The organism is Marinilactibacillus sp. 15R (assembly GCF_001895285.1).
Classification (GTDB): domain Bacteria; phylum Bacillota; class Bacilli; order Lactobacillales; family Carnobacteriaceae_A; genus Marinilactibacillus; species Marinilactibacillus piezotolerans.
The window spans coordinates 922,744-980,414 of sequence record NZ_CP017761.1 but is presented as its reverse complement, the minus strand read 5'-3'; the positions used below and the strand labels follow the sequence as shown (position 1 = coordinate 980,414).

General features: G+C 35.9%; 63 protein-coding genes, 1 pseudogene and 1 riboswitch (2 of these 65 only partly in view). Of the genes and pseudogenes, 18 read left to right on the top strand and 46 right to left on the bottom strand.

The window, feature by feature from the left end; genetic code table 11:
- Nucleotides 1-410 carry the 3' portion of a cyclic di-AMP binding protein CbpA gene (gene cbpA, locus BKP56_RS04800; protein ID WP_072694012.1) on the top strand. The gene continues 229 nt to the left of window position 1, outside the view, so the window shows 410 of its 639 coding nt (coding positions 230-639); its start codon lies beyond the left edge, outside the window; it ends in the stop codon at nt 408-410.
- A gap of 81 nt (nt 411-491) precedes the next feature.
- On the opposite strand, the gene BKP56_RS04795 is transcribed toward cbpA, so the two are convergent.
- From BKP56_RS04795 to BKP56_RS04725, 15 genes are all read right to left on the bottom strand, one after another.
- Nucleotides 492-989 carry a QueT transporter family protein gene (locus tag BKP56_RS04795; protein ID WP_072694010.1) on the bottom strand — a complete coding sequence of 166 codons (498 nt, stop codon included), beginning with the start codon at nt 987-989 and terminating at the stop codon, nt 492-494.
- A 210-nt stretch (nt 990-1,199) separates the two neighbouring features.
- Entirely contained in the window at nt 1,200-1,556 is a 357-nt protein-coding gene (locus BKP56_RS04790; RefSeq protein WP_072694008.1) for a type II toxin-antitoxin system PemK/MazF family toxin, read from the bottom strand.
- Nucleotides 1,557-1,645: 89 nt separating this feature from the next.
- On the bottom strand, nt 1,646-1,897 hold the full coding sequence (locus tag BKP56_RS04785) for a hypothetical protein (protein ID WP_072694006.1): 252 nt from the start codon (nt 1,895-1,897) through the stop codon (nt 1,646-1,648).
- A gap of 244 nt (nt 1,898-2,141) precedes the next feature.
- Nucleotides 2,142-2,492, bottom strand: coding sequence for a holo-ACP synthase (gene acpS, locus BKP56_RS04780; RefSeq protein ID WP_072694004.1), 351 nt, complete (start codon nt 2,490-2,492; stop codon nt 2,142-2,144).
- 253 nt (nt 2,493-2,745) lie between these two features.
- Entirely contained in the window at nt 2,746-4,215 is a 1,470-nt protein-coding gene (locus BKP56_RS04775; protein ID WP_072694002.1) for a DEAD/DEAH box helicase, read from the bottom strand.
- A gap of 371 nt (nt 4,216-4,586) precedes the next feature.
- Complete coding sequence (locus BKP56_RS04770) at nt 4,587-5,975, bottom strand: UDP-N-acetylmuramoyl-tripeptide--D-alanyl-D-alanine ligase (protein WP_072694000.1); 1,389 nt, start codon at nt 5,973-5,975, stop codon at nt 4,587-4,589.
- A 26-nt stretch (nt 5,976-6,001) separates the two neighbouring features.
- Nucleotides 6,002-7,054 (bottom strand): D-alanine--D-alanine ligase, encoded by a 1,053-nt coding sequence (locus BKP56_RS04765; protein ID WP_072693998.1) that lies wholly within the window; start codon nt 7,052-7,054, stop codon nt 6,002-6,004.
- Nucleotides 7,055-7,242: 188 nt separating this feature from the next.
- A complete protein-coding gene (locus BKP56_RS04760) occupies nt 7,243-7,497 on the bottom strand; it encodes a type B 50S ribosomal protein L31 (protein WP_072693996.1) in 255 nt (84 codons plus the stop codon).
- Nucleotides 7,498-7,731: 234 nt separating this feature from the next.
- On the bottom strand, nt 7,732-8,991 hold the full coding sequence (gene rho / locus BKP56_RS04755) for a transcription termination factor Rho (RefSeq protein ID WP_072693994.1): 1,260 nt from the start codon (nt 8,989-8,991) through the stop codon (nt 7,732-7,734).
- A gap of 34 nt (nt 8,992-9,025) precedes the next feature.
- Nucleotides 9,026-10,300, bottom strand: a complete 1,275-nt coding sequence (locus BKP56_RS04750; RefSeq protein ID WP_072693992.1) for a UDP-N-acetylglucosamine 1-carboxyvinyltransferase — start codon at nt 10,298-10,300, stop codon at nt 9,026-9,028.
- Between the two features lie 69 nt (nt 10,301-10,369).
- Nucleotides 10,370-10,918: a biotin transporter BioY gene (locus BKP56_RS04745; RefSeq protein ID WP_072693990.1), complete on the bottom strand. Its 549-nt coding sequence runs from the start codon at nt 10,916-10,918 to the stop codon at nt 10,370-10,372.
- Between the two features lie 174 nt (nt 10,919-11,092).
- Entirely contained in the window at nt 11,093-11,950 is an 858-nt protein-coding gene (gene fba, locus BKP56_RS04740) for a class II fructose-1,6-bisphosphate aldolase (protein ID WP_072693988.1), read from the bottom strand.
- A gap of 195 nt (nt 11,951-12,145) precedes the next feature.
- On the bottom strand, nt 12,146-13,756 hold the full coding sequence (locus BKP56_RS04735) for a CTP synthase (RefSeq protein ID WP_072693986.1): 1,611 nt from the start codon (nt 13,754-13,756) through the stop codon (nt 12,146-12,148).
- Nucleotides 13,757-14,311: 555 nt separating this feature from the next.
- Nucleotides 14,312-14,893, bottom strand: a complete 582-nt coding sequence (gene rpoE, locus BKP56_RS04730; RefSeq protein WP_072695990.1) for a DNA-directed RNA polymerase subunit delta — start codon at nt 14,891-14,893, stop codon at nt 14,312-14,314.
- 125 nt (nt 14,894-15,018) lie between these two features.
- Entirely contained in the window at nt 15,019-15,462 is a 444-nt protein-coding gene (locus tag BKP56_RS04725; RefSeq protein ID WP_198033990.1) for a DUF1934 domain-containing protein, read from the bottom strand.
- Nucleotides 15,463-15,649: 187 nt separating this feature from the next.
- Here BKP56_RS04725 and BKP56_RS04720 point away from each other — a divergent pair, with 187 nt between their 5' ends.
- The 5 genes from BKP56_RS04720 to BKP56_RS04700 all read left to right on the top strand — a co-directional run bounded on the left by BKP56_RS04720 (nt 15,650) and on the right by BKP56_RS04700 (nt 20,774).
- Nucleotides 15,650-16,489 (top strand): lipoate--protein ligase family protein, encoded by an 840-nt coding sequence (locus BKP56_RS04720; RefSeq protein ID WP_072693985.1) that lies wholly within the window; start codon nt 15,650-15,652, stop codon nt 16,487-16,489.
- Between the two features lie 120 nt (nt 16,490-16,609).
- Nucleotides 16,610-17,956 carry an HD domain-containing protein gene (locus BKP56_RS04715; protein ID WP_072693983.1) on the top strand — a complete coding sequence of 449 codons (1,347 nt, stop codon included), beginning with the start codon at nt 16,610-16,612 and terminating at the stop codon, nt 17,954-17,956.
- Between the two features lie 20 nt (nt 17,957-17,976).
- On the top strand, nt 17,977-18,786 hold the full coding sequence (gene yidA, locus BKP56_RS04710) for a sugar-phosphatase (protein WP_072693981.1): 810 nt from the start codon (nt 17,977-17,979) through the stop codon (nt 18,784-18,786).
- Between the two features lie 124 nt (nt 18,787-18,910).
- Nucleotides 18,911-19,348, top strand: a complete 438-nt coding sequence (locus BKP56_RS04705) for an organic hydroperoxide resistance protein (protein WP_072693980.1) — start codon at nt 18,911-18,913, stop codon at nt 19,346-19,348.
- Nucleotides 19,349-19,478: 130 nt separating this feature from the next.
- A complete protein-coding gene (locus BKP56_RS04700) occupies nt 19,479-20,774 on the top strand; it encodes a Y-family DNA polymerase (protein ID WP_083540473.1) in 1,296 nt (431 codons plus the stop codon).
- A gap of 80 nt (nt 20,775-20,854) precedes the next feature.
- Here the strand turns inward: BKP56_RS04700 and BKP56_RS04695 are convergent, their stop codons facing one another.
- The 5 genes from BKP56_RS04695 to BKP56_RS04675 all read right to left on the bottom strand — a co-directional run bounded on the left by BKP56_RS04695 (nt 20,855) and on the right by BKP56_RS04675 (nt 25,507).
- Nucleotides 20,855-21,430: a folate family ECF transporter S component gene (locus BKP56_RS04695; protein ID WP_083540472.1), complete on the bottom strand. Its 576-nt coding sequence runs from the start codon at nt 21,428-21,430 to the stop codon at nt 20,855-20,857.
- Nucleotides 21,431-21,552: 122 nt separating this feature from the next.
- Nucleotides 21,553-21,651, bottom strand: a riboswitch (THF riboswitch).
- A 42-nt stretch (nt 21,652-21,693) separates the two neighbouring features.
- Entirely contained in the window at nt 21,694-22,278 is a 585-nt protein-coding gene (locus tag BKP56_RS04690) for a 5-formyltetrahydrofolate cyclo-ligase (protein ID WP_083540471.1), read from the bottom strand.
- Nucleotides 22,279-22,291: 13 nt separating this feature from the next.
- A complete protein-coding gene (locus tag BKP56_RS04685; protein ID WP_072693978.1) occupies nt 22,292-23,155 on the bottom strand; it encodes a bifunctional 5,10-methylenetetrahydrofolate dehydrogenase/5,10-methenyltetrahydrofolate cyclohydrolase in 864 nt (287 codons plus the stop codon).
- A gap of 14 nt (nt 23,156-23,169) precedes the next feature.
- The gene (locus BKP56_RS04680; protein ID WP_072693976.1) at nt 23,170-23,820 is read right to left on the bottom strand and encodes a cyclodeaminase/cyclohydrolase family protein; all 651 of its coding nucleotides are present in this window, start codon (nt 23,818-23,820) and stop codon (nt 23,170-23,172) included.
- A 19-nt stretch (nt 23,821-23,839) separates the two neighbouring features.
- On the bottom strand, nt 23,840-25,507 hold the full coding sequence (locus BKP56_RS04675; protein ID WP_072693975.1) for a formate--tetrahydrofolate ligase: 1,668 nt from the start codon (nt 25,505-25,507) through the stop codon (nt 23,840-23,842).
- A 271-nt stretch (nt 25,508-25,778) separates the two neighbouring features.
- On the opposite strand from BKP56_RS04675, the gene BKP56_RS04670 reads away from it, so the two are divergent.
- Complete coding sequence (locus BKP56_RS04670) at nt 25,779-26,000, top strand: DUF378 domain-containing protein (RefSeq protein WP_072693973.1); 222 nt, start codon at nt 25,779-25,781, stop codon at nt 25,998-26,000.
- Nucleotides 26,001-26,168: 168 nt separating this feature from the next.
- On the opposite strand, the gene BKP56_RS04665 is transcribed toward BKP56_RS04670, so the two are convergent.
- Together BKP56_RS04665 and mgsA are read right to left on the bottom strand one after the other, a co-directional pair.
- On the bottom strand, nt 26,169-26,381 hold the full coding sequence (locus BKP56_RS04665) for a hypothetical protein (protein ID WP_072693972.1): 213 nt from the start codon (nt 26,379-26,381) through the stop codon (nt 26,169-26,171).
- Nucleotides 26,382-26,424: 43 nt separating this feature from the next.
- On the bottom strand, nt 26,425-26,847 hold the full coding sequence (gene mgsA, locus BKP56_RS04660) for a methylglyoxal synthase (protein WP_072693970.1): 423 nt from the start codon (nt 26,845-26,847) through the stop codon (nt 26,425-26,427).
- A gap of 174 nt (nt 26,848-27,021) precedes the next feature.
- Here mgsA and BKP56_RS04655 point away from each other — a divergent pair, with 174 nt between their 5' ends.
- The 3 genes and pseudogenes from BKP56_RS04655 to BKP56_RS04645 form a co-directional block, all read left to right on the top strand.
- On the top strand, nt 27,022-27,537 hold the full coding sequence (locus BKP56_RS04655; protein WP_072693968.1) for a type 1 glutamine amidotransferase domain-containing protein: 516 nt from the start codon (nt 27,022-27,024) through the stop codon (nt 27,535-27,537).
- 705 nt (nt 27,538-28,242) lie between these two features.
- A complete protein-coding gene (locus BKP56_RS04650; RefSeq protein WP_072693966.1) occupies nt 28,243-28,515 on the top strand; it encodes an ATP-binding cassette domain-containing protein in 273 nt (90 codons plus the stop codon).
- Between the two features lie 258 nt (nt 28,516-28,773).
- Nucleotides 28,774-29,142, top strand: a pseudogene (locus tag BKP56_RS04645) (IS30 family transposase); the annotation flags it as partial.
- A gap of 140 nt (nt 29,143-29,282) precedes the next feature.
- Here the strand turns inward: BKP56_RS04645 and BKP56_RS04640 are convergent.
- The 5 genes from BKP56_RS04640 to BKP56_RS04620 all read right to left on the bottom strand — a co-directional run bounded on the left by BKP56_RS04640 (nt 29,283) and on the right by BKP56_RS04620 (nt 33,284).
- Nucleotides 29,283-29,567, bottom strand: a complete 285-nt coding sequence (locus tag BKP56_RS04640; protein ID WP_072693964.1) for a hypothetical protein — start codon at nt 29,565-29,567, stop codon at nt 29,283-29,285.
- A gap of 17 nt (nt 29,568-29,584) precedes the next feature.
- On the bottom strand, nt 29,585-30,307 hold the full coding sequence (locus BKP56_RS04635; protein WP_072693962.1) for an ATP-binding cassette domain-containing protein: 723 nt from the start codon (nt 30,305-30,307) through the stop codon (nt 29,585-29,587).
- Between the two features lie 13 nt (nt 30,308-30,320).
- Entirely contained in the window at nt 30,321-31,079 is a 759-nt protein-coding gene (locus BKP56_RS04630; RefSeq protein WP_072693960.1) for a hypothetical protein, read from the bottom strand.
- A gap of 14 nt (nt 31,080-31,093) precedes the next feature.
- A complete protein-coding gene (locus BKP56_RS04625; protein WP_232226956.1) occupies nt 31,094-31,918 on the bottom strand; it encodes a YcaO-like family protein in 825 nt (274 codons plus the stop codon).
- Between the two features lie 175 nt (nt 31,919-32,093).
- The gene (locus BKP56_RS04620; protein WP_072693956.1) at nt 32,094-33,284 is read right to left on the bottom strand and encodes an IS256 family transposase; all 1,191 of its coding nucleotides are present in this window, start codon (nt 33,282-33,284) and stop codon (nt 32,094-32,096) included.
- 199 nt (nt 33,285-33,483) lie between these two features.
- On the opposite strand from BKP56_RS04620, the gene BKP56_RS04610 reads away from it, so the two are divergent.
- Nucleotides 33,484-34,338: a helix-turn-helix domain-containing protein gene (locus tag BKP56_RS04610; RefSeq protein ID WP_072693954.1), complete on the top strand. Its 855-nt coding sequence runs from the start codon at nt 33,484-33,486 to the stop codon at nt 34,336-34,338.
- Nucleotides 34,339-34,729: 391 nt separating this feature from the next.
- Here BKP56_RS04610 and BKP56_RS04605 read toward each other — a convergent pair whose 3' ends face one another.
- From BKP56_RS04605 to trpX, 5 genes are all read right to left on the bottom strand, one after another.
- On the bottom strand, nt 34,730-35,971 hold the full coding sequence (locus BKP56_RS04605) for a metal-dependent hydrolase family protein (protein WP_072693952.1): 1,242 nt from the start codon (nt 35,969-35,971) through the stop codon (nt 34,730-34,732).
- Nucleotides 35,972-36,128: 157 nt separating this feature from the next.
- Nucleotides 36,129-37,304: a tryptophan synthase subunit beta gene (gene trpB / locus BKP56_RS04600; RefSeq protein WP_072693950.1), complete on the bottom strand. Its 1,176-nt coding sequence runs from the start codon at nt 37,302-37,304 to the stop codon at nt 36,129-36,131.
- A 74-nt stretch (nt 37,305-37,378) separates the two neighbouring features.
- On the bottom strand, nt 37,379-38,161 hold the full coding sequence (locus tag BKP56_RS04595) for an ABC transporter ATP-binding protein (RefSeq protein WP_072693949.1): 783 nt from the start codon (nt 38,159-38,161) through the stop codon (nt 37,379-37,381).
- Nucleotides 38,158-39,039 (bottom strand): ABC transporter permease, encoded by an 882-nt coding sequence (locus tag BKP56_RS04590; protein ID WP_072693947.1) that lies wholly within the window; start codon nt 39,037-39,039, stop codon nt 38,158-38,160. Before BKP56_RS04590 ends, BKP56_RS04595 begins: the two co-directional genes overlap by 4 nt.
- Before the next feature lie 2 nt (nt 39,040-39,041).
- Nucleotides 39,042-40,085, bottom strand: a complete 1,044-nt coding sequence (trpX, locus tag BKP56_RS04585; protein WP_072693945.1) for a tryptophan ABC transporter substrate-binding protein — start codon at nt 40,083-40,085, stop codon at nt 39,042-39,044.
- A 571-nt stretch (nt 40,086-40,656) separates the two neighbouring features.
- Here trpX and BKP56_RS04580 point away from each other — a divergent pair.
- Nucleotides 40,657-41,793 (top strand): NAD(P)/FAD-dependent oxidoreductase, encoded by a 1,137-nt coding sequence (locus BKP56_RS04580; protein ID WP_072693943.1) that lies wholly within the window; start codon nt 40,657-40,659, stop codon nt 41,791-41,793.
- A gap of 161 nt (nt 41,794-41,954) precedes the next feature.
- Here BKP56_RS04580 and BKP56_RS04575 read toward each other — a convergent pair whose 3' ends face one another.
- Nucleotides 41,955-42,650 (bottom strand): phosphatase PAP2 family protein, encoded by a 696-nt coding sequence (locus BKP56_RS04575; protein ID WP_083540467.1) that lies wholly within the window; start codon nt 42,648-42,650, stop codon nt 41,955-41,957.
- A 272-nt stretch (nt 42,651-42,922) separates the two neighbouring features.
- On the opposite strand from BKP56_RS04575, the gene BKP56_RS04570 reads away from it, so the two are divergent.
- Complete coding sequence (locus tag BKP56_RS04570) at nt 42,923-43,957, top strand: GMP reductase (protein ID WP_072693941.1); 1,035 nt, start codon at nt 42,923-42,925, stop codon at nt 43,955-43,957.
- Between the two features lie 233 nt (nt 43,958-44,190).
- On the opposite strand, the gene BKP56_RS04560 is transcribed toward BKP56_RS04570, so the two are convergent.
- Nucleotides 44,191-44,733 (bottom strand): guanylate kinase, encoded by a 543-nt coding sequence (locus tag BKP56_RS04560; RefSeq protein WP_072693938.1) that lies wholly within the window; start codon nt 44,731-44,733, stop codon nt 44,191-44,193.
- A gap of 27 nt (nt 44,734-44,760) precedes the next feature.
- Nucleotides 44,761-45,423 carry an undecaprenyl diphosphate synthase family protein gene (locus BKP56_RS04555; RefSeq protein ID WP_072693937.1) on the bottom strand — a complete coding sequence of 221 codons (663 nt, stop codon included), beginning with the start codon at nt 45,421-45,423 and terminating at the stop codon, nt 44,761-44,763.
- A 231-nt stretch (nt 45,424-45,654) separates the two neighbouring features.
- Between BKP56_RS04555 and BKP56_RS04550 the strand changes: the two genes are divergently transcribed.
- Together BKP56_RS04550 and BKP56_RS04545 are read left to right on the top strand one after the other, a co-directional pair.
- Complete coding sequence (locus tag BKP56_RS04550; RefSeq protein WP_072693935.1) at nt 45,655-45,906, top strand: hypothetical protein; 252 nt, start codon at nt 45,655-45,657, stop codon at nt 45,904-45,906.
- Nucleotides 45,907-45,985: 79 nt separating this feature from the next.
- On the top strand, nt 45,986-46,234 hold the full coding sequence (locus BKP56_RS04545; RefSeq protein WP_072693934.1) for a hypothetical protein: 249 nt from the start codon (nt 45,986-45,988) through the stop codon (nt 46,232-46,234).
- Nucleotides 46,235-46,297: 63 nt separating this feature from the next.
- On the opposite strand, the gene BKP56_RS04540 is transcribed toward BKP56_RS04545, so the two are convergent.
- From BKP56_RS04540 to BKP56_RS04510, 7 genes are all read right to left on the bottom strand, one after another.
- Entirely contained in the window at nt 46,298-46,732 is a 435-nt protein-coding gene (locus tag BKP56_RS04540; RefSeq protein WP_072693932.1) for a GNAT family N-acetyltransferase, read from the bottom strand.
- Between the two features lie 84 nt (nt 46,733-46,816).
- A complete protein-coding gene (locus BKP56_RS04535; protein WP_072693930.1) occupies nt 46,817-47,272 on the bottom strand; it encodes an ASCH domain-containing protein in 456 nt (151 codons plus the stop codon).
- Nucleotides 47,273-47,390: 118 nt separating this feature from the next.
- Nucleotides 47,391-47,651 carry a metal-sensitive transcriptional regulator gene (locus BKP56_RS04530; RefSeq protein ID WP_072693929.1) on the bottom strand — a complete coding sequence of 87 codons (261 nt, stop codon included), beginning with the start codon at nt 47,649-47,651 and terminating at the stop codon, nt 47,391-47,393.
- Nucleotides 47,651-47,947 carry a rhodanese-like domain-containing protein gene (locus tag BKP56_RS04525; protein WP_072693927.1) on the bottom strand — a complete coding sequence of 99 codons (297 nt, stop codon included), beginning with the start codon at nt 47,945-47,947 and terminating at the stop codon, nt 47,651-47,653. Before BKP56_RS04525 ends, BKP56_RS04530 begins: the two co-directional genes overlap by 1 nt.
- A complete protein-coding gene (locus tag BKP56_RS04520; protein WP_072693925.1) occupies nt 47,947-49,599 on the bottom strand; it encodes an FAD-dependent oxidoreductase in 1,653 nt (550 codons plus the stop codon). Before BKP56_RS04520 ends, BKP56_RS04525 begins: the two co-directional genes overlap by 1 nt.
- Nucleotides 49,599-49,904, bottom strand: coding sequence for a rhodanese-like domain-containing protein (locus BKP56_RS04515; protein ID WP_072693924.1), 306 nt, complete (start codon nt 49,902-49,904; stop codon nt 49,599-49,601). Before BKP56_RS04515 ends, BKP56_RS04520 begins: the two co-directional genes overlap by 1 nt.
- A 61-nt stretch (nt 49,905-49,965) precedes the next feature.
- On the bottom strand, nt 49,966-50,304 hold the full coding sequence (locus BKP56_RS04510; RefSeq protein ID WP_072693922.1) for a thioredoxin family protein: 339 nt from the start codon (nt 50,302-50,304) through the stop codon (nt 49,966-49,968).
- A 291-nt stretch (nt 50,305-50,595) separates the two neighbouring features.
- Between BKP56_RS04510 and BKP56_RS04505 the strand changes: the two genes are divergently transcribed.
- Nucleotides 50,596-51,324 carry a DUF6577 family protein gene (locus BKP56_RS04505; RefSeq protein WP_072693920.1) on the top strand — a complete coding sequence of 243 codons (729 nt, stop codon included), beginning with the start codon at nt 50,596-50,598 and terminating at the stop codon, nt 51,322-51,324.
- A 53-nt stretch (nt 51,325-51,377) separates the two neighbouring features.
- On the opposite strand, the gene BKP56_RS04500 is transcribed toward BKP56_RS04505, so the two are convergent.
- Nucleotides 51,378-52,742 carry a D-serine ammonia-lyase gene (locus tag BKP56_RS04500; RefSeq protein ID WP_072693919.1) on the bottom strand — a complete coding sequence of 455 codons (1,365 nt, stop codon included), beginning with the start codon at nt 52,740-52,742 and terminating at the stop codon, nt 51,378-51,380.
- Between the two features lie 323 nt (nt 52,743-53,065).
- Between BKP56_RS04500 and BKP56_RS04495 the strand changes: the two genes are divergently transcribed.
- Together BKP56_RS04495 and BKP56_RS04490 are read left to right on the top strand one after the other, a co-directional pair.
- Nucleotides 53,066-53,824, top strand: a complete 759-nt coding sequence (locus BKP56_RS04495) for a threonine/serine exporter family protein (protein WP_072693917.1) — start codon at nt 53,066-53,068, stop codon at nt 53,822-53,824.
- A gap of 47 nt (nt 53,825-53,871) precedes the next feature.
- Nucleotides 53,872-54,339: a threonine/serine exporter family protein gene (locus BKP56_RS04490; protein ID WP_072693916.1), complete on the top strand. Its 468-nt coding sequence runs from the start codon at nt 53,872-53,874 to the stop codon at nt 54,337-54,339.
- A 296-nt stretch (nt 54,340-54,635) separates the two neighbouring features.
- On the opposite strand, the gene purD is transcribed toward BKP56_RS04490, so the two are convergent.
- The 3 genes from purD to purN all read right to left on the bottom strand — a co-directional run.
- A complete protein-coding gene (purD, locus tag BKP56_RS04485; RefSeq protein ID WP_072693915.1) occupies nt 54,636-55,889 on the bottom strand; it encodes a phosphoribosylamine--glycine ligase in 1,254 nt (417 codons plus the stop codon).
- A 65-nt stretch (nt 55,890-55,954) separates the two neighbouring features.
- Nucleotides 55,955-57,490 (bottom strand): bifunctional phosphoribosylaminoimidazolecarboxamide formyltransferase/IMP cyclohydrolase, encoded by a 1,536-nt coding sequence (gene purH, locus BKP56_RS04480; RefSeq protein ID WP_072693913.1) that lies wholly within the window; start codon nt 57,488-57,490, stop codon nt 55,955-55,957.
- Nucleotides 57,487-57,671 carry the 3' portion of a phosphoribosylglycinamide formyltransferase gene (gene purN / locus BKP56_RS04475; RefSeq protein ID WP_072695967.1) on the bottom strand. The gene runs 403 nt beyond the window's last position, so 185 of the gene's 588 nt are visible here — the last part of the coding sequence; its start codon lies beyond the right edge, outside the window; it ends in the stop codon at nt 57,487-57,489. The genes purH and purN overlap by 4 nt, the downstream gene beginning before the upstream one ends.

Below are 57,671 nucleotides of genomic sequence, written 5' to 3'. Positions count from 1 at the left end.
CTACTAAATATATTCATATGAATTCTTCATTTTTTAAAATCTTTTTTATGATTAAGGATTTACCTTATATTACAGTCCTTGATGAAAATAATCATTTTTATGGAATTTTGACTCACAGCTCGATTATCGATTTGCTCCAGCAATCTTGGAGTATCGATCAAGGAAGTTACGTATTAACAATTGCTTCTCCTGGACAAAAAGGAGATCTTACCGCAATTACCAAGATCATTAACCGTTACTGCTCCATAATGAGTTGTATCACTTTAGATGTTAAGCGTGAAAACATGGTTCGACGCACGATCATGACTTTAGAACCCAATATTTCTGAAAAGACATTAGAAGAGATCTCGAATCATCTAGAACGCAAAGGATTCAAAGTTGTCGGTACAGAAAATCTCCATAATGATTAATCTATGAGCCATACCAAAAAGGCAGCCTTCCTTACAATAATGTAAAGGAAGACTGCCTTTTTTCACGCCAATTTTCGAATATTATTTTTCCATTTGTGCATTAAAATCTATTTTACTGTTCAAGAATAACATAACTGGAATTCCAATAGCCATTGTAATAAACTGACTAATAAACAGCGTTAAGTAAGTTATCCAAAAGGCTTCTTCTGTTGCTCCTGAGATAATCAGTAGAAAAGCAATTATGAAACTAAACACAGAGAAGATTACTGTATTGACAATCATTTTCTTTTTGATTGAAGTCATCTTTCTAGTTAGAAGCATATATACAATCAGAGAAACAACTGTATGTCCGCCACCTAATATCCAGTCAATTATCCCGAAAGGAGATAACAAAACGTTTGCTAAAATAACACCGACACCCAAACCATACGCATATTTTTTATTAAACACGACTAAATGGTTCAGCATTTCAGATAATCGAAGCTGGATTGCTCCAAATCCTAACGGAGCAATAGCAAATGTAATCACGATATATAATGATCCGATAATTGCATTTAGTACCCATTGTTTTACTTTCAATTCATTTCCTCCTAGTTTTTGATAACGTGGGTTGGCGCTTTCGAACCACGGTTGATGCACAACGAAAATAGTGTATCACGTTTTGAATAGAAGTTGCAATATCATTTTATAGAAATTTATACGAGCACCTTGTAGTCCTTTATAAATAAAAAAGGACAGAATCCTAAAAAACGGACTCCATCCTTTTCACTAAGTAAATTGGATAAACTATTAGATATGTTTGTATTTATTAGATAACCCCACACTGATCGAGAGCGCTTCATCTATTGCATCCATAGTTTCTACGTGTAAATGTGTAACTTTATCGCGTAGTCGCTGCTTATCTATTGTTCGTATTTGTTCCAAAAGCACAACAGAATTTTTCTCAAGACCCTGATCCGCTCCTACCTCTACATGTGTAGGCATTTTACCCTTTTGAATCTTCGTTGTAATCGCTGCAACGATAACAGTCGGACTATACTTATTACCGACGTTGTTCTGAATAATCAAGACAGGCCTCATTCCGCCTTGCTCAGACCCAACAACCGGTGATAGATCCGCATAAAATATATCTCCCCGCTTAACCATAGGCTTTTTCTCCTCGAAGGCGCCTTGTGGAATATGGTTCGTTTCGTCCGAATTCTCAATAATACTTCTAATTTCGCACGTTACTTCCCTTAGATATAAGAATGGGCTTCACTATCACAAGAATCAAATTCAGAGCATATCTCCAAATTGATGTTCGCCATTTCTACATACCCTTTCCGCATGACATCCATTTTATTCATACTTTCTTTTAAGCAATACTTTACCATTTCAGACATTAGCTGAGTTTCTTCCATGTTTGTTTCAACACAAAATTCCACTAAATCTTCATAAACTGATTGATCTAATTCAATAATCATTTTCTTGTTGCGCTGTTCATCCATGACCGTGCCCTCCAAAAGATTATCGCTTATCTACAAACTTCCAAGATTAACCTAGTCACTACATAGTGATCAAGCAAATACTTGGGTTACGTTAAGTATGTTGGATTCATCTAGAATCGAATCGTGCAAAGTTTTATCTTATAGGTAAGTTTATCATGAAAGAACTTTTATTAAAACCGGTCTTGCAAGTAGATTTGTGACGAAATTATGACCAAATATATAAGAAACAAAGGCAAATCTGTTATTAATTTTCTAATATAACTTGAGCTGCAGCTATTGAATCAGTATGTGTAATAGAAATCCAGGCATTTCCTTCAAATGGTGATTTTTTTATTTCAGGTTTCCCTGATTGACTGTTTAAAACCTCAATATCATGAAAGCCTACTTTACCTATTCCAGTTCCCAGCGCTTTTGAAAAAGCTTCTTTTGCTGAAAAACGGCCAGCCAAGAATTCAACTCTACGTTTCCCCGTTAGTCTTTGATAAATAAATAATTCATTTTCAGTCAGAACACGTTCTGGAAATCCTTTTCTTCTTTCACAAGCTACTTTGATTCTTCCAATATCTATAATATCTAATCCTATTCCTACAATCATAGAATTCCCTCTTTTTGCTTCAATGGTTGTACAATGCTTTTACATTGTTTCATTACTTAAAATCAATGTTACCAGAATCCTTCTAAAAAGTCATATATAAGATTGCGCTGTTACTCACTTGTAATTTATGTACACTATCTGAACTGATAGTTCTTACATTTTCATTCTCAAATTAAGCTTTCCTTCTAAAATGCTTATTATACATTATTAAAAAAAGGCGCCCACTATTAATGGACCCCTCTTAAATTAACAACTATTTGTTATCTTTTTTACGGTAATTGTCACGACGTCCTTTGCTGTCGCCACGTCTGTTACTTGTGCGTTTATTGTTACTGCTGCCGCTGCGGTTATTGTTTCTGCGGTTTCCACCTCTACCACTGCCGCCTTTACGTTTACGGTCTTTAGATGGTAATGGTCTTTGAGGAGTGATCGTTACAGGTACTTCTGTCGGATCTTTAACCATAGATTTCACCAATGCTGCTGCGATATCTTCTGAAGAATATGCACTTAATAGCTTTTCAGCTGCAGTATGATATTTGTCTAGTCCGTTCTCAGTAATTGTTTTTCTGATATCGTCCATTGCAGACTCTAACTGACTTTCTAGTGCTTCGTCATTTGTAGGTGGACGAAGTGAGCTTATTTCTTGTTTAGTAAGGTTTTCGATCGTACGCAAATACCCCATCTCTTGAGGTGTTACAAACGTTACGGATACACCTTTTTCACCAGCACGACCTGTACGCCCGATACGGTGAACATAACTTTCTGGATCTTGGGGAATATCATAGTTGTACACATGTGTTAAACCTGTAACGTCTAACCCACGAGCAGCTACATCTGTCGCTACAAGAATATCCATTTTTCCTTTTTTAAAGTCATTCAAGACGCTCATACGTTTACTTTGTGAAAGATCTCCATGGATACCTTCAGCTTGGTAGCCGCGCATTTCAAGTCCTTTAGCTAATTCATCCACACGACGTTTGGTTCTACCAAAAATAATCGCAGAAGTAGGATTTTGTACATCTATTAAACGAGTTAATACATCAAATTTTTCATTATCACGCGCTTTAGTATAAAACTGTTCTATTGTAGCTGCTGATAAAGTTTTTGTTTTGATCTTAACTGTTTCAGGAGATTTCATAAAGCGTTCAGCAATACGCTTGATTGGTGTCGGCATTGTTGCAGAGAATAGTAAAGTTTGGCGTTCACTCGGTACTTCACTGATGATGGATTCAATGTCTTCAATGAATCCCATGTTCAACATTTCATCCGCTTCATCTAAAACTAATGTTTCAACCTGATCTAATTTCAAAGTTTTACGTCTAATGTGGTCTAACAAACGTCCTGGAGTACCCACAACAATTTGTGCGCCACCTTTAATTTGTTTGATTTGTCTTCTAATATCCGCTCCACCATATACACAAGTTACGCGTACACGTTTATCTTTAGATAAACGGAAAAGCTCTTCTTGTGTTTGAATAGCTAACTCACGTGTTGGTGCGATAACTAATCCTTGGACGTTGCGGTTGTTTTGGTCGATTTTTTGTAACATCGGCAAACCAAATGCAGCAGTTTTACCTGTACCTGTTTGTGCTTGGCCAATGACATCTTTACCTTCTAATGCTAAAGGTATAGTTTGTTCCTGAATTGGCGTTGTTTCTTCAAAGCCCATTCGCTCTACTGATTTTAGTATTTCTGGTGCAATATTCAATTCATTAAATTTCAAAAAAAAATTCCTCCTATTATTTTCCTTGGCTTCTATTTGTCTTGGAGCCAAGGAGTAATGCGCTTTGAGTGAGTTTATTTTCAACTCAATAAGTAGGCACTACTTAAAAGAAACTTATCACCTCAGCATCTATTGAGGGTAGTTCGTCGTCTCTTTTTCATATAAAGACCCTACTGTTCGTATCCGAAACACGCGATGCGACACACCAGGGTTTTAAATTCTTCTTGACTCATATTTTATTCTCTGTGTTCTATCTTTGATTATTTAATCAAAAACAAATTAAACAATATCGAACCATTGTTCAACAGACATCATAGCATGCATACTTTTTATTTTCAACTTATTCTAAACATATTGAGAATGAATACGTTTTACATTAGGGTTTTCTTCTTTAATTTTTCAACAACCTCTAAAATGTTTGTTCCCAGACTAGATTTCAGCAAAACAATATCTTCACTCTGGATAGTTTTCCTAAGATAATCAACCATGGGTTTTTTATCCCCTGAAAAATGCCTGATTTTTTCAAGATTGAAGGAACCTTTCACTTCATTATAAACAGTTCTCATTTTTTCTCCATAAAGTATTAAATAATCAATAGAAGCAGCATCGATAGAAGCAGCTACATCACGATGTAGTTCCTCACTTAGTTCTCCCAATTCTAAGATATCTCCTAAAACTACTATTTTTTTACCGTTTGTTTCGATCGTAGCAAAGTAATTTAGAACAGCTTTCATCGAAGAAGGACTTGCATTGTAAGCATCATTTAAAAGTTGAGATCCATTAAAGCCTTCGATCCATTCAAGACGATTTTTTGTTAATTGAAATTGTTCTAACTTTTCAGCACTTGCTTTAATAGAAATTCCAAATTCTATTCCAACTAATATTGCTGCTAAAGCATTTTGAACATTATACTCTCCTGGTGTCGGAAGCGTAATTTTTAATTCTGGAGCAAGGTTAACTGAAAACTCGGTTGAACGACTCTTCACTTCAATCTTTGTAGCATACAAATTTTCCTTATCCGTTCTACCAAAAGTTCGAACTCTTTCTTCTGGTAATATAGCTGTCCGTTCTGCAAGTAAAGGTTCTTCTCCAGGATAAATCAACACTCCATCAGATTTCAGCCCATCTACTATTTCCATTTTGGCATCTGCAATTCCATCTCGTGAACCAAAGAATTCGATGTGTGATTCCCCAATCATGGTTATTACTGCTACATCTGGCTCAGCTAAAGTAGATAGAACATGAATTTCATCCGCCTGGCTCATGCCCATTTCTAAAATAATCGCTTCAGTCTCTCTCGGCATTCCTAGTATCGTGTAGGGTAATCCAATGTGGTTATTAAAATTGCCTACTGTTTTGTGGGTCTTATACTTAGCTGAAAGTACTGCTTCAGTCATGTCTTTTGTAGTAGTTTTACCGTTGCTACCAGTTATTCCAACTACTTTTGGGTTCACCTTTTTTAGATACCATTTTGCGAATTGCTGCAAAGCTTGTAAGGTATCTTTTACTTGAATAATCGGAAAATCTTTTGGTGCTTTTTCAACAGGTTCACTCCAAAATGCTGCGCTAGCACCATTTCCAATTGCACTATCAATATATTCGTGACCATTACGTTCAGCTATCAACGGTACAAACAAGCTTCCTTCTGATAAATTTCTAGAATCAAAAGAAATATCTGCAATGTTGATTAAATGGTTCTCAGTATGATAGATTACTCCATCTGTGGCTTCCGCTATTTCATTTAGTGTCCATTTTGTCATTTTACTCTCTCCAATAACCCTGATAACTATCTATCCTTTAAAGATTGATTTTGTCTAGCTTTAAATCTACGTAATCCTAACTGTATCATTTCTTCGATTAGATCTCCGTATGCTAATCCTGTTTTTTCCCATAATCTAGGATACATACTATAATTTGTAAAGCCTGGGAAAGTATTTACTTCATTAATATAAATCTCTTCATCTGCCGTCAAGAAGAAGTCCACACGTGTCAGACCATTTCCATCAATTGCCATAAAAGCTCTTGCAGCATATTCTCTCAAAGTTTTAGTTATTTCTTCTGATAGTTTTGCTGGAATTTGGGGCACAACTTCGTTTGATATATATTTAGACTCATAATCATAAAACTGCTGTTTCTTAACTAGTTCCCCAGGAACTGATGTATTGATATCTTCATTTCCAAGTACGGCTACTTCTATTTCGCGAGCTTGCACGCCTTGCTCAATCAATACACGACGATCATACTCAAACGCTTTTACAACAGCCTCCACCAGTTCCTCACGATTTTTCGCTTCTGAAATCCCTACACTTGAACCCATATTAGAAGGCTTTACAAACATAGGATAAGACAAGATACTTTCGGCTTCATTTATAACCATCTCTTGATTAGCGGTCCAGTCTGTACCTTTTACTTGATAGTAAGGAACGATTGGCAAGCCAGCTTCTTTGAATAAAACTTTGCTGATAATTTTATCCATTCCAGTAGCACTAGCTAAAACACCGGCACCTACATAAGGTATTTCAAGTACTTCTAGCAATCCTTGAACTGTGCCATCTTCGCCATTGGGACCATGCAACACTGGGAAAACAATCGTATTTTCTTTTGGAATATCAGAAAAATGAATGTCCTCTCCTATTTCATCTAAAATCAAATCTTGAGAAGAATTGATTTGGCTAGGATCTGTAATCTCTGTGCCTTTTAGCCACTTACCTTCTCGCGAAATATAAACAGGTGTTACAGCATAATAATTATAATAGATTTCTTTTAGTATTGAATAAGCAGATAAAATCGAAACATCATGTTCTGCACTTTTTCCTCCATAAACTAGAAAGATATTCATTTTATTTTCTCCTTTATATTTCCTTTGTTCTAGTATGATTTCCACATAATTCTGGTAAGGTATTCTATCGATTATTTTAGCAACAAAACCAAGCTTAAACAACTAAAACTATAAACAGGCTATATAAATCTTTTAGATTTAAGTAAAAAAAAAGCTCTGGATATCCAGAGCTTTTCTTATGGGTATGATTATTCATTTTCTCCCAAATTGTATTTCTTGTTGAAACGGTCGATACGTCCATCTGCTTGTGCAAATTTTTGACGACCTGTATAGAATGGATGAGAATCAGAAGAAATTTCCATACGAATTAATGGATATTCGTTTCCATCTTCCCATTCAACTGTTTCATTAGATGATTTAGTTGAACCTGACAAGAATTTGAATCCTGTAGTAGTGTCCATAAATACGACTTGATGATATTTTGGGTGGATTTCTTGTTTCATATTCTTTTCACTCCTTATGCCATAAAATCTATACGATTTCATAGTTATCTTTTATCATAAACGTTAGTTTTACGATTTCTGTCCCGACAAAAGCAGATAAACTACGCTGCTTTTTAAGTTATATGCAACACTAAATATAATAGCATGATTAAAAAGTGCTTGCAATGGTTTTCTACATCCTTTGGCATATTTTCTTTTCTTGTTATAAATGAATATGCTTTTTTAGACATGAATTTACTTTTGTTTTAATATTTTTTGTACAAATTGCTCATTTTTCTTATGTCTTCGCAATGTTTTGATAAACTGATCCGTATATTCTAAAGAATCATTTCTCATACCTCTGCGTAATTTATAAACAGCGTCATACTGCTCTTTTGTTAAAAGCATTTCTTCCTTACGCGTACTGGAACGTCTGATATCGATTGCCGGAAAAATTCTACGTTCAGCAAGATCTCGTGAAAGATGAAGTTCCATATTTCCAGTTCCTTTAAATTCTTCGTAGATTACATCATCCATCCGACTGCCAGTATCCACTAATGCTGTAGCAACAATGGTTAAACTGCCACCTTCTTCTACATTTCGTGCAGATCCAAAGAATCGTTTAGGACGGTATAAAGCCGCTGGATCGATTCCTCCACTCAGCGTACGACCGCTTGGCTGTTCTACTAAGTTATATGCTCTAGCTAATCTTGTAATGCTATCCATCAAGATTACTACATCTCGTTTATCTTCAACCAGGCGTCTGGCACGCTCCAATACTAGTTCACTGACTTTAACATGATTTTGTGGCTGCTGATCAAAAGTTGAATGGACGACTTCTCCATCAATACTTCTTTCAAGATCCGTCACTTCTTCTGGACGCTCATCAATAAGTAAAACAATGAGTTCAACATCAGGGTGGTTTTGTTTGATTCCATTCGCAATCTCTTTTAGAATTGTTGTCTTACCAACTTTGGGAGGAGCTACGATCAGCCCCCGCTGGCCGAATCCTATTGGCGCAATCAAATCGAGTATACGGGCGGAAAGTTCATTTGGGGAAGCTTCAAGTTGAATTCGTCTATCAGGATATAATGGCGTCAAAGCTGGAAAATGTGGTCTTTCACGTGCTTCTTCTGGATCTTTTCCATTTACTTGACGAACATTCATTAATCCATAATAGCGCTCACCTGATTTAGGCGGTCTAGCCGTACCTGTTATTTTATCGCCATTTCTTAGACCAAAACGTGTCATTTGAGAAGCTGATATATAAATATCTTCATTACTATGAGAATAATTTATTGGACGTAAAAATCCAAAGTCCTGATTATAAATTTTATCTAACACACCTGACACTTGGAAATATCCTTGTTTTTCCTCTTGAACTCGAAGAACAGCCAAAGATAATTCCTTTTTATTCATCTGGCTGTAGTATGGAATTTTAAGATTCTTAGCAAGTTCATAAATTTCCTTTAATGTCTTTTTCTGCAAATCGTCAAACGTTAAAAAATTGGCCACTGTTGTTTCCCCTATTCATTATTCCTTATTTTCTTTACTCTGTTATTTCTATATCTTCCATTTGAATATCTGCTCCAAGTGCTGTCATTTTTTCTACTATGTGAGAATATCCTCTTAGAATATTTTCAACTCCAGTTATTTCAGTTTCACCCTTAGCAATCAAGCCGGCAATCATCAGACATGCTCCCGCCCTTAAATCACTAGCCACTACTTCAGCACCATCCAATTTATGATTTCCTTCAATTAGAATGGTATCACTCGTAATACGTGCATTTGCACCCATTCGATTTAATTCCGGAATATGTTTAACTCTTTTAGGATAAATAGTATCCACAATCATTGATTCGCCTTCTGCCATCATTAAAAGTGGTGTAAAAGGTTGTTGCAGATCTGTTGCGAATCCCGGATAAGGAAGTGTTTTGATAGAGATTCCTTTTAACTTTTGCGTTGGTTTAGTTATACGCACAGAATCTTCTCCAATTTCCATCGGCACCCCCATTTCCTCCATTTTCGCAATTAATCCTTCCATATGTTCTACAATTACATTCTTAACTAATACATTTTCACCTGCTGCAGCAGCCATAATCAGATAGGTTCCGGCTTCAATACGATCTGGAATTACAGTATGACGGCATCCATGCATCTTTTCTACGCCATCGATCCGAATGATATCTGTACCAGCGCCTCGGATTTTAGCCCCCATATTATTCAAGAGTGTTGCAATATCAATAATCTCTGGTTCACGTGCGGCATTCTCTATAAACGTTCTACCTTTTGCTTTAACAGCGGCAAGCATGACATTAATTGTTGCTCCAATAGAGACTACATCAAAATAGATTCTTGAAGCAATTAATCCCTCTTCCTGTGTTTTTAAATACATTGCGCCCATTTCATTCTCAACAGAAGCGCCTAACGCTCGGAACCCTTTCAAATGCTGATCAATTGGTCTCGGACCCAGGAAACATCCTCCAGGTAAGCCGACAACTCCTTGTCCAAATTTTGTCAATAAGGCACCCATAAAATAGTACGAAGCACGTAGACTTTTAATTTTTCCGTTTGGCATGGGAATTGAAACCATTTCTGAAGGATCGATTACTAATGTAGATCCATCAAATTCTGTTTTAACTCGCATTTCATTGAGAATTTCAATAAGAGAATGAACATCTTGTATATCTGGAACGCCTTCTAATGTAACAGGAGAATCTGCTAATATAGCTGCTGGTATTAATGCAACTGCACTATTTTTAGCTCCTGAAATAGTCACTTCACCCATTAATGGTTTTCCACCATTGATTATTATTTTCTTCATAATTGCTTCTATAAGCCTCTCTTTTAAGAAAATTATTTATCTTAGTCTGAATTATTTTACTCTTTGGAGTTAAGCTGTACGAATCAAAACACCTTCAAGTCGGCGACAAACGATGCCGGCTGTAAATGCTTTGACCATATCGATCGGTAAAAACGTTGTAATGTTTGTTAAGATGATTGTCTGCCAGGTTATAGGGGTCTGGAGATAAATATTCATAATGACATATTGATAACTAATCCCGATTGCATATAACAATAAAATCCCGATCATCATTGTACTGATCATTTCCATACTTGATGATTTCTTTCTGTGTAGTCTTCCTACAACTAAACTAACAAGTACTGCACCAATGATGTATCCAAAAGCTGGAGACAATATGCTTTGAAACCCACCTGATCCACCTGCAAACACAGGAAATCCAATTAGCCCCAGAAACATGTAAAGTAAAATTGTTAAAGCTCCTTTAAATTTCCCCATTAAAGCAGGGATCAATAAGAAAAAGAAAACTTGTAGAGTAATGGGTACAGGTCCTACGGGAATGACAAAAACAGATGCAACAGAAAGCATGGAAGTTAACACAGCAATTTGTACGAGGTCTTTGGTTGATAATTTTTTCAAAGGAATCTCCTTTGCTTTTCATAGTTTTAAACACAAATAAGTATAAACAATAAGCCTTTATAATACAATACAAAAAGCAAGAATGATATATTCCTGCAATCAGTTTTTGTTCCTATGTAAAACGACGCCTGAAAATATCAGGCGTCGTTTTATTATTGATTCTATTAAGCAGAATTAAGCTTGGTTAGAAGAACCGAATTCTTGCATTTTAGCTTTAGTTGTTGCAGTAATATTTTCTTTACCCGGTCCGATTACTTTACGAGGATCATATACTTTGTCATCATTAGCAAGAACTTCACGAGTACGTTTAGTCCATACTTGTTGTAATTCAGTGTTAACGTTGATTTTAGTATGACCAAATTCAATTGCTTTTTTAATTTGGTGAGTTGGGATACCAGATCCACCGTGTAATACTAAAGGAGCTCCAGTTAATTCAGAGATTTCTTTCATTTCGTCGAATCCAAGTTTTGGTTCTCCATCATAGTCTCCGTGAACTGATCCTAAAGCAGCTGCTAAAGCATCAATTTTAGCTTCAGTTACCATACGTTTACATTCTTCAGGATCTGCGTACATTACGCCACCAGTAATTCCATCTTCAGTTCCGCCTACAGATCCAACTTCCGCTTCAACAGAAACACCTTTTGAGTGTGCATATTCAACAACTTTTCTAGTTGCTTCAATATTTTCGTCAATTGGGAATTTAGAGTTGTCGATCATTACTGAAGAGAATCCTGCATCGATTGCTGCAGTACATGTTTCAAGTGAAGATCCGTGATCCAAGTGTACCGCTACAGGTACAGTAATGTCCATTTCTTCCATTAAAGCATCTACCATAGCTGTTACAACTGAGAACCCACCCATGTATTTAGCTGCCCCTTCTGAAACTCCTAAAATTACTGGAGATTTTTCTTCTTGAGCTGCTGTTAGAATAGCTTGAGTCCATTCTAAGTTATTAATGTTGAATTGTCCTACAGCATATTTTCCTTGTAAGGCTTTGTTCAACATTTCTGTCATACTTACTAAACGAGTCATGCAATATTTCCTCCTTAAATTTTTCGCACTTTTAAACCGAGGGTTTACTATCGGTTTCCACTATATTATATACAAAATTCACAAATAAAACTAGTCAAATCTAGAGAAAATGGATTGAAATCGGTTTTACGGTTTCAATCCATTATTTTTTTTAATTTAATTAGACTTTCTTCCATTTTCTCATAATAATACCATTTATTTATTAAGGTGATTTTGTAAGGATTTCGCAACAAATGCAGCAAAAAGTGGTTGTGGGCGATCGGGTCTAGAAATAAATTCTGGATGGAACTGACAACCTACGAAAAATGGATGATCAGTAATCTCAACAATCTCTACTAACCGGTTATCTGGAGATACCCCTGAGAAGACAAGACCGTTAGATTCAAGAATTTCTCTATATTCATTGTTAAATTCATAACGATGTCTGTGACGTTCTTGAACCACTTCCTGGTTTCCGTAAGCTTCAGCTGTTACTGTGTTTTTTTCTAGCTTACATGGATAAAGTCCTAACCTTAGTGTCCCGCCCATCTCTACAACATCTTTTTGATCTGGCATCAAGTCAATAATGTTGTGTTCAATATCTGGATCAACTTCCGCAGATCCTGCGCCTTCGATTTTCGCAACATTTCGAGCATATTCTATTGTAGCTAGCTGCATACCTAAACAAATTCCAAAATAAGGCACTTTATTTTCTCTAGCATATTGAATTGCTAATAATTTTCCTTCAAGTCCTCTAGAACCAAATCCTCCAGGTACCAAAATACCATCAACATCTTGAAGTTTACTCATCAATTCAGAAGGAGCTAATTTTTCTGCATTAATCCATTTGATTTCAATATCGGAATCTACTGCGTAGCCAGCATGTTTCAATGCTTCCACAACTGACAAATAAGCATCTGGAAGTTCAACGTATTTTCCTACGATAGCGATTTTAGTTGAGTATTTTAAGTTTTGAACTTTTTCTTCTAATTTTTTCCACTCTGTCATATCTGCTTCTGGAACATCCAGCTTCAAATGATCTACTACAATCTGATCCATATGCTGTTTTTGTAGATTCAAAGGAATAGTGTATAACGTTTCTACATCTAATGATTCTATGACCGCTTTAGGATCAACGTCGGTAAATAAAGCTAATTTATCTTTTGTATATTGATCTAATGGGTATTCAGTTCTAACAATCAGTAAATTAGGCTGAATTCCTAAACTACGCAGTTCTTTAACACTATGTTGAGTAGGTTTAGTCTTCATTTCCCCAGCTGCTTTCAGATAAGGAATCAGTGTTGTATGGATATACATTACATTATCAGAACCTACTTCACTCTTCATCTGACGAAGAGCTTCAAGAAACGGGAGAGATTCGATATCTCCAACTGTACCACCAACTTCAGTGATGATAACATCTGAATCTGTAGTCTGGGCTGCACGCATGATTTTCTGTTTGATTTCATTTGTGATGTGTGGAATAACTTGGACAGTTGCACCTAGATAATCTCCACGTCTTTCTTTATTCAAGACTTCTGAATAAACTTTTCCTGTCGTTACATTAGAATACTGGTTTAGATTAATATCGATAAAACGCTCATAATGACCTAGATCTAGGTCTGTTTCTGCACCATCATCAGTTACAAACACCTCTCCGTGCTGATAAGGACTCATTGTTCCAGGATCCACGTTGATATAAGGATCGAATTTCTGAATCGTTACTTTCAAACCTCTGTTTTTCAATAAACGTCCAAGTGATGCTGCTGCAATTCCTTTACCGATTGAAGAAACTACGCCACCTGTTACAAAAATATATTTTGTCATTAAAAATCCTCCTGTTATAGCATTATAGAAAGCTGAACGCACCGGCCAGCCCCGAAAAGAAAAATAAAATCTCATAGGAAACGTCGGCTTCCCTAGCGCTCGTCGACACGACGCAAAACAAAGCGGTAAAGTTGTCTCCCTTTGGTCGAACGACTCTGTCACCTACATTGTTTTGAACAGCCATATCAATGCATTCCTCGCAATTGCTCTAGCCGTTTGAACGTAGTGATTTACGGGTAGTACGAAGCAAATACATCGAGCGCGTAAGCCGTTATCTTTCTCTCGAGGGGGTGGCACGTGAAGCTAGATATTTTATTAATAGGTAGGTTGGGAAAAATAGAAAACTCCCTATTCTTTAGTAGAATAGGGAGCTTGATATATATGTGTTCCGCTCTGCCCTATAAAGTTGGTCCAACTGAACTTTTCTTAAAAAGTTTATAGCCCAACCTCTTAGGGTGCCCAATAAATATAATATAGACTTCCTTGTTGTTCGTCAAGGTTTATTTTCTTGAATTCACATCCATTCAATGTGAATCCAATTGCATTATTGAGTGTTTACTCGTCTTCTTCCTCATCATCACCTAGAACATCATCGTCATCGACTACTGTGAGTCCTACGATATTCTCATCTTCTTCGTCTTCTTCGTCTTCATCGCCTAGGTCTTCCAAATCTTCTTTGTATTCTCCAAGGTCTTCTTCATCTTCATCATCTACCATCACGCCGTGCTCATCAACAGCTACACGTTCTCCGTAGTCGACTCCGTCTTCCTCTTCTTCGTCATCTAATTCTTCGACATCCACATCATCAAATCCTTGACGATCTTTACGGCGAGGTTTTTCATCTTCTTCATCATTGTCATGCGTGATTTCTTCATCAATCGAATCAATTGGATACCACCCACGCAGTCCCCAACGATTAGACCCCAAAGAAATAAAGCGTCCGTCAATATTTAAGTCAGTGTAAAATTGGATCATTTCAGTTTCTAATTCATTATCACTTAACTCTAGATATTCAGCTACTTGTACTAATAAATCATTATAGTTTGTTACTTCTCCAGTTTGTTCTAATATAGCATGTGCTACATCTACCATCGCTAATTCTTTTTTTGATTGTCCATCGAATTGTTTGAGTTCCAAAACCCACACGACCTTTCTGATCTATACTCCTATTCAATCATACCACTTATTCATTCATGACGACCGAAAATTATTACCTGAATTTGGTCCAAGTAATTTTATGGCATCTAATTTATACTACCTTATCACGTTGTAAAACGCAATCTAATTTGATAAGAACCTAAAACTTCTCCATTAAAATGTAGTTTATAATTAACAGCGATTCTTCCAGCAAACGGGCGATCATAGTAGCTAATCTTAAGATTCTGCGTTTCAATATGAATCGGCATAATCCCCATAGGTGTTTTATATTGTGTTTCTGTTATTTGATCACTACTGAATGTTAACCGTGTTTTATTTTCTCCTCTACGGATCAAGTTAACTACTCCGTCGGGATTAATTTTTACTGTAACAGGTACTGCGGGCTCATTTGGGTAATTTTCTTCATATCTAATATAATAGCTATTGTTCATATAAATGACACGCCCTTGTTCTTCAAAGACATGATGATGAGTTTCTTCATTTTGAACATAAGAAGTTTCCATAATAACTTCTGCCGGCATACCATTCGTTAATTTTTTTGAAGGCACAGATGAATCTCCTTTCAATATTTCTGATTTCATATGCAATTAAACCATTCATTTTATACGTTTTAGTTTATCATAAAATTACTAGAACGTCTCTTACTTCCTTTTCTTTATTGTAATGTAGGCAAAAAAATGATTCTTTGTTATACTGAACATATAGAAAACAAAGATTATTGAAAGAAGATTTGACATGACTTTACTAAACGAAATTCCTATTCCTACTCAAGGACCTTTTTTACTATATGATTCAAATTCAGCGCCCTTTTCATTGACATCATTATCGCCTTTTGCACTGACAGATGCTTTCATTGAATATTCTGTCACTGTAAAACAACCAATTCTTCACTTTTGGTCCACAGATCCACTAGTCCTGTTAGGCATGATGGATACAAAATTACCATTTTTCGAACCCGCTTTATCTGTTCTAAGCGATGCTCAGTATGATTATATTGTTAGAAATTCTGGCGGATTAGCTGTGGTAAGTGATCCTGGGGTCCTCAACCTATCTCTCATTTTTCCTGAAGAAGAGCACCGTATATCTATTGACGAAGGATACCGTCGGATGCATTACTTGATTGAGCAAACTTTCAAAGACTACGGAAAAACAATTAATGCTATTGAGATAGCTGATTCTTATTGTCCGGGTGAATATGATTTGAGTGTTGATGGTAGAAAGATAGCCGGAATCGCTCAACGACGCATCAAAGGCGGAATCGCTATTATGATCTATCTCAGTGTTAATGGAGATCAAGCTAAGCGCGGGGAATTGATTCGAAAATTTTATCAAAAAGGATTAGCTGGAACAAAAACAAAATGGAACTTTCCAACCGTTAATCCAAGTTCTATGACAACTTTAGAAGAAGCTTTCGCTGCTCCCTTCACAATTTCGCAAGTCAAACACAATATTACTTTAGCCTTGCAGAAAATGAATAATGCACAGTTGAGTGCTGGAATATATACCGAATTGATACAACAAAGTTATTTTCTAGGAATAGAAAAAATGAAAAAACGTAACGAAAAAATATTATGAGAGAAAATCAATATGAAGACAATAAACTTTGCTGAATAATAGAGAGGAGTTGTCTGCCTGTCGTACCAGCATGCTAAGACTTTCTATAAACAATGAGGCTAGCAGCGACAGCAGAATGATATGAGTGCAGATAGATTTGAACGAATCGACCGATTGCCTTTTGAGAAAGTTTTCAAAGATCCTGTACATGACTATATCCATGTTAGACATAGGATTATACTTGATCTGATCGACACTAAAGAATTTCAGCGATTACGCCGTATCAAGCAATTAGGCACCGCTCAATTTACGTTCCACGGTGCTGAGCATTCTCGCTTTTCTCACTCACTTGGAGTATACGAAATTACTCGTAAAATCGTGGATATGTTCGAACGTAATTACCCTGATGAATGGGACCCGAGTATGCGTTTGGTCACTTTGTGCGCTGCTTTGTTACATGACTTAGGACACGGCCCTTTTTCACATACTTTCGAAAAAATCATTGGTTCTGATCACGAAAAGTTTACAACAGATATCATTTTGTCTGAAGAAACAGAGATTCATGAAGTTTTAAGTCGCGTTTCTCCTGACTTTCCGAATCAAGTAGCTAGTGTGATCACTAAAGAACACGAAAATCCCCAAGTTGTCCAATTGATTTCCAGCCAAATAGACGCTGACCGAATGGATTATTTACAGCGTGATGCTTTTTTTACTGGAGCAACATATGGTGCTTTTGACTTATCCAGAATATTGCGAGTGATCCGCCCTTATAAACATGGAATTGCATTTCAGTATCAGGGAATGCATGCTGTAGAGGATTATATCGTCAGCCGTTTCCAGATGTATATGCAGGTCTATTTTCATCCAGCTTCTCGAGGAATGGAAGTGACTTTAGATCGGTTGCTTTACCGGGCCAAGTCCTTATATCAAGAAGAAAATCTGTATCCTCATTTTACTCTTTTAGATCCGTTTTTTAAAGATAAGTATACAATTGAAGACTATCTTAGATTAGACGATAGCGTCTTACAAACTGCGATCAATTTATGGACGACTAGTGATGATGCTTATCTAAGTGAACTTTCAACAATGTTCTTAAATCGAAGGCCATTTAAATCCGTTGCTTACGAAAAAGGACAAGATGAATCCATCGTTGAAAAACTACGTGATATCGTGGGTAATCTGAAGTATGACAAAGAACTCTTTACTCGAATCAATAGTAGTTCAGATTTACCTTATGATTACAAATTAAAGAGTAAAACACCTATCCATCTAATGTATGCAGACGGGACACTAATCGAATTAAGCGAAGCAAGCCCTATTGTAAAATCTCTTAGCGGAAATCTACATGGAGACCATCGTTTATATGTCCCGAAAGAATTTCTTGAAGACAATCAGAAAAATAAAGAAGTCAGTATGTTCCAGGAAGACTATGATGAATTCCAGAAATATATCATAAATGATCGAATCAAAAATCCAAATAAAAACTAGAAGTGGAGACTGAATAACGCATGAAAATTGAGTTAATCGCAATAGATATGGATGGTACCCTTTTAAATCCAGAACGAAAAGTAACTGATGAAGTCAAAAAAGCCATTCATGAAGCAAAAGAAGCTGGTATAAAAATTGTTTTATGTACCGGGCGTCCTTATCCCGGGGTAATTCCTTATTTAGAAGAACTGGATCTCAAAAATTCTGGCGACTTTGTCATTACCTACAATGGTGCTCTTGTTCAAAAGACAGATACAGAAGAAATTATCTCACACCATACAATGAGTCATGGAGATTACCTAATTATTGAAGAAGCAGCCAGAGAAAACGGCGTGCACTTTCACGCTATTCGAAATGATGGTATCTATACTCCAAATAAAGATATCGGAAAATATTCTGTACTAGAGTCTTTTATTAACGAAGTTCCTTTATTCTATAGTGCTCCCGAAGATATGGACAAAGAAATCGCCTATAATAAAATGATGATAATCGATGAAGAAGATCTTCTTGAAGCAGCTATCGCCAACCTTTCAAAAGATTTATGGGAACAATATACGATTTTACGAAGTGAGCCATTCTTCTTAGAATTTCTGAATAAAAAAGCTAATAAAGGAATCGCGCTCGAAGATTTAGCAAATAGCTTAAACATTCCACGAGAACGAGTTATGTCTATCGGTGACGGCGGAAATGATGTTCATATGATTGAATACGCTGGAACAGGTGTAGCAATGGGGAATGCAAGAGATGTCTTGAAAGATGTAGCAGATGTCTTCACAACTTCGAATGCTGAAAATGGTGTTGCAAAAGCCATTCGTGATTACGCTCTATAATTCCGGAAAATATAAACTGTCTTCTATTATTTAGAAGGCAGTTTTTTTGTAAACGTATTGTTTTTCGCTTCAGATAATGAGTGTTATACTTTTTATAGATTAAAAATTAAAGGAGAGATTTAACATGGCAGACCAACCAGTTTACACAACTTCATCCGTCAATACGGGTGGACGAAGTGGAGAAAGTCATACTCCAGATCGTTCATATGAAGTTAACATCGATACCCCTACACAAATGGGTGGAAAAGGTAATGGTACCAACCCTGAGCAACTCTTTGCACTAGGTTACAGCGCTTGTTATCACTCTGCACTAGATCACTACAAACGTGAAGAAAAAATCAAAAACAAGTCTCAAGTAACATTAACCGTTCATTTACTCAAAGACCCTAGTGATGGTGGATTCAAGCTTGGTGTAGAAATCGAAGTTGGAATCGAAGACATGAGTGAATCTGAAGTTGAAGAATTAGCGAAAAAAGCACACCAATACTGCCCATATTCTAAAGCTACAATGGGAAATATCGATGTATCAGTCAGTGCAGTACCTTATGTAGAAGGTAAATAATCTTATAGATTGACTAAGACTAGGTAAAAAATTGCCTAGTCTTTTTTTGTTGTAAACTATTTTTCTTGACTAAAGGAATCTACGTTTCTATAATTAAAAGGAACTTATATTCCCTAAAGGAGCAATCACTATGATCCAGAGAATGGATTATACTCATGAACCAAGACGCAACATACTATGTATTGATGTAAAATCTTTTTTTGCTTCCGTTGAAGCAGTTGAACGTAACCAGCATCCACTTGAAGCTTATATTGCAGTAGTCAGCAAACCTGAAAACAATGGCGGACTGGTACTTGCTTCGTCTCCTATGGTTAAACAAACTTATGGCATCAAAACTGGATCTCGGGTTTTTGATATTCCAATACACTCCAAAATTCAGATTGTTGAACCTAGAATGGCTTTTTATTTAGAAAAAAATATTGAAATCCTTAATATTTTCAAACAATTCGTCACAAATGATGATCTATTAGTCTACAGTATTGACGAATCTTTTTTAGACATTACTCACTCTCATAGCCTTTTTGGAACAGCTGAAGAAATTGCAAAAAAAATTCAGTATTTAATCTGGAAAAAAATGAATTTAGTCGTAACTGTAGGAATTGGAGATAATCCCTTACTAGCAAAACTTGCCTTGGATCATGAAGCAAAACATAATAAAACAAAAAATTTCATCGCACACTGGCATTATGAAACTGTTGAGGATACAGTTTGGAAAGTCCATCCTATGTCTGAATTCTGGGGAATCGGCTCTAGAACCGAAGCTCGTTTGCTGCGAATGGGTATCTCTTCTATTTATGAATTATCACAGTTTGATGTTCGTGTATTGAAGAAAAAAATTGGTATAATCGGTGAACAGCTTTTTTATCATGCTCACGGCATTGACCGAACTCGTTTATCAGAAACTTTTGTACCTAAATCAACTTCTTATAGTAAGAATCAGATATTGAATCGGGACTATCTTGATAAACATGAAATAGAGATTGTCATCAGAGAGATGGCTGAAGAAAATGCTATGAGACTACGTCGACATTGTGTAACTACGAGTCTAGTAAAATTGACATTAGGCTATTCCAAGTATGTTGAAGATAAAGGCTTTAGTCATCAGATGTTAGTGGAAGCAACCGATTCTTCCCGAGAATTGATTACTTCTTTGATCTTGTTATTTGAACGTTACTATACTTATCAGCCTGTACGAATCATCAATGTCACTTACGGTGATATAAGACCAAAACAGGCTTTACAGTTAAACTTATTTGAACAACCGCAGAATTCAATTCATCGAGAAGAATTGGATAAGACAATTGATCATATCCGTCAAAGATATGGCTACACTTCCCTATTGCATGCTAGCAGCTTGGTTCGTGGTGGAATGGCACTACAACGAGCAAAGTTATTAGGCGGACATCGTTCAGGTATTCAGAAATAAAATCCTCAAAAAAAATTGCGCTTAGTTTGAAACCAGCGAAGCAATCGCTTTTCAAATTAAGCACAATTTCATTTTATTTATTATTTTTTAGCTGTTGAATATTTCTGGTATACACTTCTCAACTGTTTATTGTTCACTAAAAACCAAATCGTCAAAATACGCACAACTATAGTGACTGCATTTTGAATAAGTCGAGGCGGCAGAATAACAGCTATCGGATTTTCTGTAATAATCGAAATCCATAGTGTGTTTAGAGTAAGGTTAATAAATATTGCTATAAATGCTTCTACAGCTACCACTCTCCACAAATGAATTTCTTTTTTATGAAGAAAAATGCCATAAGCTACTCCGCCTAATAAAGCTGAAAGCGTAAATCCAGGAAAGAATCCCCCGGCTCCCCCGCCAACCATAAAAGCTAAAATATCTGCTAAAGCAGCTGATATTCCGGCAATAAACGGTCCAAATAATATCCCGATCAAAGCAATCGGTAAATAAGAAAAAGTAATTCTTACAATTGGTGTACTGACTCCGACTCTACTTAACGCTAAGTTCATTGCAATAAGCACACCCACTATGGCTAATTCTCTTGTTCCTATTTTCCAGTTTGATCGATTATTTTTCTTTTCATATAAATTATTATTCTGATTATTTGTCATTCGAAGATCTCCTTTAATTTTAATTGCGTACCGTATGAATAAGATACAGTTTTCGTCTGCTGATTATTTCAAGTCAGACAAAATCCAATTAAAGAGTCCTCGCTAAAAAACTACTATAGCTTTCAAGCGGATGCAGAGAGGAGTCGCAAAACACAATTGCTTTTTCGTCTGAGGGCAACATCCCATCCACTCAGCACTTAACGCTCGCCTCTTACTCTTTTGTATTCTAGTTTATACGTAAGGTCAGGTTATATTCAGCTATTCTACTTACTTTGTTCAGTTGAAACTGTTGAGAAAATGCCCCTTTCTGTAATTAAATAATTTACTGGTACATCATGTGTCTCTACTGGAATTGTTGTTACTATCTGATCTGAATGCAGCAGTGACAGTGTAGGATTAGGATAATCCATTAAAAAACGATCATAGTATCCTCCACCAAATCCTATTCTATATCCTTTTTCTGTAAATGCAACACCTGGAACTAGCATTAATTCGATATGATCTTTACGGATTTGTTTTGTTTGTTCAACAATTGGTTCCCTAATATCAAAATATCCCACTTTGACTTGACTAAACTGTTCAATTTGATAGAAATTCAATTCTCTAGAAGCATGTATAGATTTAGGAACACCTACTTTTTTACCTTCTTGCCATGCCCTTTTTATAATGGGTGTCGTATCCCACTCAAATCCTTTAGAAAGCGTCACACCAATCACTTGCGCCTGTTTCCATAGTACTGAGGAAAACAAAGTTGTATAAAGTGTTTGTTCGATTGACTTTTTCTTGGTCTCTGAAAAAGACTTTAGAGTTAAAATAACTTCATTACGAATTTTTTCTTTTTCTATCATATGATCTGCCTTTCTACTGATTTTTCTGTTCTGTCACTAATGTCCAGGCAGCTTGGACGACTTGTTCTGCAAGTACAGCTGTCGTTATCGTACCTACTCCACCAGGAACTGGAGTAATTGCAGCCGCTTTTTGCTCGACTTTATCATACTGAACATCTCCATAGATTTTACCATCCATTTCTCCATACCCGACGTCTATAACAATAGCTCCATCTTTGATATGGTCAGGCGTTACTAAGTGAATTGCTCCCGTTGCAGATATAACAATATCCGCTTGCCTTGTGTACATTTTCAAATCTTTAGTATGTACGTGACAATTAGATACAGTGGCTTCTGCATTCAGCAACAGCATCGACAGAGGCTTCCCCACCACTGGACTGCTTCCTATTACACAAACATCCGCTCCTTTTAATTCTATATCATAATAATCCAGTAATTCCATGACTGCTCTTGGTGTACTTGGCCATAGTCCGCTAAGATTATTTTCCACTAATTTCCCAAGATTAGTTGGTGTTAATCCATCTATGTCTTTTTCTGGATTAATACGCTCAGCTATATCATTTCTAGAAATACCTTCCGGAAGAGGCTGCATGACAAGAATACCGTGTATGTTTTTGTCTTCATTCAATCTATCAATAACAGAGAGAATATCCTCATATACTGAGTCTGCTGCAAAAGTAAGAGAAGATACTTCGATTCCAACTTGATGCATTGCTTTGATTGCAGCGGATTCATAGGCTATTGAAGAAGAATCCTCTCCTATTCGTACGATTGCTAACGCAGGCAGGCATTGAATAGATTTCAAATCTTCTACCACTTGCTGTGTCTGTTTATTAAGCTTTTCTGCTACTGCTTTTCCTTTTAACACTTTTACCATTACTGCACTCCTCTTTAATCTAACGCTGGCCACTTTTTATGCACAAGATAATATTTAGTATCTGCATAGATTTGATCTGCTTTTGTTTCCCCTTGAACAAGATAAGCATTTCCCAGCCCTTCTAACTCTATTTTAATTTGTTCATTTTTTATGAAATCAGTATTGACTAGTACATTCAGGTAAGCGGATTGTAACGTTGTTTTAGCAAACAAAACACCTACCGCAATATCGTTAACTATTGATCCTTTGATATCTATTCGTCTAAGTTCTTTGTACAAGTCGATCAACTTCAATGTTTCTTTCATCATTTCCAGCGGCGGTTGTGTCGCTCCCTTTAATCCTGACTCAATTGCTTCTTGACGATTTCTGATTTGCTCATCTGTTTCTTTGGGCAGTTTGTAAGCCTTGGAGACCGGTTCAAAGGCTACCGCATCTTCTTCACTTAATGCTTCAAATCGAGTACGTATTTTTTTCGTTTCTTTGGTAATTCTTTCTAAATCATTTTTATACTCTTTGAAATTTTTTTTATCCTTTTGAATATCCGAGATCATATGACCTAATGCTGAGCTCATTGCTCCGATTATGGCTGTTGCACTACCTCCGCCAGGCATGCCTTCTTTTGACTGCAATTGATTAAGATAAGCAGATATTGATTGCTCTATCATATTAAATGTCCTCTCTTTACTAAAATAGTCCCGTTATTTTTCCTTCCTCGGTAATATCTATTTGTTCAGCAGCTGGTTTTTCCGGCAATCCGGGCATACGCATGATATTCCCTGTTAAAACCACTATAAATCCTGCTCCTGCAGAAATTGACAGTTCTCTAATATTTACCTCGAAGTCTTTTGGCCGCCCAATTTTTGTTGCCTGATCTGATAAAGAGTACTGTGTTTTAGCCATACACACTGGAAGATTTCCGTAGCCTAATGCTGTCAGTTTGTCAGCGGTTTTTCTAGCTTTACTTGTCCATTCAGTACCTGATCCTCCATAAACCTTCTGAACGATTTTTTCAATTTTTTCTTCAATCGTATCATTCAAGTCATAAGCAAAGCTCAATTGAGAAGGCTGGTCACAAACTTTCACAACTTCTTCAGCTAGTGCTATCCCTCCTTCACTTCCTTTGGCCCAAACATCAGACTGGATAACTAATATATTTTTCTTAAAACAAGTATCTTTAAGAAGTTTCAGCTCCTGCTCTGTATCTTTTGGAAAAGTATTAATTGCAACAACTGCGTTTTGTCCAAAAACAGTTTGAATATTCTCAACGTGTTTAAGTAAATTAGGTATTCCTTTTTCTAATGCTTCTATATTTTCTTCGTTCAAATCACTTTTTGCAGCACCGCCATGCATTTTGAGCGCTCTAACTGTCGTCACAATTACCACAGCATTCGGCTCCAGTCCACCCATTCGACACTTGATATCCAAAAACTTTTCAGCGCCCAGATCAGCACCAAATCCTGCTTCTGTTACGACGTAGTCTGCGTGTGCCAATGCTGTTTTTGTAGCTAATAAACTGTTACATCCATGAGCAATATTGGCAAAGGGACCGCCATGAATAAATACCGGGGTGTGCTCTAACGTCTGAACTAGATTCGGTTTTAATGCATCTTTTAAAAGTGCTGCTACTGCACCTTCAGCTTTAAGATCTCCAATTGAAACAGGATCATTATCGAATGTATAACCTACTATACAGTTGCGAAGCTTCTGCTTCATTTCACCAATTGAATTGGATAAACAAAGAACAGCCATAATCTCTGATGCCACGGTAATATCAAATCCATCTTCTCTAGGCATCCCATTAGCATGTGCTCCGATTCCGCTAATCAGTGAGCGTAATTGACGATCATTCATATCGATTGCCCTTCTCCAAGTAACTCGTCTAGGATCTATCCTTAGTGAGTTACCTTGGTAAATATGGTTATCAACCATCGCTGCTACCAAATTATTCGCGGCCCCGATAGCATGAATATCTCCTGTGAAATGTAAGTTCAGATCTTCCATCGGCACAACTTGTGCATATCCACCGCCAGCTGCTCCGCCTTTTAATCCAAAAACGGGACCTAAAGAGGGTTCTCTTAATGCTAGCGCTGCTTTTTTTCCAATCTTTTGCAAGGCATCTCCTAGCCCGACAGAAGTAGTTGTCTTTCCTTCACCTGCTGGAGTTGGATTGATCGCTGTAACCAAGATTAGTTTCCCTTTTTCTTTTGATTTGATTGCTTCTGCAGTTGTGATTACTTTTGCTTTATATTTCCCAAAGTGTTCTAACTTATTTTCCATGATCCCTAATTTCTCAGCAATTTTTTCAATCGGCATCATTGTTGAAGCTTGTGCAATTTCGATATCAGTTTCCATCTATTCCCCTCCGGTTATAAAGCGAATGAAATGTTAGAATAAACATTTATAGTTCGCTTTATTAAGATTTATATAGATTTTAAACAGCTAAAAACAGTATACCACACTCATAATCGAACGAAATTAAAAATATAAATTCTCTTAGAAACTCATAATTCTCTATATTTTCAGTATTTTTTAAAACTTATTTATTTTTTCTGCATTTTATCAATCGACTTTTTTTCTTTTATTTCGTAAAATGAAATTAGTTAGTACAAAAGGAGGACATACCTTGAAAATTTTAGATAGAGCCGCTTTAACTATTCTGATATTAGGAGGCATACATTTACTACTTATAGGGCTGATTGGATTCAACGTTGTAGAATACGTATTAGGCAGCCCAGAAGAATGGGGCACTCGCATCATTTATATCATTATTGGACTAAGTTCCTTATGGTGCTTCAAGTACTTCTCTTTTACCCCTAGAGGTGGAAGCAGACTGAAAGACAGGTAACATTACAAATGATTTGAAGTAAAACAGGATCTGTATAAATACAAATAAAAAGTCGAGTTACTATATTTTTTTATAATAACTCGCTTTTTTTATTTGCACTCATCTACACTCTAGTCTTTACAAGACTATCCAAATTATTAAAAATGCTATCACAACTCACAATTCCGTTTATTGATACAAAATAATCCCCGCTATGATCAATAATATGCCTGCGACTAATGCAACTACGCCACCAAATACTGATATAGTTAAATACCACGTTAAGTATTTTCCTTCTTTATTTTCTGACGCAGAGCGGTTCTTATTCAGCTTTTTAGGAAATTTGAGTGATATCCCTCCATAGACTGCCAGAATCACGCCAATTATAATTAATAAGCTCATCTTATTTCCTTCCTTGGAAGCTCCCCTATCTTTTTCATATTCATTAAAAAGGCAATTCTTCCCTGTCTTTTCCGCGATAGAAATCTCGCCATTCATAGAACCCAGCATCTAATCCTCTTAGTAAAACTTCTGCTGTCCCAACATTCGTAGCTAATGGGATTTCATACACATCGCTCAATCTGAGCAAAGCAGAAATATCTGGTTCATGAGCTTGAGCAGTTAGCGGATCTCTTATAAACAGAACAAGATCCATCTTATTATCTGATATATAGGCTCCTATTTGCTGGTCTCCCCCGAGTGGCCCTGATTTAAAACAATGAACATTCAGTCCCGTTTCGTCAGCGATTCGTTTGCCTGTTGTACCTGTTGCAAATAGTTCGTGTTTTTCTAAAATAGTTTTATACGCTGTTGCCAGTTTTATGATATCGTCTTTCTTTTTATCGTGGGCGATCAAAGCAATTTTCAATATGATTCACTCCTGTATTTTAAAAATTGTTATCTGATATAGTATTTTCTTTATAATAACATAACTGGCAGGACTGATTATATAGAAACGGTATGACATCTATAAGCATAAGATTTGCTCGTGCCCTTGACGCGCGCTACACTATGGATAGATAAAACAAGGAGGAATTTAAAAATGAGTAAAAAAATAGCAACTGTCATAACTAAATTATTTGAAGATGTAGAATTCACTTCCCCTAAAGAAGAATTAGAAAAAGCAGGACACGAGGTCGTCACTATCGGTTTTAATGCTGGCGAAACAGTTGAAGGTAAAAAGGGGAAAGCTTCCGTAACGATTGACAAAAGCATTGACGATGTCTCACCAGAAGATTTTGATGCTTTACTGATTCCGGGTGGATTTTCTCCCGATCAATTAAGAAAAGATGAACGATTTTTAAATTTCACTCGCTCCTTTGCAAATGACAAAAAGCCTATCTTTTCAATTTGCCATGGTCCACAATTATTGATCAACGCAGAAGTTGTAAAAGGAAAAGATATTACTTCAGTATCTCAAGTAGCGATTGACCTTAAAAATGCCGGTGCTAACTTCCATGATAAAGAAGTAGTCATCGACGATTCAGGTTTGATTTCAAGTCGTACACCAGATGATCTGCCTGCTTTTAATGAAGCTATGGTTAATGCATTACAATAATTACGACTAACTGAGTAAATTATTATTTTTTAATGCTAAAAGCTTAATAGTTTCTAAGGATAAACTAGTCTTTTATTGGTAGAATAGTTTTAGTGTAAAAATTAAAAAACACTTTTCTTTTCTCCCCCTAATATTGAATATATAAAGTGGCCCCCCACTTTATTTGATTCTTTTGAAAAGAAATTTATTCTATAAAAGCTGAACTTTCTTTCTCCCCTGATCGAATTGTATACAAGCTTGTTATAGAGACATAGAAGACTAGAGAAGTCTTATCCCCTAAATCGTCTTTCCTCAGTGGAAAGGCGATTTTTTTATTTGAATATATAATCCTAATATTTACTACTTTTTCATTTCTTCATCATATCTTCTTCAAATTTAGACTCTATACTATGTTTATACCCACAAACAACCAACTTATTTTTTGATTTTGTTACTCCTCCAAGTTTCAAGATCATCTCCTTTTTAACCACCTACATATGTAGGTGGCTTTTTTTACTACAATAACCTTCTTCCTCTATCTTTCAAAACCTTATCCACCCAAAGTTTATTCACTTATTTTTATACAAAAAGTATTCTACTCAAATAATAGACTTTTCTTACTTTTCCTAATTAATTGTGGCAAAGATATCCTATATCTCTATATAATAAGTTGTGTTTGAATGTTCCATAATATCTAGTTTTGAAAGATAGGTAACGTAATTAATCATGATTCGATTTAAAAGAATCACTAAGCAGCTTACTGATCTTGACGAGCCCATACGCACCACCAATCTGGTCAATTTGACTATTCAGGATAATGAATTATTTGGTGTAATCGGAAAAAGCAAGGTTGAAAAGTCAACACTTTTAAGATTTATCAAAGCTTTAGAGACACCAGATAGTAGAAATGTCCTCGTTAATGAAAAAGAAGTGAATCGATTGTCAAAAAAATACTGCGCCAATATCAGAAAAAATCGGTATAGTTTTTCAACAGTTTAACTTGTTCAGCAATAAAACTATTCAATGAAATATTGAATCACCCTTAAATTTACACACATATGAACAGCCACTATCCTTTGAAGAAGTTTTAGATTTTGTTGGACTATCCGATCAAAAGAATCAGTATCCGTCTCAGTTAAGCGATGGATAGAAACAACGCGTTGGAATCGCACGTGCTTTGATGATTTTAGATCATTTCCGAATTAATCACTTTTGATTATTGCACCTACTTTGTACCACCTGCAATACTCAACTTTAGCAGTTGATATCGAGGAAACACTGAATCAGTGGTTCAGTTCTATTCCGAAATATTTGTTCAAGTCCATTACATTCGACTGTCGTAAAGAGTTCTCAAACTGGAAGGCAATCAGTAATCAACATGATGTGGCCATTTATTTTGCAGATCCAGGTACACCTTCTCAAAGAGCCTTGAATGAACAGTCTAATGGATTACTGCGAAGAAACGGTTTGCCTAAAGAAATGGATTTTAATCAAATCGATCAGAATTTCGTATCTGCAGTAGCGGACAAGCGCAATCGAGTTACTAGAAAATCATTGAAGTATCAAGCGCCATTAGAAGTATTTTTGAGTTACGTTGATGGAATCCGTTTGTCTAGCTTATATTGACAATTGAAATATAATAAAGAAACAACCAACAATTTAAATTGTTGGCTATATTTAGCCATAAAAACCGCCCCCTATACATTAGATTTTTGGTCTAATATATGGGGGCGGTTCATTTTTCCGTTGTCTCTTCTTTAAATTAATTATGCCTGGTCATTAAACATATCATTAGTATAAGTAATTATTGCAGCAATCATTCCTTCCGCTCCAACAGCCGGAGAAGCAATAACAAAATTTATTATTAATAAAAGTGCTAATAATAAGCCTATACTCGTTGCCGGGGCTTGTAATCGCTCAACTTGTTCTTCCGTTACGTTAGGGAGATCAGGAAATTGTGGTTTTATGATAAAACTAATTCTAACTGCTAAATTAATTGTTCTTAATTTTAAACTACTAAAAACTTTGGGGAGTAAACTAGTTTGAATCATATCTTTAAAAATCTTATCTAAACAAAATAGTTTTGAATGTAATATTCAAATGCAATATTCGGGTTAGTCGTTTCCGCCCCAGATAAAAAATCTGTATAATTATCAAAACTAAGAATTTTACCTTTATTCAACAAGTGAATCATACAATCCCAATTTTGTATATCTTCTAAAATATGTGTAGAGATAATAACGGTTTTTTTTCTATCTTCCATTTTCACTAATTTGTTCAGGTCTTGCATGATTTGTTGTCGAGAAATAGGATCTACACCACTTGTAGGTTCATCAAGTAAAAAGAGTTCCTTATCTAAGTGAGATAATAGAAAAATCAACAGCCATCTTCTCTCACCCAAAGACATGACACCCACCTTTTTGTCTTGTAGACTTTCATACAATTCTCTATGATGAAGGCTCAATTGCGTAAAATCAATCGCCTGGTATCCCGTAGAGGTCCCAAAAATAAAAGTTTCAACATCTCTTCCCGTCAAGACACCAAATAAATTTGCAGATTGCGTTTGGTAAATAATTTGTCTTTTATCTGGTATATCTTGGATTTCTCCAGATTGCAATTTTAAATTGTCTAATCCTGTTAGTAAATCAAATAAAGTAGTCTTTCCTGCACCATTGTAACCAATCAATATATTTGGTTTTTCTGTTGTAAAAGTCACATCAAGATTTTCAAATAAGAAGTTTTCCATATTTTTGTGTTTAAAGGCAATATTTTTTAATGTAATTTTTCTCATACTCATTCCCTTTCTAATTGCGATTATTTACACCGCTGACTCGAATCTTTTTCAAAAACAGACCACCTAAGGCAGAATAAAGAAGAAGCAAAGCAAGAGCAGCAAGCAGCCAGCTTGAAGGGATAGGTTTATCTAAAATAAGATTGTTGAGGATTACGCCAATTTGAGTAACAAAATCCGTCGGCAATAATCCATATAAAAATTCTATCACAATGCTATCGGTAGCTCTTCGCATGGCAGAAATCGTTACTGCAAGGAAGAAGAATAAATTGGCTATTGTTCCTAATGTGCTGCTCCTAATAGGCAAAACATCTAAAAAGAACAGAAATAATGTTACAGGTATGATCGAAATAATATAAGTTAGTACTACAGATAAAGTAATATAAAATATGTTTGATAAAGAAAAGAACGAAAGAGTGATGCTAAACAGAATAGCGCAGACCAATCCTAAGAAAAACTCGCTTAGAGATAAGCCCGTTATAACTAAACTTTTATTTCCACCAGAAATCATTGTATAGGTCTTTAACGAACCTCTCTCTCTAAAATCAGCTATCTGCAAAGCAATTCCATTTAATGCAATGCCCACAACTATATAAGAGACATATGGTAGTGATGCATTCAAAATTTTCTCTAAAGGTGACTGAAATGTGAGCCAAGAATAATTAGTAAAAATAAATAGAACTACTGGTAAAATAGCCGTATACAAAAAAGGTATCTTTTCAAAAAAGATCACTTTATTAAATGTTTTAAAATAAGTAAAAATAATTTTCATTAATGCACCTCATACTATGGAAATGGTATAGGAATACCTTTATTTGGAAACTCTTTTATATTTAGCATTTTACTAATTTTATAATTTTCAGGTTTTAGTATTGCAGTATTCATGTGGGGAAATGCATCGTAGGAAAATACTTTTGTAATTCTGATATTAGCATTTGTTACTTGTGAAGGTATGGAAATTAAATACGCTTCTATCCCGAAAAAATTGATTATATTAATTAGATTATCTATATTATCCTTTTGTACCTCATTAAATGGTATATTTTGTACAGGACTCTTTTTTAAAAAAACGTATGCTTTTTTAAAGTTATCAACACCAATATTCATATAGTAATCTTTATAGATATCAACTGCTTTTTTATTCAAATTATTATAACTTGCAATTGCTGCATCAAAGCATTGATAAAATTCATTAAGTGCGCTCCTGTACGCTTCTTTAAAAGAGGTGCTAGTTCCTATTCCTACACTATAGATTTGATCACTATAACCTATTAAAAACAAAACATATATACCAGGAAAAATTGAAATATCAAAGCATTCAAATGTAGAAAAATGATTTTCCAACATCTCATTTTTACCATGAAAAAGATTGTTCACTTCATTTATATTGTATTGAACATTCGTTTTTTTAGTCAACCATGTAGCAATAAATGATTGTCTTTCTATGAATTCTTTTACGCTATTTATCAACGTATTCTCTGAATCTGTATAAGAAGCTAGACCACAAGAATCTTGAAATGATTTCTCATAATTTTTAAGGCCCGGCAAATCAAAATTTAAATATATTCTAGCTGGATCAATATACGTTAATGATTCACTAGTAAGAGATATGGCTGGAATTTTATTAATAGTTTTTTCTTTATTATAGAAAACACTATGGCGTTCAATTTGTTCGCCTAAACCTGCATAAATAGTTCCTAATTTAGAATCAGAACAAGAATTTCCGGTACCATTACTGAGAGCGTCAAGAAGTTTGTGTAAATAAAAAGTTCCTTCTGTAAAAAACTTATCTTTCTTCTAGTTCTCCAAACATTTCCCAAAGTTCTGCTTCAGCTTGTTGGAAACCGCGGTGGCTTCGAGTTAAAAATTTCTGATTGTACAGATCAAAATTTGAGACTAAAAAGCGATCCATAGATTCTTCATTTTGAAATTGTTCTTTACGCCGACTGTATTTTTTAATTTGTTTGTTAAAAGACTCAATCAAATTAGTGGAGTACAAGCTTCTTCGGATTGAAGCGGGAAAGTCATAAAAGGTCAGTAAGCTATCGTTCTCTAAAATAGATTTGGTTACTCTAGGGTAGCGGGTGTGCCACTTCTCTGTGAAATCTAGTCGAGCTTCGATTGCTTTTTCTCGTGAGTCCGCTTGGTAAACAGCTTTAAAGTCTTCGCATATGTCTCTTCGATCTGCTACGCGTACTTTACTGGCAAGATTGCGAGAAACATGCACACAACAGTGTTGATACGCTGCACTGGGAAATACTTGATGAATGGTATCTTTAATCCCTTTAAGCCCATCAGTCACAAAGAGGAGAGCGGACTGAACGCCTCGACTTACTAAGTCTTCTAGTAGCTCTTTCCAAGTTATGGTCGATTCATTCGGTGCGATGGCATAACCCAGTACTTCTTTAGCGCCGTCTGGACGGATGCCTACGGCAATATGAATGGCTTCTTTATCGACGGTTTTACGTTTTAAAGGAATATAGGTTGCGTCCAGATAAATAGCGGCATAGTGCTTATTTAGTGAACGCTTTTTAAAAGCAGCGACTTCTTCAGAAAAGACTTTCGTCATATTGGACATCGTCTGTGGCGTATAATGATGACCATACATTTTCTCAATTAGATCGGCAATTTCGGACATCGTGATCCCCTTTCGAAAAAGATGGATAATCGTTTCTTCCAAGGTCTCATTGGTTCGCTTATAGGCTGGGAAAGTCTGTTGTTTAAATTCACCATTCCGATCACGTGGAATCTGAAGCTGAAGTTCGCCGTATTCGATTTTGACCTTACGATCATAGGTGCCATTACGAGAGTTTCCTGAATGGAAACCGATCCGATCATATTTTTCATAATCCAAAAAGGCAGTCAATTCTGTTTTTAAGAGGGTGTTAACGGCTAATTCTAGATGAGAACGAAAACATTCGTTTAAATCACCTTTTGTGGCTAGAGTCTGTAAGATATCTGTAGTAAGATTGTTCATAGGGAAGTCCTCTTTTCTGTGAATGTAGTGTGGTAACTCTATTCTACAGAAGGGACTTCCTTTTTTCTATTTACACAAGATATTTTACACTCTCTTCTTATCCTCCTCTTGTTATTTGTTAATAAAAATATTAATATAGATTTTAATTACTAAACAAAAATTGTCATATTATATAATTCTAAACAAAGAAGGTATGTTAATGGATCATTTAGGAAGTACTTTTCGAATTCTTCGAAAAGAAAGAGGATACACATTGAAGACAATGTCTCAAGATATCATATCTTACTCCTACCTTAGTAAATTTGAAAAAGATGAATCAGACATTAGCATGTATAATTTTATACAATTAATTGAGCGCTTGAATATGACTACAGACGAATTCCTCTTTTATAACAATATTCATACAAGAAAATATCAGGATTTATTTTATAAAATTTCTACGGCATATGGGAAAAATGATTATTTAGAGCTTCAGCGGTATATGCAAGAGGAAAAATTTTTATATGAAGAAACTGGAATTATTTATCGTAGATGTAACTCTATTATGATTGCAGCAATCATTCAAGATATTCATAAAGATTTTTCGATTTCTCAAAGCGATGTTGACTTCTTAGTAGATTACATTATGAAATGTTCTTTTTGGACTACTTATGAAGTTAGTTTATTAGGAAATACTCTTACTTTTTTTACAGAAGATTCCTTACTCATACTGATGAATGAAGTACATAAAAGGTTGAATGAATATAAAGTCTCCCATAAAAATACAAGAGATTTAATTAGAATTATACAAAATGCTTGTATTGTTCTTTTAAGAAAGCAAAAAATTAAAGAAGCGCATGATTTATTGCTTTCCACAGAACCTTATCTAAAATTTGACTATTATTTTGAAAAAACTCGGAAACTTTTTATAGATGCATTACTGCTTATTGGCGAGGGCAAAAGAACGGAAGGCACTAAAAAGGCTGAGCAGACAATTGAAGTTATGAAGGTTATGGATATGAATCTTGCACAAGACTACCAGAAAGAATTGAGAAACTTTTTGAAAAGATTGTAGAGAACTGTTACGTGGTTCAAGACAACTGAGTATCATTTTATATGTGAAAAAGATGATCAACAAACTATTCGGTTTGACCATATTTTTTTACTGCTTATCATTGTCTTTTAACATATATCTCCACCAGAATAATGATAAAAAACACTCTGCAAATAATAAACCAGTAATAAAGTTAATTCACCATTTACGTACAGCAACTTCCAAAAGAAAACAACAGCTATAAAAATCATAACGATGATCGTAAAATTTATAAAAAATTTATATTGCTAGCTCTGCCTCCTATTCTTTATTCCCATACTAACATAGACTACAGTGATTAGTGATAAGTTGTCATTTTATACGATTTAATGAAAAAAACAGCCGATTCTTTCGGCTGTTTCCTTATAATCGTTTAAGAAATTGTATTTTTCACAATTTTTCCATCTTTGATAACAAGTTGAATATTATTATTATCCGCAAGGCTCGCAATGTCTTTTAATGGATTTTCTTTAACGACTACAATGTCAGCCAGTTTTCCCACTTCTAACGTTCCGACTTTATCTTCCCAGCCTAAACATTCTGCTGCTGTTTTAGTTGTGGCAACAATGGATTCCATTGGTGTCATTCCGGCTTCTGTCATCAACGCGAGTTCTCTTAAATTCGTTCCATGCGGCATAACGCCTGCATCAGTTCCCATAGCAATTTTCACACCTGCTTTATATGCTTTTGTGAAGCTCGCTTTATGAATTTCAATAACCTCTTTTGATTTTTGAACAGCCGAGTCTGGCATGCCTGTCTCTTTAGCCAACTCCAACACTGCAACTGGTGCGAGTAGTGTCGGTACTAAGTAAGTACCATGCTCTTTCATTAACTCAATTGCTTCATCGTCTAAGAAGATCCCATGCTCAATAGAGTGGATGCCTGCTTTGACTGCTTGTTTAATCCCTTCTGCACCTTGTGCATGTGCCATGACTTTAACATCTTTTCGGAATTTTGCTTCTTCTACGATGACTTTCAACTCTTCTAATGAAAACTGAGTGAATTCCGGGTGATCAGTTGCGCTCAAAACGCCACCTGTTGCATGAACTTTGATGACTTCTGCTCCCGCTCTTAACATTTCTCTCGTTCTCTTTCTAACTTCTTCAATGCCATCTGCTTTCCCATCGGGCATACCAGGGTAATCAGCTTGAAGCAGTTCGACTGTTTGTCCAGAAGTTGTATATCCGTCTCCATGGCCACCTGTAATTGTTAAGGCATTAATACTGAGTTGCATTCGCGGTCCTTTGACAATTCCATCTTCAACAGCTTTCTTAACCCCTAAATCGGTACCTAAAGCATCACGGACAGAAGTAATCCCAGCATCTAAAGTTTTTTTCATGTATTCAATTGCTTGATAAAATTTGTAAGAAAATGGTGTTTCTAATCGATTTTGAACCGAAGAATATTCCATCATCATATGCACGTGAGTGTCAATAAATCCTGGAACAATCGTCGCCCCTTCTACATCAATAATTTCTTCCACTTCGTCGGTATAGTCTCCTTCATTCCCGACAAATACAATCAGGTCATTTTCGATTACAACGACTCCATTTTGTAAAGGAACTCCCCCATTTCCGTCGATTACCTGTCCTCTTTTTATCATGATTTTCGTCATACATTTTTCCTCCAAATCATCGAATTGCTTCCATTTTAACTCAATCATTTTGTAATTACTATGAAAAGATGAAAAATTGATGAAAGAATTATCATTTTAAACTTTTTTAAAGAAGAAGCTATTTTAAGCAAAATAAATGAAAAGAACCGTTCTTAAATTAACCTTGTTTTTCTTTCCTATCTTTCAATAAGTCATGCACCTGAGCCACGTCTTTATCTCCACGACCGGAAATCGTTAAAATAATGGCATCTTCATTACTAAACTGAGGTGCGAGTTTCTTAGCTAAGGCTACTGCATGTGCACTTTCAAGAGCTGGAATAATGCCTTCTTTTGCTGATAATAGTTGGAACGCTTCTAATACTTCTTCTTTTGAAACTGTATAATATTCAGCTCGTCCTGTTTCTTTCAAATAACTGTGTTCCGGACCGACACCGGGATAATCTAATCCTGCTGCAATAGAATAGGTAGGTGCTGGTGCCCCGTTTTCATCTTGAAGGACCAGCGTTTTGAAACCATGCAATTCTGCTGGTTTCCCTTTGGCCATTGTCGCAGCTTCTTCTGGCTCTGCTCCAATTAAACGAACAGCCGGTTCCTCAATATAATGAGCAAACGAACCAATTGCATTGCTGCCTCCTCCTACAACTGCTATAACTGCTGCAGGAAGTTTTCCTTCTTGTTCCACTATTTGTTTCTTGGATTCTTCACTAATGATAGACTGAAAATGCTTGACCATTGAAGGAAATGGATGTGGACCAACAGCAGAACCCAGTAAATAAAATGTCGACTCATAGTTTTCTACTAGATCTGCCAGTGCAACATCAACGGCATCTTTTAATCTTCCTTGTCCTTTTTCTACAGGAATAACCTTTGCTCCTAGTAATTCCATACGAAAAACATTTAACGCTTGTCTTTCTGTGTCCAGTTTCCCCATATAAATCGTACAATCCATTCCAAACATCGCACATGCAGTAGCTGTAGCAACACCATGCTGGCCAGCTCCAGTTTCAGCAATAATTCTGTGTGCACCCATTCGTTTTGCTAACAAAATTTGTCCGACTACATTATTGATCTTATGCGCTCCTGTATGGTTCAAATCTTCTCGCTTTAAATAGATTTTTGGACCGTTCAAGGATTTAGTCAACCTAGAAGCATAGGTTAGCGGATTTTCTCTACCTACATACTCTTTTAGCGTTTCTTTGAATTCTTGGTTAAATTCTGGATCTTCTTTATATCGTTCGAATTCGTTAGCCAGATTGTCTAATACTTCCTTCAATTTAGGCGGTACAAAACTGCCTCCAAAGGTTCCAAAATAGCCTTCTTGATTTGTATTCATCAAATAAAACACCCTTTTTTTGTTATTTTAGATCGTTCTCACTCTCAATAATTTTTACAGCTTAACCCTTTATATTAAATAGTTGGGGTGAGTTTTTCTTCTTCAAATAATTTCAATAAATCTTTTAGCGTCATCTTTTCCTTTTCTTTTTGGTTCAAGTCCAACGTGATTTTCCCGTCTTTCATTACAATTAGTCGATTTCCATAAACTAGCGCATCTTCCATTTGATGTGTAATCATCATACAAGTCATTTTTTTCTCTTGAATAATTTCATTTGTCAGCTGCATCAACTTCTTCGATGTCTTAGGATCAAGTGCTGCAGTGTGTTCATCTAAAAGCAGCAAGGAAGGTTGTGTCATCGTAGCCATCAGCAAACTTAAAGATTGTCTTTGCCCGCCGGACAAATTTCCTGCCGGTGCATCGATCTGCTTTTCCAGCCCATTGCCTATAGAGCTGCACATTTCAATAAACTGCTCTTTATTTTTTTTGAGGTTTCTAGATCGGAGCGTCTTTTTTTCTCCTCTTAGCTTTGCTAATAACAGATTTTCCGCTACAGTCATTCTCGGTGCTGTCCCCATTTTTGGATCTTGGAAGACCCTTGAAATTAAATTAGATCTTTTTTCTTCTTTCCATTTCGTAATATCATTGTCCTTCAACATAACAGTTCCACTCGTTATTTCGGTCGATCCTGTTATACTGTTGAACAACGTCGATTTCCCAGCACCATTTCCACCCAGCACAGTGACAAATTCTCCTTGATTTAATGTGAAATTTACACCATCTAAAATATGATTATCTTCATCTGCCTGGTTTGTGATGATTTTTGTAAGACCCATAACTTGTAATAATGCACTCATTCTTTTTCTCCTCTCCCGATTATTGTTCCCAAATTCAAACTTTTTCTGATTTGCGGAATCATCAAACAGATCGCTAAAATCACAGAACTAAAGATTCGGATATACGTAGTGTCGAATCCTAATTCGATTACACCTAACAATAAGATTTGATACAACACACTTCCGATGACGATCGTACATAATCGCTCACCTAGTTTTAAATCTTTAAACATGACTTCACCGATAATGAGGGAAGCTAATCCGATAACAATAACTCCTGTACCCCCATTTACATCAGCATAGCCATTGTTTTGCGCTACCAATGCTCCAGCCAATGCAATCACACCATTTGAAATGACGAGCCCCAGTATTTTCATGTTATCTGTACGGATGCCTAATGAGCGCGCCATATCTTCATTATCTCCAGTCGCAATAAAGGCTTGTCCCAAATTTGTATAGAAGAAGGCTAAAACCACGCTGATTAATATAATCAGCACGATAATTCCGATAAATACCACATCATAATAATTAGGCAGTCCTTTAAATAGATCAAAAAGTGTTTCTTGATTGAGTAAATTAATATTTGGTCGTTTCATAATGAATAACATAACAGAATGGAGTCCTGACATTACGAGTATTCCCGCTAATATAACCGGAACTTTTCCTTTTGTGTAAAGGAGTCCTGTCACTAACCCTGCACCCATTCCGGCAAGAATCGCTAAGAAGATAGCTAGAATCGGTGGTACATCTGAAACAATGGCTGTTACGGCTACTGCTGCACCTAACGGAAAGGATCCTTCAGTTGTTAAATCTGGAAATTTCAATATGCGGTACGTTAGGTATAATCCTATTCCGAGTACTGCCCATAAAAACCCTTGTGCGATCGCTGAAATAATCATATTTATTGTCCTCCTGCTTCTGGTTCAATGATCTTGCTGTTCTCTAAAATTTCTTCAGGTATAGTGACTCCAATTGATTCTGCTTTTTGAACATTGATCAACTGATCTCCACCTTCTACGATATATACTGGAAATTCTGCTGGATCTTTACCATCAAGTACTTCCGCTGCCATTCTACCGGATTCGACGCCCAGCTGAACTTGGCTGATCCCAACTGTTGCAAGTCCACCTTGAGCAATCATGATATCCACTGTAGGTATTAGAGGCATATTATAACGGTCTGCTTCGCTGACCACTGTGTTAAATGCACTAGCTATCGTGTTATCTGTCGGTAAGTATATGACATCTACCTCTTTAGCCATACTAGCGACCATTTGCTGAATCTCATTTGTACTAGAAACAGTATACGTTTCTGGAGTCAAACCAGCTTGTTCAATAGCGGCTTCTGCTCTTTCTGCTTCTGCTCTTGCATTGTCTTCTCCGGAACTATATAGAAGTCCGACAGTTTCTACATCAGGAAGAATACTTGTCAGCAATTGTATTTGATCTTCGACTGGTGCCTGATTTTTTACACCTGTTACATTAGCACCAGGATTCTCTTCTGATTCAACTAGTCCTGAACTAACTGGATCTGAAACAGCAGCCATGATTACGGGGATTTCACTAGAGGCATTCTTCAACGCCTGGCTCGCAGGTGTTCCAATCCCAATTAGAATATCTGCCCCTTCATTGACCATAGAACTTGCCATCGTGTTCATTAAATTCTGATCTCCTTGTGCATTTTGAAAATTAATTTCTATATTTTCAGCATCCACATAACCATTGTCAGCCAAGCCTTGAATCGTTCCTTGACGAATTTCATCTAAAGATGGATGACTCGTTGTTTGCAGCAACCCAACTTTTAAAGTTCTTTCTGAAGCACTTGGATCTTCGCTTCCGCCGTTTGTCACTTGTTGATTATTACTTTGTTCATCCGGAAAAAAGAACCCTATTATTAGTACAGCAAATATCAATCCAAATGTTACGAGCATACCTTTTCTTTTCATCAGTTATATTTCCTCTCCAGTTAATTTTTATATTTTCTATACATTGATTTCCAGTTCCAGTCAGAGTTCATCTGTATCAGCCCCTTAATACTTTACATATGATATTTTCATTTGAGCCTTTTTTATTTTAGATAAAATAAAAAAGGCAGTCTCCACACTTATTTTGAGTAGTGGAAATTGCCTTTAAAATATGCAAAAACCACATAGATATAGTGATATCCATGTGGTTATTTATCTAAAATTTCTTGAGAAATAAGCCCGCATAGATACAAAATTTAGAATGTTTTCTAAACGTTGTACCTATGAGTTGTCTCATATCTACAACGATCTACGCCAGCTTTGCCAATTCATATTCAATTGTACTGTTTGCTTAGAATCGAAGTTCATGAGTTTTTCTCCTTTTGTAATCTCTAATGTGATTTTTATATTACAGTGTAAAATTCAACTTGTCAACAAATTAGATATAAACTCTTTTTACATCTTCATTTATATAGATAAAATCAATTCCTTCTGCATTCTTGCAGTTAAATCATGGTAAACTATTAATGGAGAGAATAGAAAGGTGTTATATATGGAAAAAAAGAAAATCGCTATTGTCGGAGGCGGAGTTGTTGGTGCCTCAGCAGCTTATCTCTTAAGTAAAGAACCAACACTTGAAGTCACTCTATATGATGAAGGAGTCGGACAAGGTACCTCCGCTGCTGCTGGCATCATTAGTCCTTGGCTATCAAAACGCCGAAATAAAAAATGGTATCGTATGGTAAAAGAAGGTGCCGCTTTTTATCCGGAATTTCTATCTGAAGTTATGAATGGTGTAGCTATTCCTAAAACTGTCTATAACCAAGTCGGAACTCTTCTGTTTAAAAATAATCCTGAACATCTGAAAGATTTATTGAAAATTGGACTAAAGAGAAGAGAATCTGCTCCAGAGATCGGTGAGTTGAAGATTTTATCTCCGGAAGAAATAAAGAAAAAAATCCCCTTATATACAGGAAATGAATCTGCACTTTGGGCTGCTGGAGGTGCTAGAGTAGACGGAAAATATCTGGTAGACTTACTCATCCAAAAAGCAATAACCCAAGGTGCTCATTTCAAAAAGGAACACGTTGAAACATTAACTGTAAAAGGACATCATCCAATCCTTAACACTATTCATCAAAATACCCAATATGATAAGGTTATTTTAGCCGTAGCAGCATGGTTACCAAATTTACTCGAACCACTTGAATATAAAGTAGACATCCGTCCTCAAAAAGGACAACTCTTAGAAATTGAGTTAAAAAATACAATAACGACTAACTGGCCGGTCATTATGCCTGAAGGAGAAACAGATATTATTCCGTTTGAAAATGGAAGAGTCATTATTGGTGCTACACACGAAAATGACAAAGGCTTTGATCTAGAAATCGATAAAGTCCAGTTGACTCACATGCTTCATGATGCTGTAACTGGATTCTCAGATCATTTTAAACAAGCTTCTGTTGTAAATTATCGTTCTGGAACAAGGGCTTATACTTCGGATTTTGCTCCTTTTTTCGGTCCTGTGCCTGAATTATCCAATGTTTATGCAGCTAGTGGTTTAGGTTCTACCGGGCTAACTGCCGGACCATTAGTAGGAAAAGTATTAGCACAACTAATATTAGACAAACCAACTTCTTTACCGCTGGAGGATTACCCGATCAGAAACTATATACAATCTAAAAAATGACAGTCTTTCAATTGCGGCAATGATATTTGCCCTACTGAGATTGATGAGTAAATATAAAAAGGTTAAACGGAATACAGCTGATTTAGGTGCTATTGCTGTTATTATAGGAATAAACAAAAAACCTTCTATCACATGAGATAGAAGGTTTTTTGTTTTATTCATCATTCTTCTAGTCTTTCCATTTCCGGTCTTTTCGTTAGAGAGAGCCCGTACATTCCAATGCTAAACGCCAACCACATTAGTCCTACAGAATACCCTCCAACGATATCCGAAGGGTAATGTACACCTAGATATACTCGACTGACACCAATCAGCACAATCAGAGCACCAAATACCGCTGTAGCAGCCAAATACGTTATTTTTTTTCTAGCTAGTCGAATAAATAAAAAAATCACTGCTCCGTATACGATCATTGATCCCATTGCATGGCCACTTGGAAATGAATACCCTCCTTGGCTAATCAAGTGCTCTACCTCACTTGGACGTTCTCGTCTAAAAACAGCTTTTAACAGCTGATTCAAAACCCCCGCACCTAAAGCAACGGTCAAGAAATACCATATCGATAGCCATTTATTTTTAAATTTAAAAAGAATGACTGTACTTACAATTAAAGTAAACATAGCTACAAACCAACCGTCACCAACTCTGGTAATTAGGGTGAATAAGACAGTCAGTAATGATTCTCTTTCATCATGAACTTCTCTGCCAATCCAATCATCAAACATCCCTAATAGTCCCCACTCAAAATAACTTGCGACAGCTAAGATCAAGAAGGGAATAATTGTGATCATTCCAAGATAAAACATGGTCTTTGGCTTCCAGAAACTTTTCCTATATTTATTTATTAACTCTAACATATTGTTCCTCCACTGATTTTTACCTATTTTTCAAAACATTTGTACTCTCTATTGTCTAATTTTTTGAAATATTTTTCAAGTAATACCTTCTTTTTTTTTAAACTTCTTTGACTTCTTTCTCTGCATTAGGTAAAGTAGTCAAGGGAATCTGAAACACTCCCCTCATGATATTACTTCATTAATAGAAAGTTTTTCGAAAAGTAAATTCATTTTACGAATAACGTTCTATATTGGAAAAGTATGATCACAACTATAGAGGAGTTTGTTGCTAAATGAAAGTTTTTGATTACGAAGATATTCAATTGATCCCTACTAAAGCTGTTGTTTCAAGTCGTTCAGAATGTGATACGACTGTAGAACTAGGTGGACGCCGGTTCATGATGCCCATTGTTCCAGCTAATATGCAGACAGTAGTTGATGAAGAGTTGTCGGCTTGGTTAGCATCACATGGTTACTTTTATGTCATGCATCGCTTTGATGAAGCTGCACGTGCTGATTTTATAAAAGATATGCATGCAAAAGAACTTTATGCTTCTATTAGTTTAGGAGTAAAAAAAGAAGAGTATGATTTCGTTAAAGAACTAGCAGATAAAAATCTAGTTCCTGAATACGCAACAATTGATGTTGCACATGGACATTCTCAAATGGTCATCGATATGATCACTCATGTTAAGAAATATCTACCTGAAACCTTCCTAATTGCCGGAAACGTAGGAACTCCAGAAGCAGTTCGTGAGTTAGAAAACGCTGGAGCTGACGCTACTAAAGTCGGTATTGGACCAGGAAAAGTTTGTACAACTAAATTAAAAACCGGATTCGGTACTGGCGGATGGCAATTAGCTGCAGTTTCTTACTGTTCTAAAGCTGCACGTAAACCTATCATTGCTGATGGAGGTGTCCGTACCCACGGAGATATAGCTAAATCTATACGCTTCGGTGCTACAATGGTAATGATTGGTTCATTATTTGCCGGTCATGATCAATCTCCAGGTAAAATGGTCGAAGTAAACGGCCGTCCTTATAAAGAATATTTTGGTAGTGCTTCAGCGCACCAAAAAGGTGAAAGAAGAAATGTTGAAGGCAAGAAAATGCTGACACCTTATAAAGGTGACATTTCAGATACCTTACTTGAAATGAAACAGGATTTACAGTCTTCAATCTCATACGCAGGCGGAAATGATATTGAAGCACTACGTAAAGTAGACTATGTCATTGTTAAAAATTCTATCATGAACGGTGAAAATTACAACGCTAGTGGAATTGATGTTCCAGATAGTTTTGCTACATCTTCTAATTTCCAGCCTTAAAAATCAAACACCAATCAGGTTATAATCTGATTGGTGTTTTTTTATTCTTTCCTATTAATTTCTATAATAATAAATACAATAAAATGTAAAAAAACAGCAAAAAGTACTACAAAAAAAATCCATGAAGGTACATCAAAGACTATGTAAAAAAACAGAAATAGTATAAAAGAGAATAACGGATACCATACTAACGTTTTAGGATCAAATTCAGGTTGCGGCATACTGATCCACTCCTAGACTGAAAGTTTTAAGTGAGATAAAATTTTCTGAACTGTCAGCTCGACATCTATATTCTCAATTATAAGATCTGTTTCTTTTGGCGGAATTAATTCATTATTTTCATGACTATGGCTAATTCTTTCGGCAATTTTTTCTTCACTATCTCCACGTTTACGCATTCGTTCAATCATAGTTTCTTTGGAAATATGAATAAAAACCACGAAAGTTTCATTGGGAAAGAAAGCTTTCATAGCTTCAGCTCCATTGCGATCCAAAGAGACATGAACAACATCATGTGTACTTAAAGCCTTGCTAACCTCAGATTTTGTTAAACCATACACTTTATGATTGTAAAGTGTCTGCTCAATAAAATCTTCAGGATTCATGTCCTCCATTTTCCTGAAATGATAATCTATGCCATCGTGTTCCCCTACTCGCGGCTCCCTTGTTGTAGTTGTCACGAGTTTAGGGATCCCTCTACGCGTGAGTTCATCTCCTACTGTTGTTTTACCACTACCACTAGGACCAACCATAACAATAATGCATTTATTTCTCATAAACACTCTCCTCGGAATGTATAATGATCATCCACCTAAAGTAACATCTGTTTTCTGATACCACTCTAATGCATCAAAAAGATGCTGATCTTTGTAATCAGGCCAGAATTCATCAATAACATAGATATCAGAATAAATAGACTGGATTGGTAAAAAACCACTTAATCGACGACGTCCGCCCCATCTTAAGACCATATCCATACGAGAAATATCTTTAGATGCAATGTGATTAATTAAGTCTCCAGATTCAATAGTTTTCTCACTGTTCAGAGCATAATTCAAATCCCAGTTCCAACCATAGTTCACCAAGAAATTAACTTTCATTTTTCCTTCACCAAACCTGGTACGTTTCATTGCATATGGTAGAAGTTCTTTAGGAAATACTTTTGAATCTGTATTACCAATCACCATAAGATCCGCATCACGTTTTTTTAATTCATTTACAGAATCTACACATGCTTTCTGAAATGCTTTTGTTTGCAGAGAAGGACGTTTCACATTGTCCATTGTAAATCCATAAAATGTCATCTCTTCTACTCCAAGCTTTAGACATGCCTCATATAAATCCAACCCCGGATCAATTCCATGATTGTATCCATCTTTTTTCGGTAATCCTTGACCGACTGCCCAGCGGCGATTACCGTCTGGAATAACTCCAATATGTTTCGGCATGCGTTTAAATTTATCCATTCTCTTTGCAAGTCTCCTTATACCGTATTTCCTGATTATTGTATATTCATTTTTTATTTATTCTTGTACTCTATAATACCGTTTTTCTACCCCTCTCTTCAACTAACATGACCATTTTTTAGTTATATTATTATATTAAAAGACGTTAAAAGTCTGTATATTTTCATAGTATAGTGATAAAATGTAAGTAAGAAAACGGTATCGTATCGGATATCAGTAGGGAGGCTATCTATGTTTAAGGGGAAAAAACGAGAAAGAAAATTTTATTTCTACTCAAGCTTGATTTCAATTGCTCTGCCGATTTTTCTGCTGATTTTAGAATATTTTATTTATGAAGATTCTACTAATTTGGATTCCGGGTTCCGAGCGTTTTTCATTACTTTTATGTGGATCCTGTTAGTTTTAGCAATCTTTCGTGCACTCTATAATTATAAAAAATTGAAAGAAATTTCTAACAAACAAAACAATAATAAACAAAACTAAAGATTTACATTAGAAAAGGTTGATTTTAGATATAGTATATACTTTTCATTGGTTATTCAAAGTAGTAAGGAGGTTCAATATGTTTAAGAACGAGCGAAACAAGCGATTATTTCATATTTTCAGCAATCTATTCATTGCATGTGTCTGGACATGGATTCTATATGTTCAGTCTCAAATCGAATATTCAACTACACTTGAAACTGATTTTCAGAAAGCATATATGTTCGTACTTGTTATTTTTATTATCACAACTATTATTCGTATGGGTTATCACTTCCATAAACTCAGAAAATACACTACTGCCAAAAAGCTCTCAAAATCACATTGAGCAAAACCGCCCTCTTACTAGATTTTATGTAGCGGGCGGTTTTATCTAGAACTTCATCTTCAGTTAGTCCGTTACCCACTGCATTCTGTATTCTTTTTCTAGAGTCTCTGAATCAACCTTTTTTTTAATACAAGTAAATCCTTGAGCTAAATAAAAGTTTATTGCTTGCACGTTTTTTACATATACTGAAAGTTCTAAACTCTCATAATCTTTTTTTACAGCTGTTAATAGCTCTTTACCAATTCCATTTTTCCTGAAACGTTTATCGACAAAAATTCCTGCTATATAGCAATCTACCATACCTAAAAATGCGCATATCCTTCCATCCTGTTTATATAAATAAATTGTGGCATCATTTAACGACGCTTTCACAGATTCATAATACTCCTTCCAATAAGATTCCTTGATGAAATGATGTACTTCAATATTCACTTCCATCCATATCTTAGAAATTGTCTCTAGCTCATTCACTGTCAATTCTTGTTTTTTATCGATCATTTTCTATTTCCCTTCTTTTGGCCTATTCTATGATAAAAATAAGCATTCATTAAAAACCCCTTTCTTCACTCTCTTTATTTTTATCTAAGTAAAAACAACTTTGAATTCTTCATAAATGATACGGTGGTCTTCACTGAACTCGATACCTAATTCTTTTTTATAATATTTAGGAAAAAAGTCTAGATGCGCCTGTCTCCAATATGCTAAAGATAGATCCCCTTCACCTTCTTTTCTTGCATGTTCTTCTGTAATTTTATTAAATGGTATTGTTTCAACATTTATATTTTCAATCACACAAATAGGGGTTTCTTCACTATCTAATACAATAGAAAATTGTCCTGTGTAAGGCTTGACTTCATCTTCTGCGTACAGATCATATCCGCTTGAAGTGCCTGTTTTTTCCCCTTGTAGTACAAGTTTTCCTAACTCATCAGCCATTTCTGCAGTATCACCAAAAGAAAAACTTTCTACATCGGTTTCAAGACTTCTATTTGTTGCTTTTAAAAATGTATTTTTATATTGCTCAATCTTTTTATTCATTATTTAGCCCTTCCTGAAACTTTATGTCTTGCATTTTAACATAATTCTATTTAAAAAGAATCTAACTTTCCATGATTATAGGAAAGTTAGACTCTTTTTAGATTAATTTCTAAAATATTTAGCGGCTTTTCATCAATAGCTTGATTGCCTGCTGAATTTTTTCTTCTTCAGTGTCTTGACCATTTTGGTTGTTCTGCACGCATTCAACAAGGTTTTCAGCAACGATCAATCCAATCGCTTTATCTAAACTCGACCTTACAGCTGAAAGCTGGGTAACAATTGCAGCGCAATCTTTTTCATCTGCAATCATGTTTAATACACCTTCCAATTGACCTTTAGAACGTTTTAATCGATTGACAATTTTCGCATTGTATTCCATTAAACGGTTTCCCCTCTCCAAGCAGAGATGCCGCCAAGGACATTGGTTACGTTATACCCTTCTTTAGATAGGAAATCGCAAGCAGATGCCGAACGACCGCCTGAATGGCACATAACATAATAAGATTCCTTATTGTCTAGCTTATCTTTAAGTTCAGCTAATTCACTTAATGGGAAATGTTGAGCACCATTCAAGTGCCCAGCATCCCATTCGTCCTGTTCTCTTACATCGATTAACTTAATGTCTTTGTTAGCCCATTTTTTTTCAAACTCATTCATTGATATTGAATTATACATTATTTGATTATCCTCTCTGGTCTGATCGTCGAATAAAGTGCAAATGCTCCATCTAAATTTTTGACTTTATATCCGTTCTGTTTAAGCAATCTCTCTGCAATATAACTGCGTAGACCACTATGACAACTTACAATCACCGGTTGATCTTTTGGAATTTCTGATATACGTTCTCTAAGTGAATCAAGTGGTATATTTAATGCATTTGGTAATTGGCCGTTTGCAATGAGTTCAGATTCATTTCTTACATCCAGTAAAATATGCCCATCAGACTGTTTTTCTTCAAGCTCGTGCCATTGAATAGATTCACTAACTCCTTCAATTATGTTTAAAGCTGCATACCCGGCCATGTTTACTGGATCCTTAGCAGAACCAAAAGGCGGTGCATAGGTGAACTCTAATTCAGGTAAATCCTGAATGGTCAGACCTGCTTTGATTGCTGTCGCTAAGATATCGATGCGCTTATCTATTCCATCTGTTCCGACTGCTTGAGCACCATAAATTTTACCAGAAGCTGGATTAAATAATAACTTCAATAGGACGGTTCCAGCATTGGGATAATATCCGGCATGACTTTTCCCTTGAACATGAATAACATCATATTGTTCCCCAGAACTTTTCAGCTGCATTTCGTTCAGTCCTGTTGATGCTGCAACTTGATCAAATACACGTACAATTGCTGTTCCAATGCTTCCTTTATTAAAACGGTCCAGTCCACTAATTATATCTGCTACCTGTCTTCCTTGACGATTTGCTGGGGAAGCCAGTGCAATCATTGTATCTTGGTTGTTGATTTGCTGTTTAACTACGATAGCATCTCCCACAGCATATATATCCTTCTGACTGGTTTCATAATGATCATCAACCACTATTCCTCCGCGGAAACCAGTCTCGATATCAGCGGTCAAAGCCACATCAGTATTGGGTTTAACCCCTACTGATAACAATGTAAGATCACTTTCAAGCTTCTCACCATTTTCAAGCACAACGACCTTCCCGCTTTCTTCAAAAGCAGAAGCAGCTAGCTCTGTATAGATCTCTACACCTTTATCGTGTAATTCTTTAGCGATATAAGCAGCCATTTCCTCATCTAATGGCGGCAACACATGTGGGGCTTTTTCAACTATTGTAACATTTAATCCTCGTTGTACTAGACTCTCTGCCATTTCTAATCCAATAAATCCTGCACCAATAACTACTGCTTTTTTAGGTTTATGATTATCAATATATGTGGATATTGCATCAACATCTGGAACAGATCTCAATGTGAAAATATTCTCCGCTTCTTTTATACCCTCAATTGGTGGAATAAGTGGTTTTGCTCCTGGCGATAGAATCAATTTATCATATACCAAAGTATATTCTTCTTTATCATTTTTAACCGTAACTTCTTTAGTTTGAGCATTAATTGCAATAGCTTCACTTTCAGGCCGGACATCCAAATTAAATCTTGCCTGCAGACTTTCAGGGGTCTGAACCAGTAACTTACTGCGTTCTTCAATCTCACCTGCTACATAATAAGGCAATCCACAGTTTGCAAAAGAAACATAGGGACCTTTTTCTAAAATAATGATTTCTGCATCTTCATTTAATCTTCTTAGTCGAGTAGCGGCGGACATTCCCCCAGCAACTCCTCCAATGATTAAAATTCTCATTATAATTTTCCTCCTCTTGTAGAACCTGACCAAGCCATCATTCCACCACGGACATTTACAACATCAGCATCTTTTTTTAATAACATTTTTGTTGCTTTTTTACTACGCATACCTGATTGACAGACTACATAAGTCTTTCCTTTAGGAGTGAAACTCTCTACTTTTCTTAATGGTACATTTTTTGCTCCTGGAATATGCCCACCACGAAATTCGTGTGGTTCTCTTACATCAATAATCTGAGGTTTATCCATTAATTTTCTTTCTAACTCTTTCGTAGAAATTGCCGGTATTTTTTTAAATAACATATCACTGCTCCTATTCTTTTATTTATTTTTATTCCTATCATTTTTATATAACTACACTTTTTTATGCGATTTCGTAATTATTTACTATACGTTCAAATTTATCATGCAAATCATCCATTACTACAAAGCGTGCTTCGCGAAACATTTCTTTCCCTTCTATAAACAACAGTAATGCCGGCACTGTAAAAACCGTATATTCTCCTGCTACCTCTGGGACATCATCTGCACTCACCTGCATAGGTTTTATCTCCGGAAATTCCTCTAACATTTCTTGGACTTTTGGTTTTACTGCATGGCACACACTGCATCCTTCTCTTGATACATATAAGAATGATACAGGATTCACTGAAACAAAATTTCTGATTTCCTCAATCGAATTCGCTATAGGGAACTTAACCATCTTTTTCCTTCTTTCTTTTATCAGATTCCTTATCAAAAAAAATTTCTGAGAGTTTTATAGTTAATTATTATAGCTTCAACAAAACTCATTATACCCCCATGGGTATATTTTGTAAAGTCTTTTCCCTTAAAATATTTTAAATTGTATCCATTACATAAAGATTAAATCTTTTAAGGAAACCTATTTTTTAAAAGCTTATATTCTACTAATCATATATTATTTGATATAATTAATTTAACAGTCAAAATCTTTATAAAGTTATTAATTTTTTTAGAGATGAGGGATTAGTTAATGAATAGCACTTTTAGAATAAATGAGTTAAAAGCCTTTCTAAAAAAATATCAACCTGTGAAAACAAAACAAATAGTAGATTTTTATCGAACATTTAATCCTACTATCAACTGTAACACTATACGGTGGCGTATTCATGAATTAAAGGCAAAACAAATTATCTATAGTCCAGTTAGAGGACAGTATGCTTTACAAGAAAAAGCCTCGTTTTTTCATGACCCCACAAAATCTATAAATAGCTTAACAAAACTAGTTCAAAAAAAGCATCCAACAGCTAAGTTTTCTCTGTACTCTACTGAATGGTTAACCAGATTTTCTAACTTTACTTATCCTTCTAATAATTTAATTATTGATATCGAAACTGACTCTTTAAACATAGTTTATAATTCCATCAAAAAAAGTTGTTCGAATACTTTTCTTTCTCCAAATGAAACAAAATATGATTATTATATTTCTCCTAATCGAGAGAATATTATAGTAAACCGATTATATGTAGATGCTCCTTTAAAAAATGTTGATAGTTCTTATTACATACCTAAGCTGGAAAAAATCCTAGTTGATCTAATGATTAACGACCCAATCATCCTTATGATCAGCAAGCCTGAAATGAAGTATATCATAAGCAATATCCAAAAGACCTATCATATTAATTACTCTACACTGAGACGTTATGCCCAAAAAAGACACTTTGGTAAAAAAGAAACTGCATATGGATTACTAAAAGTATAAAAAGAGGAAAGTCGGAAGAATATCTGAGTTCTTCCAACTTTCCTCTTTTATTTTTAAAGTTTAGCCAGTTGCTCGCTGACTGTTTTTCCTTCTTCAAGGAAAACTTCTCTATTATCCTCTGGCACCATTGATCCTCCAGTTGCCCAAGCGATATGTGTTGCTTGGTGTAGTTTATTTTTCAAGTTATTCCTTTTCAGGTAGTTTTGACCTTCTTTGCTTTCTAGTAATTTATGTGGACCTGCAAGTCCAGCTACAGCGGCTGGTTCCAGAAATATAGATTCCTTATCATACAGATTCCAAAGGATCCGCCTGAACGTTTCATCTTTAAGGCTGTATCCCGCACTGAAATAATTGTGCATTAATTTAGCTACTAACCCAGATGTCCTAGGTACAGCTAACCCATCTGCTACAGTAATTCCGCCGAGACCAATTTCTTCTACCGAAATCTCATCATAAAGTTTCGACTCCAAACCAAGTAACATACTTGGCATTTTAGTTGGCTCTGCAAAAATACAATGAACATTATCTCCAAAAGCTTGTTTCAGCCCAAATGTAATGCCGCTGGGAGATCCGCCTATACCACAAGGTAAATAAACAAACAGCGGATGATTTTCATCGACGATAATACCTTTATCTTCGAGCTGTTTCTTCATACGGTATCCTCCCACTGTATATCCTAAAAACAATTCTTCAGAGTGCTCATCGTCTACAAAATAACTGTTAGGATTGGCATTAGATTCTACACGTCCCTGCTCTACAGCTTTTGAAAAATTCGTCTCATGTTCAATCACTCTAACACCCTTAGAACGCAAATAATCTTTTTTCCATTGTTTCGCTTCAACCGACATGTGAACAGTAACATTAAATCCAAGCTTGCTGCCCATTCTTCCAACACTTATACCTAAGTTCCCTGTTGTTCCAACTGCTATATGACGTTTTGCAAAAAAATCTCTGAATTCTTTGCTTGCAAAAACCGAATAATCTTCCTCAATACTTTTGAGCAATCCTTGTTCTAACGCAATCGTTTCTGCATGTTTCAGAACTTCATAGATCGCACCTCTTGCTTTGATCGTTCCAGAAATCGGAAGCATATCATCTCTTTTCAGCCAGAGATTTCCTTCCACATTTTTATCATTGATTTCATTCAACCATTTTTTCATCGCTGTAATCTCTATTATTTCGGACTCAATGATACCATTTGATTCTTCTGTTTCAGGAAAAGCGATTTTAATGTACGGAGCAAATCTTTGTAAACGCTCCTCTGCATCTTCGATATCTTTTATTGAATATTTTGTATATCTGTTAGCTTCTTCAGCTGGTGAATAACAGGGGTTATCCCAAAAGACTTCTAAACCAGAAGCAATCTCTTTGATTAGCTGACTTTGCTCTGTAAACTTCCCTACATGATGGCCTAACATAATAATCAATCCTTTCAAATTCCTGTTTTCTTCTTTTACAGATCATAAAAATTTAAATAGTTTTGTTCGAAACACTCATCTTTACATCTTGTTTATTGTAGCATAATTTTGTTTCCACAAAAGAGACAATTCATTTTCATACTAAAAGACCTTCACTTAATTATATTATTATGTGAATTCCTTGTTTTACTTTAAAAATCAAAGTGAAAATCACAATCAATTCTCACTTTGATTTTTAATCTTCTTTCTACTTGTTCTCTATCGATTTTTCTTGTCAAAATCGTTATACTGGGCATATTGAGAATTTGAGAGGGAGGAAAGCGTTGGAATCTTATCCAGTAGCTGACATATTAGATGTTTGCGTAGAAGCCGGACGAGTTATGCTTGAAAATGGAGCAGAAACTTATCGTGTAGAAGATACATTATATCGTATTGCTAAAAGTTATGATCTAGTTTATATAAACGTCTTTGTTGTCCCCACCGCATTGATTTTAACGGTCCAAGGTAGAGACAAACAGGATCATACTGAATTACTGCGAATGACAGATAGACAAACAAACCTTGAAAAAGTTGCTAAAGTAAATGACCTTTCTAGACAATTATCCCAACAGATTCTTTCACCTGATGAAGTAAAAGATAAATTAAAAGAAATAAAATATACGCCCCGGAATTTCAAGCAGTGGCAGAGAAACTTAGCCATTGCCTGTGCTTGTGGGTGTTTCCCTTTACTGTTCGGAGGAACCTATGAAGATATGTTACCTTCATTTATTGCTGGCGGTCTAGGTCATATGCTTTTTGATTTCGTAAACCGCTGGACGAATGTCAGTTTTTTTGCTGAAATGCTTGCTGCTTTTTTTATTGGCTTATGTGCTGTTCTATTTATTTCCTTAGGATTAGGAAATAATGTTGATACAATTATTATTGGAAGCGTGATGTGCCTAGTTCCCGGGATGGCAATCACCAATAGCTTCAGAGATTTAATGGCCGGACACCTTTTAGCAGGTGTAGCAGTCGTTGCAAAAGCCCTACTGACGGCCGGTGCAATAGGAATTGGCATTGCTATGGTATTAACATTTTTATAAGATACTGCAGAATACTCTAAAAACTTTATCACAGGGAGGAACTTACCATGTTACTGGATTATACTACTTATTTTCTTGCTGCATTTATAGCGACGATAGGCTTTGGGATTTTATATAATGTTCCTACCCGTACAATTCTAGCGTCTAGCTTAGCTGGTGCGACAGGTTGGGTTGTTTATCATTATTTATCCTTCCAGCTAGATTTAGACTATTTTGTTGGTGCTGGAGCTGCTGCTTTTTTAGTGGCGAACTGCAGTCAATGGTTTGCTCGTTACTACCGAATGCCGGTAATCGTATTTGCAATCCCTGGTATCATTCCTTTAGTGCCTGGAGGATCTGCTTATAATATGATGCGTTCTTTTATTGAAGGTAATTCTGATCTCGCCTTTATGTACGCAACGGAAACGTTCCTTGTTTCAGGTGCAATTGCGTTAGGTCTTTCAGTCAACAGTGGACTGCTTCAGGCACTCTCTTCTAGAACATTAGGCAAAAGAGACAAACGATATCTCCCTTAATTTTGAATAATATCTTGCTAATATCCAGTAGAATTTTTACACAAATCTTTTTTCTCATTTTTTTGCGACTCAAAAAATTCTATATTTTTATACTTTACCTTAATTACGTAAAAAGCTATCGAATGCTTCTCAATAAGAGCAGCAGCGATAGCTTATTTATTTTAATCATTTATAGATCAATTACATTCCAGTATACGAGGCAAGATTTTGAAATTTCCATTCAAGCGAACTTCAAAGTACAAGTGAACCCAGTTAATAGAAACATCTGTGCTCCGATATTCAACCTATTACTTCCCTTATTTTGCTTTATCTCCAATATCTTTACGGTAAATAAACTGTTCATCATTTAACTTGCTTAATTCATTATAAATTTTCCCTTGTGCCTGTTCAACTGTCTCTCCATAGGCTTCTAATAAGTAGACTCGTCCGCCATTGGAAATCAGTTGTGTTCCTTTACTTTTCACGCCTGCATAATAAATATTCATTTCAATTGAATCCAGGATCTCTAATGGAACACCTTTTGAATAGGCTTCTGGATAACCTTTTGCTGCAACAACGACACCTAAATCCACACCGGTTTCTTTCCATTTCAAAAGTGGTTCTTCATTGTTTAAGATAGTGGTAATTATTTCTGCCAAATCGGACTCTAGTCTGTTTAAGACAACTTGAGTTTCTGGGTCTCCAAATCTCGCATTGAATTCGATTGTTTTCGGACCTGTTTCAGTTACCATTACTCCAGCATATAATACTCCTGTAAAAGGCGTCTGATTTTCAACCATTCCTTGTGCAGCAGGCTTAAGAATTTTCTCTATGGATTCATCTACTATTTCCTTTGAAATATGGGAAACTGGAGAATACGCTCCCATACCCCCAGTATTGGGACCTTTATCTTGTTCTAGTAATCTTTTATGATCTTGAGAAATCTGCATTGGATAAACTTTTTCTCCATTCACAAAAGCCATTAGAGAAAACTCTTCTCCCTTTAAGCATTCTTCGATTACAACTGTTGAAGCAGACTTTCCATACTTATTTTCTTGCATCATTTCTGTCAAAGCCACTTGTGCTTCCTCTATCGTTTCCGCTACTACTACACCTTTCCCAGCAGCTAATCCATCTACTTTAATAACGATTGGGGCTCCTTGTTCATCAATGTATCGCTTCGCTTTTTCATATTGATTAAACGATTTATATTTGGCTGTGGGGATTTGCTTTTTGATCATTAATTCTTTTGCAAATTCTTTAGAAGCTTCAATTTTTGCGGCTCTTTTTGAAGGTCCGAATACTTTTAGTCCTGCATCTTTAAAGTCATCTGCTAATCCGTTAAGCAAGGGCACTTCTGGGCCGATAATCGTCCACTCGATATTGTTATCTTTCGCAAATTTTATCAATTGCGTATGCTCTAATTGGTCAATATCTATAACTTCTATACCATCTTTTTTCATTCCCGCATTACCGGGAGCACAAAATACAGTTTTTACTTTCGCACTTTGTTTTAACTTTTTAGCTAATGCATGTTCACGTCCTCCACTACCGATAACAAATAGATTCATAACAGTTCCTCTTTTCACAGGTTATGTAAAAAACGAAAGAGATCCTACTCTCTTTCGTTCGTTCTTTAATGTCTGAAATGACGAGTAGCAGTAAAGACCATGGCAATACCATACTCATTTGCCTTATCAATAGAAGCTTGATCTTTAATACTTCCACCGGGCTGAATGATTGCTTTTATGCCATGTTTTGCTGCATATTCTACACTATCATCCATTGGGAAAAAGGCATCACTTGCCAGCACTGCACCTTCAGCCTGGCCTTCAGCTTGCTCGATTGCAATTTTAACTGCTCCAATTCGGTTCATCTGTCCAGCACCAATTCCTAGTGTCTGGGTTGTATTACCGACAACAATGGCATTACTTTTAACATGTTTTACAACTTTCCAATTTAACGCTAATGCTTTTATTTGTTCGTCTGTTGGCTTTGTTTCCGTAACGACTTTCCATTCAGGCTTGTCCGATTCAGCTATCCAATCCTGATCCTGAATCAGTAAACCACCTAGAACAGAGACCATTTCTTTACCCGCTTCAGCAGCTTTAGAAAAATCCAGTTCCAGTAGTCGGATATTTTTCTTGGAGCTCAGTAAATCGAATGCCTCTTTTGAAAAAGAAGGAGCAATAACGATTTCCAAAAAGATTTTATGCAATTTCTCCGCTACGGCAAGAGAGACTTCACGGTTTAAAACAACGATACCCCCAAAGATAGAGATACTGTCTGCTTCATATGCACGGTTAAAAGCTTCTTCAATTGTTTCGCCAATTCCGATTCCACATGGATTCATGTGTTTCACCGCGACTGCAACCGGTTCGTCAAATTCACGTGCCATACGAATCGCTGCATCTGCATCTTTAATATTGTTGTATGACAGTTCCTTCCCATGTAACTGTGTTGCTTTTGCGATAGAAAACCCACTCGCCATAGGATCTTCGTAAAATACTGCCGACTGGTGGCTGTTTTCTCCATAGCGCAGGGATTGCTTTTTATTATAAGTAACGGTTACCGACTCTGCGTCTTCTTCTCCCGACAGTTCAGTTAAGTAATCTGCAATCAGCGCATCATAGCTAGCTGTATGACGAAACACTTTAGCAGCTAACGCTTTTCTGGTTTCTAAGCTTGTTTGGCCATTTGTCTGCAGTTCTTCTATTACCTTTGTATAATCTGCTGCATCAACAACTACTGTGACAGACGCAAAATTCTTTGCCCCACTGCGCAGCATACTTGGGCCACCAATGTCGATTTGTTCAATCGCTTCTTCTGGTGTTACATCCGTTTTTGAAATCGTCTCTTTGAATGGATAAAGGTTTACGCAGACAAAGTCGATTGGTTGGATGTTGTGCTCTTTCATTGCATCTAAGTGACTATCTAAATCTCTACGACCAAGTAGTCCTCCATGAATCAAGGGATGCAAAGTTTTGACCCGTCCATCCATCATCTCTGGAAATCCAGTTACTTCATCAATAGAAACAGTGGGTACGCCGGCTTCATCCAGCACATTTTTTGTTCCCCCTGTTGAAACAATTTCAACTTGCTGCTTGACTAAAGCTTGTGCGAACTCCACAATATTTGTTTTGTCTGAGACACTGATCAATGCTCGTTTCATTTATCTATCTGCTCCTTTTGTAGCTTTTCAATATACTGTTGAATGACTGCTGGATACAATTTATGTTCTACTCTGTGTATCCTTTCTTCAAGAGAATTGAGTATTTCTTCGGGTTCAATTCTGATTCTTTCTTGTGCCAATATTGGTCCTGTATCAATCCCCTGATCTACTAAATGAACCG

Bases quoted from the DNA above. Each gene is read 5' to 3' on its own strand.
- BKP56_RS04790 (WP_072694008.1), bottom strand. From the start codon at position 1,556: ATGGTTAAGCGGGGAGATATATTTTATGCGGATCTATCACCGGTTGTT.
- BKP56_RS04785 (WP_072694006.1), bottom strand. From the start codon at position 1,897: ATGGATGAACAGCGCAACAAGAAAATGATTATTGAATTAGATCAATCA.
- acpS (WP_072694004.1), bottom strand. From the start codon at position 2,492: ATGATTGTAGGAATAGGATTAGATATTATAGATATTGGAAGAATCAAA.
- BKP56_RS04770 (WP_072694000.1), bottom strand. From the start codon at position 5,975: ATGACAAAATGGACACTAAATGAAATAGCGGAAGCCACAGATGGAGTA.
- BKP56_RS04765 (WP_072693998.1), bottom strand. From the start codon at position 7,054: ATGAATATCTTTCTAGTTTATGGAGGAAAAAGTGCAGAACATGATGTT.
- BKP56_RS04760 (WP_072693996.1), bottom strand. From the start codon at position 7,497: ATGAAACAAGAAATCCACCCAAAATATCATCAAGTCGTATTTATGGAC.
- BKP56_RS04750 (WP_072693992.1), bottom strand. From the start codon at position 10,300: ATGAAGAAAATAATAATCAATGGTGGAAAACCATTAATGGGTGAAGTG.
- fba (WP_072693988.1), bottom strand. From the start codon at position 11,950: ATGACTCGTTTAGTAAGTATGACAGAAATGTTGAACAAAGCCTTACAA.
- BKP56_RS04735 (WP_072693986.1), bottom strand. From the start codon at position 13,756: ATGACAAAATATATTTTTGTAACAGGTGGCGTAGTTTCTTCAATCGGT.
- BKP56_RS04720 (WP_072693985.1), top strand. From the start codon at position 15,650: ATGACTTTACTAAACGAAATTCCTATTCCTACTCAAGGACCTTTTTTA.
- BKP56_RS04715 (WP_072693983.1), top strand. From the start codon at position 16,610: ATGAGTGCAGATAGATTTGAACGAATCGACCGATTGCCTTTTGAGAAA.
- yidA (WP_072693981.1), top strand. From the start codon at position 17,977: ATGAAAATTGAGTTAATCGCAATAGATATGGATGGTACCCTTTTAAAT.
- BKP56_RS04705 (WP_072693980.1), top strand. From the start codon at position 18,911: ATGGCAGACCAACCAGTTTACACAACTTCATCCGTCAATACGGGTGGA.
- BKP56_RS04700 (WP_083540473.1), top strand. From the start codon at position 19,479: ATGATCCAGAGAATGGATTATACTCATGAACCAAGACGCAACATACTA.
- BKP56_RS04695 (WP_083540472.1), bottom strand. From the start codon at position 21,430: ATGACAAATAATCAGAATAATAATTTATATGAAAAGAAAAATAATCGA.
- BKP56_RS04690 (WP_083540471.1), bottom strand. From the start codon at position 22,278: ATGATAGAAAAAGAAAAAATTCGTAATGAAGTTATTTTAACTCTAAAG.
- BKP56_RS04685 (WP_072693978.1), bottom strand. From the start codon at position 23,155: ATGGTAAAAGTGTTAAAAGGAAAAGCAGTAGCAGAAAAGCTTAATAAA.
- BKP56_RS04680 (WP_072693976.1), bottom strand. From the start codon at position 23,820: ATGATAGAGCAATCAATATCTGCTTATCTTAATCAATTGCAGTCAAAA.
- BKP56_RS04675 (WP_072693975.1), bottom strand. From the start codon at position 25,507: ATGGAAACTGATATCGAAATTGCACAAGCTTCAACAATGATGCCGATT.
- BKP56_RS04665 (WP_072693972.1), bottom strand. From the start codon at position 26,381: ATGAGCTTATTAATTATAATTGGCGTGATTCTGGCAGTCTATGGAGGG.
- BKP56_RS04655 (WP_072693968.1), top strand. From the start codon at position 27,022: ATGAGTAAAAAAATAGCAACTGTCATAACTAAATTATTTGAAGATGTA.
- BKP56_RS04650 (WP_072693966.1), top strand. From the start codon at position 28,243: ATGATTCGATTTAAAAGAATCACTAAGCAGCTTACTGATCTTGACGAG.
- BKP56_RS04640 (WP_072693964.1), bottom strand. From the start codon at position 29,567: ATGATTCAAACTAGTTTACTCCCCAAAGTTTTTAGTAGTTTAAAATTA.
- BKP56_RS04635 (WP_072693962.1), bottom strand. From the start codon at position 30,307: ATGAGAAAAATTACATTAAAAAATATTGCCTTTAAACACAAAAATATG.
- BKP56_RS04630 (WP_072693960.1), bottom strand. From the start codon at position 31,079: ATGAAAATTATTTTTACTTATTTTAAAACATTTAATAAAGTGATCTTT.
- BKP56_RS04620 (WP_072693956.1), bottom strand. From the start codon at position 33,284: ATGAACAATCTTACTACAGATATCTTACAGACTCTAGCCACAAAAGGT.
- BKP56_RS04610 (WP_072693954.1), top strand. From the start codon at position 33,484: ATGGATCATTTAGGAAGTACTTTTCGAATTCTTCGAAAAGAAAGAGGA.
- BKP56_RS04605 (WP_072693952.1), bottom strand. From the start codon at position 35,971: ATGACGAAAATCATGATAAAAAGAGGACAGGTAATCGACGGAAATGGG.
- trpB (WP_072693950.1), bottom strand. From the start codon at position 37,304: ATGAATACAAATCAAGAAGGCTATTTTGGAACCTTTGGAGGCAGTTTT.
- BKP56_RS04595 (WP_072693949.1), bottom strand. From the start codon at position 38,161: ATGAGTGCATTATTACAAGTTATGGGTCTTACAAAAATCATCACAAAC.
- BKP56_RS04590 (WP_072693947.1), bottom strand. From the start codon at position 39,039: ATGATTATTTCAGCGATCGCACAAGGGTTTTTATGGGCAGTACTCGGA.
- trpX (WP_072693945.1), bottom strand. From the start codon at position 40,085: ATGAAAAGAAAAGGTATGCTCGTAACATTTGGATTGATATTTGCTGTA.
- BKP56_RS04580 (WP_072693943.1), top strand. From the start codon at position 40,657: ATGGAAAAAAAGAAAATCGCTATTGTCGGAGGCGGAGTTGTTGGTGCC.
- BKP56_RS04575 (WP_083540467.1), bottom strand. From the start codon at position 42,650: ATGTTAGAGTTAATAAATAAATATAGGAAAAGTTTCTGGAAGCCAAAG.
- BKP56_RS04570 (WP_072693941.1), top strand. From the start codon at position 42,923: ATGAAAGTTTTTGATTACGAAGATATTCAATTGATCCCTACTAAAGCT.
- BKP56_RS04560 (WP_072693938.1), bottom strand. From the start codon at position 44,733: ATGAGAAATAAATGCATTATTGTTATGGTTGGTCCTAGTGGTAGTGGT.
- BKP56_RS04555 (WP_072693937.1), bottom strand. From the start codon at position 45,423: ATGGATAAATTTAAACGCATGCCGAAACATATTGGAGTTATTCCAGAC.
- BKP56_RS04550 (WP_072693935.1), top strand. From the start codon at position 45,655: ATGTTTAAGGGGAAAAAACGAGAAAGAAAATTTTATTTCTACTCAAGC.
- BKP56_RS04545 (WP_072693934.1), top strand. From the start codon at position 45,986: ATGTTTAAGAACGAGCGAAACAAGCGATTATTTCATATTTTCAGCAAT.
- BKP56_RS04540 (WP_072693932.1), bottom strand. From the start codon at position 46,732: ATGATCGATAAAAAACAAGAATTGACAGTGAATGAGCTAGAGACAATT.
- BKP56_RS04535 (WP_072693930.1), bottom strand. From the start codon at position 47,272: ATGAATAAAAAGATTGAGCAATATAAAAATACATTTTTAAAAGCAACA.
- BKP56_RS04530 (WP_072693929.1), bottom strand. From the start codon at position 47,651: ATGGAATACAATGCGAAAATTGTCAATCGATTAAAACGTTCTAAAGGT.
- BKP56_RS04525 (WP_072693927.1), bottom strand. From the start codon at position 47,947: ATGTATAATTCAATATCAATGAATGAGTTTGAAAAAAAATGGGCTAAC.
- BKP56_RS04520 (WP_072693925.1), bottom strand. From the start codon at position 49,599: ATGAGAATTTTAATCATTGGAGGAGTTGCTGGGGGAATGTCCGCCGCT.
- BKP56_RS04515 (WP_072693924.1), bottom strand. From the start codon at position 49,904: ATGTTATTTAAAAAAATACCGGCAATTTCTACGAAAGAGTTAGAAAGA.
- BKP56_RS04510 (WP_072693922.1), bottom strand. From the start codon at position 50,304: ATGGTTAAGTTCCCTATAGCGAATTCGATTGAGGAAATCAGAAATTTT.
- BKP56_RS04505 (WP_072693920.1), top strand. From the start codon at position 50,596: ATGAATAGCACTTTTAGAATAAATGAGTTAAAAGCCTTTCTAAAAAAA.
- BKP56_RS04500 (WP_072693919.1), bottom strand. From the start codon at position 52,742: ATGTTAGGCCATCATGTAGGGAAGTTTACAGAGCAAAGTCAGCTAATC.
- BKP56_RS04490 (WP_072693916.1), top strand. From the start codon at position 53,872: ATGTTACTGGATTATACTACTTATTTTCTTGCTGCATTTATAGCGACG.
- purD (WP_072693915.1), bottom strand. From the start codon at position 55,889: ATGAATCTATTTGTTATCGGTAGTGGAGGACGTGAACATGCATTAGCT.
- purH (WP_072693913.1), bottom strand. From the start codon at position 57,490: ATGAAACGAGCATTGATCAGTGTCTCAGACAAAACAAATATTGTGGAG.